At 47.3% G+C, this 57,671-nt stretch carries 53 protein-coding genes, 1 tRNA gene and 1 riboswitch (2 of these 55 running past the window's edge); of the genes, 13 read left to right on the plus strand and 41 right to left on the minus strand.

Annotated features, from left to right (window positions below; genetic code table 11):
- The 4 genes from C1A11_RS02220 to C1A11_RS02235 all read right to left on the minus strand — a co-directional run.
- On the minus strand, window positions 1-5,327 hold the 5' portion of the coding sequence (locus C1A11_RS02220; RefSeq protein ID WP_102048789.1) for a Spy0128 family protein. Its footprint begins 3,907 nt before the window's first position; 5,327 of the gene's 9,234 nt are visible here — the first part of the coding sequence; it begins with the start codon at window positions 5,325-5,327; its stop codon lies off the left edge, out of view.
- Between the two features lie 87 nt (window positions 5,328-5,414).
- Complete coding sequence (locus C1A11_RS13915; protein WP_242965787.1) at window positions 5,415-5,912, minus strand: hypothetical protein; 498 nt, start codon at window positions 5,910-5,912, stop codon at window positions 5,415-5,417.
- Window positions 5,913-6,112: 200 nt separating this feature from the next.
- Window positions 6,113-7,339, minus strand: a complete 1,227-nt coding sequence (locus C1A11_RS02230; RefSeq protein WP_102048790.1) for an AfsR/SARP family transcriptional regulator — start codon at window positions 7,337-7,339, stop codon at window positions 6,113-6,115.
- 442 nt (window positions 7,340-7,781) lie between these two features.
- Window positions 7,782-8,678, minus strand: coding sequence for a MucBP domain-containing protein (locus C1A11_RS02235; RefSeq protein ID WP_102048791.1), 897 nt, complete (start codon window positions 8,676-8,678; stop codon window positions 7,782-7,784).
- A 519-nt stretch (window positions 8,679-9,197) separates the two neighbouring features.
- On the opposite strand from C1A11_RS02235, the gene C1A11_RS02245 reads away from it, so the two are divergent.
- From C1A11_RS02245 to C1A11_RS02275, 7 genes are read left to right on the plus strand one after another with little or no spacing between them, the layout of a single operon-like run.
- Complete coding sequence (locus C1A11_RS02245; protein WP_242965788.1) at window positions 9,198-10,166, plus strand: transglutaminase-like domain-containing protein; 969 nt, start codon at window positions 9,198-9,200, stop codon at window positions 10,164-10,166.
- 29 nt (window positions 10,167-10,195) lie between these two features.
- Window positions 10,196-11,251 (plus strand): type II secretion system F family protein, encoded by a 1,056-nt coding sequence (locus C1A11_RS02250; protein ID WP_102048793.1) that lies wholly within the window; start codon window positions 10,196-10,198, stop codon window positions 11,249-11,251.
- A 13-nt stretch (window positions 11,252-11,264) separates the two neighbouring features.
- Window positions 11,265-11,600, plus strand: a complete 336-nt coding sequence (locus C1A11_RS02255) for a hypothetical protein (RefSeq protein ID WP_102048794.1) — start codon at window positions 11,265-11,267, stop codon at window positions 11,598-11,600.
- Between the two features lie 48 nt (window positions 11,601-11,648).
- Window positions 11,649-12,137, plus strand: a complete 489-nt coding sequence (locus tag C1A11_RS02260; protein WP_102048795.1) for a DUF4860 domain-containing protein — start codon at window positions 11,649-11,651, stop codon at window positions 12,135-12,137.
- Window positions 12,138-12,150: 13 nt separating this feature from the next.
- The gene (locus C1A11_RS02265; RefSeq protein ID WP_102048796.1) at window positions 12,151-12,573 is read left to right on the plus strand and encodes a hypothetical protein; all 423 of its coding nucleotides are present in this window, start codon (window positions 12,151-12,153) and stop codon (window positions 12,571-12,573) included.
- Between the two features lie 14 nt (window positions 12,574-12,587).
- Entirely contained in the window at window positions 12,588-13,133 is a 546-nt protein-coding gene (locus C1A11_RS02270) for a hypothetical protein (protein WP_102048797.1), read from the plus strand.
- 19 nt (window positions 13,134-13,152) lie between these two features.
- The gene (locus C1A11_RS02275) at window positions 13,153-14,214 is read left to right on the plus strand and encodes a type IV pilus twitching motility protein PilT (protein ID WP_102048798.1); all 1,062 of its coding nucleotides are present in this window, start codon (window positions 13,153-13,155) and stop codon (window positions 14,212-14,214) included.
- An 86-nt stretch (window positions 14,215-14,300) separates the two neighbouring features.
- Here the strand turns inward: C1A11_RS02275 and C1A11_RS02280 are convergent, their stop codons facing one another.
- The 18 genes from C1A11_RS02280 to C1A11_RS02365 all read right to left on the minus strand — a co-directional run bounded on the left by C1A11_RS02280 (window position 14,301) and on the right by C1A11_RS02365 (window position 35,296).
- The gene (locus tag C1A11_RS02280; protein WP_102048799.1) at window positions 14,301-15,122 is read right to left on the minus strand and encodes a glycoside hydrolase family 25 protein; all 822 of its coding nucleotides are present in this window, start codon (window positions 15,120-15,122) and stop codon (window positions 14,301-14,303) included.
- Window positions 15,123-15,320: 198 nt separating this feature from the next.
- Window positions 15,321-16,823: an amidase family protein gene (locus C1A11_RS02285; RefSeq protein WP_102048800.1), complete on the minus strand. Its 1,503-nt coding sequence runs from the start codon at window positions 16,821-16,823 to the stop codon at window positions 15,321-15,323.
- Window positions 16,824-17,137: 314 nt separating this feature from the next.
- Window positions 17,138-18,316, minus strand: a complete 1,179-nt coding sequence (cytX, locus tag C1A11_RS02290) for a putative hydroxymethylpyrimidine transporter CytX (RefSeq protein WP_102048801.1) — start codon at window positions 18,314-18,316, stop codon at window positions 17,138-17,140.
- Entirely contained in the window at window positions 18,317-19,123 is an 807-nt protein-coding gene (thiD, locus tag C1A11_RS02295; protein ID WP_102048802.1) for a bifunctional hydroxymethylpyrimidine kinase/phosphomethylpyrimidine kinase, read from the minus strand.
- Between the two features lie 78 nt (window positions 19,124-19,201).
- Complete coding sequence (locus C1A11_RS02300; RefSeq protein WP_102048803.1) at window positions 19,202-19,504, minus strand: thiamine-binding protein; 303 nt, start codon at window positions 19,502-19,504, stop codon at window positions 19,202-19,204.
- A complete protein-coding gene (locus C1A11_RS02305; protein ID WP_102048804.1) occupies window positions 19,501-20,148 on the minus strand; it encodes an HAD family hydrolase in 648 nt (215 codons plus the stop codon). Before C1A11_RS02305 ends, C1A11_RS02300 begins: the two co-directional genes overlap by 4 nt.
- A complete protein-coding gene (thiE, locus tag C1A11_RS02310) occupies window positions 20,141-20,800 on the minus strand; it encodes a thiamine phosphate synthase (RefSeq protein ID WP_102048805.1) in 660 nt (219 codons plus the stop codon). Before thiE ends, C1A11_RS02305 begins: the two co-directional genes overlap by 8 nt.
- Window positions 20,787-21,611, minus strand: a complete 825-nt coding sequence (gene thiM / locus C1A11_RS02315) for a hydroxyethylthiazole kinase (protein WP_102048806.1) — start codon at window positions 21,609-21,611, stop codon at window positions 20,787-20,789. Before thiM ends, thiE begins: the two co-directional genes overlap by 14 nt.
- A 13-nt stretch (window positions 21,612-21,624) precedes the next feature.
- Entirely contained in the window at window positions 21,625-22,143 is a 519-nt protein-coding gene (gene thiW / locus C1A11_RS02320) for an energy coupling factor transporter S component ThiW (RefSeq protein WP_102048807.1), read from the minus strand.
- Window positions 22,144-22,208: 65 nt separating this feature from the next.
- Window positions 22,209-22,315, minus strand: a riboswitch (TPP riboswitch).
- A gap of 498 nt (window positions 22,316-22,813) precedes the next feature.
- Window positions 22,814-23,182, minus strand: a complete 369-nt coding sequence (locus tag C1A11_RS02325; protein ID WP_102049219.1) for a RidA family protein — start codon at window positions 23,180-23,182, stop codon at window positions 22,814-22,816.
- Window positions 23,183-23,226: 44 nt separating this feature from the next.
- The gene (locus C1A11_RS02330; protein WP_102048808.1) at window positions 23,227-24,831 is read right to left on the minus strand and encodes an N-acyl-D-amino-acid deacylase family protein; all 1,605 of its coding nucleotides are present in this window, start codon (window positions 24,829-24,831) and stop codon (window positions 23,227-23,229) included.
- Between the two features lie 45 nt (window positions 24,832-24,876).
- Window positions 24,877-26,343 carry a sodium:solute symporter family protein gene (locus C1A11_RS02335; protein WP_102048809.1) on the minus strand — a complete coding sequence of 489 codons (1,467 nt, stop codon included), beginning with the start codon at window positions 26,341-26,343 and terminating at the stop codon, window positions 24,877-24,879.
- A gap of 20 nt (window positions 26,344-26,363) precedes the next feature.
- Window positions 26,364-27,548 (minus strand): YgeY family selenium metabolism-linked hydrolase, encoded by a 1,185-nt coding sequence (locus C1A11_RS02340; RefSeq protein ID WP_180950215.1) that lies wholly within the window; start codon window positions 27,546-27,548, stop codon window positions 26,364-26,366.
- Between the two features lie 58 nt (window positions 27,549-27,606).
- The gene (dpaL, locus tag C1A11_RS02345; RefSeq protein ID WP_102048810.1) at window positions 27,607-28,815 is read right to left on the minus strand and encodes a diaminopropionate ammonia-lyase; all 1,209 of its coding nucleotides are present in this window, start codon (window positions 28,813-28,815) and stop codon (window positions 27,607-27,609) included.
- A gap of 289 nt (window positions 28,816-29,104) precedes the next feature.
- Complete coding sequence (locus C1A11_RS02350; RefSeq protein ID WP_102048811.1) at window positions 29,105-30,862, minus strand: sigma 54-interacting transcriptional regulator; 1,758 nt, start codon at window positions 30,860-30,862, stop codon at window positions 29,105-29,107.
- Window positions 30,863-31,243: 381 nt separating this feature from the next.
- Complete coding sequence (locus C1A11_RS02355; protein WP_102048812.1) at window positions 31,244-32,641, minus strand: YfcC family protein; 1,398 nt, start codon at window positions 32,639-32,641, stop codon at window positions 31,244-31,246.
- A gap of 33 nt (window positions 32,642-32,674) precedes the next feature.
- On the minus strand, window positions 32,675-33,805 hold the full coding sequence (locus C1A11_RS02360) for an amidohydrolase family protein (RefSeq protein WP_102048813.1): 1,131 nt from the start codon (window positions 33,803-33,805) through the stop codon (window positions 32,675-32,677).
- An 87-nt stretch (window positions 33,806-33,892) separates the two neighbouring features.
- Window positions 33,893-35,296: a YfcC family protein gene (locus tag C1A11_RS02365; protein ID WP_102048814.1), complete on the minus strand. Its 1,404-nt coding sequence runs from the start codon at window positions 35,294-35,296 to the stop codon at window positions 33,893-33,895.
- A gap of 114 nt (window positions 35,297-35,410) precedes the next feature.
- Between C1A11_RS02365 and C1A11_RS02370 the strand changes: the two genes are divergently transcribed.
- Together C1A11_RS02370 and C1A11_RS14040 are read left to right on the plus strand one after the other, a co-directional pair.
- Window positions 35,411-36,157, plus strand: coding sequence for a MerR family transcriptional regulator (locus C1A11_RS02370; RefSeq protein ID WP_102048815.1), 747 nt, complete (start codon window positions 35,411-35,413; stop codon window positions 36,155-36,157).
- 713 nt (window positions 36,158-36,870) lie between these two features.
- On the plus strand, window positions 36,871-37,029 hold the full coding sequence (locus C1A11_RS14040) for a helix-turn-helix domain-containing protein (protein ID WP_423242019.1): 159 nt from the start codon (window positions 36,871-36,873) through the stop codon (window positions 37,027-37,029).
- A gap of 511 nt (window positions 37,030-37,540) precedes the next feature.
- Here C1A11_RS14040 and rpiB read toward each other — a convergent pair.
- From rpiB to C1A11_RS02410, 7 genes are all read right to left on the minus strand, one after another.
- Entirely contained in the window at window positions 37,541-38,014 is a 474-nt protein-coding gene (rpiB, locus tag C1A11_RS02380) for a ribose 5-phosphate isomerase B (RefSeq protein WP_102048817.1), read from the minus strand.
- A gap of 38 nt (window positions 38,015-38,052) precedes the next feature.
- Window positions 38,053-38,985, minus strand: a complete 933-nt coding sequence (gene alsK, locus C1A11_RS02385) for an allose kinase (protein WP_102048818.1) — start codon at window positions 38,983-38,985, stop codon at window positions 38,053-38,055.
- Window positions 38,982-39,686, minus strand: a complete 705-nt coding sequence (alsE, locus tag C1A11_RS02390) for a D-allulose 6-phosphate 3-epimerase (RefSeq protein WP_102048819.1) — start codon at window positions 39,684-39,686, stop codon at window positions 38,982-38,984. Before alsE ends, alsK begins: the two co-directional genes overlap by 4 nt.
- 20 nt (window positions 39,687-39,706) lie before the next feature.
- Window positions 39,707-40,684: a D-allose ABC transporter permease gene (alsC, locus tag C1A11_RS02395; protein ID WP_102048820.1), complete on the minus strand. Its 978-nt coding sequence runs from the start codon at window positions 40,682-40,684 to the stop codon at window positions 39,707-39,709.
- Window positions 40,685-40,702: 18 nt separating this feature from the next.
- Window positions 40,703-42,229: a sugar ABC transporter ATP-binding protein gene (locus tag C1A11_RS02400; protein WP_102048821.1), complete on the minus strand. Its 1,527-nt coding sequence runs from the start codon at window positions 42,227-42,229 to the stop codon at window positions 40,703-40,705.
- Between the two features lie 163 nt (window positions 42,230-42,392).
- A complete protein-coding gene (gene alsB, locus C1A11_RS02405; protein WP_102048822.1) occupies window positions 42,393-43,418 on the minus strand; it encodes a D-allose transporter substrate-binding protein in 1,026 nt (341 codons plus the stop codon).
- Between the two features lie 241 nt (window positions 43,419-43,659).
- Window positions 43,660-44,658: a LacI family DNA-binding transcriptional regulator gene (locus C1A11_RS02410; protein WP_102048823.1), complete on the minus strand. Its 999-nt coding sequence runs from the start codon at window positions 44,656-44,658 to the stop codon at window positions 43,660-43,662.
- Between the two features lie 448 nt (window positions 44,659-45,106).
- Here C1A11_RS02410 and C1A11_RS02415 point away from each other — a divergent pair, with 448 nt between their 5' ends.
- A complete protein-coding gene (locus C1A11_RS02415) occupies window positions 45,107-45,268 on the plus strand; it encodes a phage holin family protein (RefSeq protein WP_341458116.1) in 162 nt (53 codons plus the stop codon).
- Between the two features lie 124 nt (window positions 45,269-45,392).
- Here C1A11_RS02415 and C1A11_RS02420 read toward each other — a convergent pair whose 3' ends face one another.
- Together C1A11_RS02420 and C1A11_RS02425 are read right to left on the minus strand one after the other, a co-directional pair.
- Complete coding sequence (locus C1A11_RS02420; protein WP_102048824.1) at window positions 45,393-45,575, minus strand: hypothetical protein; 183 nt, start codon at window positions 45,573-45,575, stop codon at window positions 45,393-45,395.
- A 133-nt stretch (window positions 45,576-45,708) separates the two neighbouring features.
- Window positions 45,709-46,149: a GNAT family N-acetyltransferase gene (locus C1A11_RS02425; protein ID WP_102048825.1), complete on the minus strand. Its 441-nt coding sequence runs from the start codon at window positions 46,147-46,149 to the stop codon at window positions 45,709-45,711.
- 704 nt (window positions 46,150-46,853) lie between these two features.
- Between C1A11_RS02425 and C1A11_RS02435 the strand changes: the two genes are divergently transcribed.
- On the plus strand, window positions 46,854-47,639 hold the full coding sequence (locus C1A11_RS02435; RefSeq protein ID WP_102048827.1) for a peptidoglycan-binding domain-containing protein: 786 nt from the start codon (window positions 46,854-46,856) through the stop codon (window positions 47,637-47,639).
- 485 nt (window positions 47,640-48,124) lie between these two features.
- On the opposite strand, the gene C1A11_RS02440 is transcribed toward C1A11_RS02435, so the two are convergent.
- The 8 genes from C1A11_RS02440 to C1A11_RS02475 form a co-directional block, all read right to left on the minus strand.
- A tRNA-Ala gene (locus C1A11_RS02440) sits at window positions 48,125-48,200 on the minus strand.
- Window positions 48,201-48,338: 138 nt separating this feature from the next.
- Window positions 48,339-49,436 carry a hypothetical protein gene (locus C1A11_RS02445; RefSeq protein ID WP_102048828.1) on the minus strand — a complete coding sequence of 366 codons (1,098 nt, stop codon included), beginning with the start codon at window positions 49,434-49,436 and terminating at the stop codon, window positions 48,339-48,341.
- Between the two features lie 164 nt (window positions 49,437-49,600).
- Window positions 49,601-51,007: an aminopeptidase gene (locus C1A11_RS02450; RefSeq protein WP_102048829.1), complete on the minus strand. Its 1,407-nt coding sequence runs from the start codon at window positions 51,005-51,007 to the stop codon at window positions 49,601-49,603.
- Between the two features lie 82 nt (window positions 51,008-51,089).
- Window positions 51,090-51,752: a lytic transglycosylase domain-containing protein gene (locus tag C1A11_RS02455; protein WP_242965790.1), complete on the minus strand. Its 663-nt coding sequence runs from the start codon at window positions 51,750-51,752 to the stop codon at window positions 51,090-51,092.
- Window positions 51,695-52,306 carry a dephospho-CoA kinase gene (gene coaE / locus C1A11_RS02460; protein ID WP_102048830.1) on the minus strand — a complete coding sequence of 204 codons (612 nt, stop codon included), beginning with the start codon at window positions 52,304-52,306 and terminating at the stop codon, window positions 51,695-51,697. The genes C1A11_RS02455 and coaE overlap by 58 nt, the downstream gene beginning before the upstream one ends.
- A gap of 75 nt (window positions 52,307-52,381) precedes the next feature.
- Complete coding sequence (locus C1A11_RS02465) at window positions 52,382-53,401, minus strand: L-threonylcarbamoyladenylate synthase (RefSeq protein WP_102048831.1); 1,020 nt, start codon at window positions 53,399-53,401, stop codon at window positions 52,382-52,384.
- Window positions 53,402-53,482: 81 nt separating this feature from the next.
- Entirely contained in the window at window positions 53,483-54,559 is a 1,077-nt protein-coding gene (gene prfA, locus C1A11_RS02470) for a peptide chain release factor 1 (protein ID WP_102048832.1), read from the minus strand.
- A 131-nt stretch (window positions 54,560-54,690) separates the two neighbouring features.
- Window positions 54,691-54,879, minus strand: a complete 189-nt coding sequence (locus C1A11_RS02475) for a DUF951 domain-containing protein (protein ID WP_102048833.1) — start codon at window positions 54,877-54,879, stop codon at window positions 54,691-54,693.
- 171 nt (window positions 54,880-55,050) lie between these two features.
- Here C1A11_RS02475 and C1A11_RS02480 point away from each other — a divergent pair, with 171 nt between their 5' ends.
- Together C1A11_RS02480 and C1A11_RS02485 are read left to right on the plus strand one after the other, a co-directional pair.
- Entirely contained in the window at window positions 55,051-55,953 is a 903-nt protein-coding gene (locus tag C1A11_RS02480) for a hypothetical protein (RefSeq protein ID WP_102048834.1), read from the plus strand.
- A gap of 166 nt (window positions 55,954-56,119) precedes the next feature.
- Entirely contained in the window at window positions 56,120-56,677 is a 558-nt protein-coding gene (locus tag C1A11_RS02485) for a DUF4364 family protein (protein WP_102048835.1), read from the plus strand.
- 51 nt (window positions 56,678-56,728) lie between these two features.
- On the opposite strand, the gene C1A11_RS02490 is transcribed toward C1A11_RS02485, so the two are convergent.
- Window positions 56,729-57,154, minus strand: a complete 426-nt coding sequence (locus C1A11_RS02490; protein WP_145995705.1) for a hypothetical protein — start codon at window positions 57,152-57,154, stop codon at window positions 56,729-56,731.
- Between the two features lie 102 nt (window positions 57,155-57,256).
- On the minus strand, window positions 57,257-57,671 hold the 3' portion of the coding sequence (locus C1A11_RS02495) for a sugar transferase (protein WP_102048837.1). Its footprint extends 182 nt past the window's final position; the window shows 415 of its 597 coding nt (coding positions 183-597); its start codon lies beyond the right edge, outside the window; its stop codon occupies window positions 57,257-57,259.

A 57,671-nucleotide genomic window follows, 5' to 3' on the forward strand; every position in this document is an offset into this window, starting at 1 on the left:
GTACTCAGCACACCATTGCCTTTATCCGTTACTTTGACAACTACTTTATACCAGCCATCATCATAGGTGTAGCCAGCATTTTGAGCACCCACCTGCTCGTGAATGTAATAAGTGTGTTCGCCGGCCTCGGTGTATTTGAGTGCTGCAAGGCCGGTAAAAGTGATATTGCCGGAATTATTGCTCACCTGACCCAGAACGTTGGTTTTGGATGCATCATACAGCGCAAAGGTAAACTGGCCGTCTTTCAGCGTTCTGCCGGAAAGCGTCTTTTGTGCCTGAATGGTAGCACTGCCAGCTGCGGCATAGCTGTTGGCAAACACAATTGCATCTACCGGGTTCTCTGCTTTATCCAAAATCGTCTGGTCTACCACCATTGCCTTGGTGGTAAGGTCGTACCGAATGCTGTGCAACACGGTATAAGCCGCGTCGCTGTAAGTGTAGCCGTTGCTGGTTGTGCCAGCTTTGTCTTCGGTAACGGTGTACACATAGGTGCGCCCGATGTCATCCTGATTATAAGTGATTGCATCAAAAGAGATCGCACCGTCTTTGGTGTTCTTTGCGGTACCCATTGCAACTGCACTGTCCAGTTTATTTGTTTTGTCTGCATCCGCAGTGTTATACCATGCAGTCTTAGTCAACATAAAGGTAAACTGGTTCGCAGCAAGCTCGCGGCCTGCCAGCGTTTTGGTGCCAGTGATAGGCTGGCTTTGCACAGTGCCTGCATAGCTGTTATTAAATGCATCGCCTGTTGCCAGTGTATAGCCTTGCTGGCCTACCGGATTTCCGTTTACTTTAAAAGAAAGGGTGCCATCTTTGTTATCTGCAACCACGACGGTGAGATTATAAGTTTTGGCATCGTAAGTAATCGAGCTGTCACCGAGGTTCACCTCAGAGACCACAAAATAGTGGGTGCCTACGTTGGTTTCATCAAAAGAGATATTCTCCAGCGTAAACTTGCCGTCTGCACCAACATTTGCAGAAATGGTTTTGCCGCCTGTAATGGGGGCAAATGCCTCAGTTGCTTCGGTCATCACTACCTGGAACTCGCCGCCACTGATGGGGCGATTGAGTTTTTTGGTGCCGGTGACCTTAAAGCTGCCAGCTGCTTTGTAAATGTTCGTAAAAGTTGCAGCATCTGCCGCATTCAGTGCATACACACCATTTGCAGCATTCAAAACAGTTTCGCCATTTTTGACGGTTAACGTCAAGGGGCCGTCGGTACTGTCTTGGCTTACCACAACGCTCACTGTATGCGCAGTGGTATCATAAACAATACCGTTGGCGCTATTCTGCGGCACTTTTTCAGTGATGGTGTAAGTATAAGTTTTTCCGATGTCTGCTTCGGTATAGCGCAGGCCGGTAAAGGTAAAGTTACCCTTCGCATCATTTTGAACCGTAATCTCGTTCACCTTATTGCCGTTCTGATAAAGGGGAGCATCATTGTTCGCTTTGATAGTGAAATAGAACTCGTCACCAGCCAAGGTACGTCCCTCGAGCACTTTGTTGCCAAGCAAACTGATGTTCGCCTGGGGCATTACACGGTTATACAGCGTTTGGCTTGCGGTTTTGCTGTAAGTCATATAGAACACTTGCTGCCAAATACTGGTGTCCGAGAAGGTCAGCGTTTTGGTCTGTGTGTTATACTTGACAGTTTTTCCGGTATCGATTGCGATGCCGTTTGCCGGAATCTCTCCAGTGCGCAGCGAAATCGTGTTGTTTTCGTCCATCTTGTTAAAAATGCCACCCGCAGATTTCACTTGGGCTTTGATCGCCGTTAAGGTAGCGTCGTCTGTAGATTGCGGAACAATGAGGACGAACTTATTTTTGTAAGTCGAACTTACACTGCCGGTAGCCGAAAACACAAAAGCGCTATTGTCCGGCAGGGGGAATTCTTTGATATTGCAGTTGGGGATACGAATCGAGCTGGCAGTTTCAATACCAACCTGCACTTTACCAGAAGGCAGCGCAGTCCAGTTTTCGCCCGAACTCGGTGTTTCCTCTGCGTGGTACGAATATGCAGGGTTCAAGCTTTCCCAAGTGTGTGTAGTCTTGCTTGCATTCAGCGTAACTGTACCTGCAGTATGCCGGTTGCCGCTTGCGTCCACACCAACCAAAGTCACCTGAACAGACCAGTTGTCTGGTGCTACATTGTTGCGCCACTCTTTGTTTACCGTAAACGAGAAAGCAGCTGTTGCGCTTTTTTTGTAAGCGTTGGTAAAGCTGACATTCACGTTTTCGCCTGGCTTAACTGTTACTGTGCCGTTATTTTCGCCCAGTGTAGTTTCCAGCGAGTAGCCCTCCAAAATCTCGCCGCTTTCTTCCACGGTATAGGTACCAGCGACAATATTTTTGAGCTGCTTTGTAAACGTGTAAACGTTATTTGCATTTTCCTGCATGGAATTAAAGTTGTCAAACTCGCTTAAAAGAACGTTCGGCAAGCCCTGTCCCAAGGTGAAGTTGAGATTTTTCAGATTGCTGCGAATCTCGGATAAAGGCAGGCCGGTCACGGTTTTACTGATGGTGAGGGTGCCGGGAGCCTCCTTATTTACGACAACAACCTTGCCGCCGGAAGATGTGATTGAACCGACTGCTTCGACAGCTGAGGTGATTGCTGTGCCGTTTACAAGGTACCTGTCTAATGCATAGGCCGTGCCAGTGGCAATTTCTTTTACGGTGTAGTTTGTGCCAACAGTTAGCCCTTCAATGCGGATTGTTTGGCCCGCTTTGAGCTGAATCTGTCCGTTGTTGGTACGGCCATCCGAAATTTTCGCATTGTTAGAATCCAACAACTGATATGCGCCACTGTAATTGCTGCCCCCTAAGGTCACTAAAACAGTGAAATTCTGGTTGCCGGCATCTACGCCATCTGCCATTTGCTTTGTGATGTCGAGGTTTTTGCCTTGGAGATAATGATTTGTTACCTCGATACTCGGGGTTTCACCGGCAATATACGAACCACTGGTAGCGTTACTCTTTTTTGTTCCGTTAAACAAAACTTCGTAACCGTCTGTGCCGATTTCCTGGACATAGTAAGTCTGGTTTTCTTTGATGTTGTTAAAAGTCGCGGTTTGGGTGTTTTTCAAAGTAAAGGTGCCGTCTGCCGCAGTTTTATAACTGCTGCCGGTGTTGGGTCCGCTGGTAATGGTGTAATCAGTATTGCCCATTACTTTGCCGTCCACAAACAGTTTCATTTTATACTCTTGCTGGTTTGCCAGCATAGCATTCAGCCCCGTTACCTGTTTGTTGATGTTTACTGTGGACGGAATAATCGGTGGAATATTGAAGCTCATCTGCAGGTTAGAGGCACCTGCGCCACGCTCCATGTAATACATTTTAATGCTGTGATTGGTGTAAGGCTTAAAGGTGTTACCGTTAAAATCAGCAGTAGAGCGCCCAGCCTTGTTAAACATTGCTTTAATCGTTGTAGACTTCCACTGTACTGCTTCATTGGTTTTGGTATCGGTGTAGCGAACCTCGCCCGTTGCGAAATTGACAGAACCGCTCTGTGCATCATGGATGCCACCGAGGTCAAGAACAAGGGTGTCATCGATATAAACCCACATATCGTCATCACCGGTAAATTCAAAGATCATATCTCTGTCATTCACCTGGCCACCACGCGGCTGGGTAAAGTTTGCCTTCATCGACATACCAAAGTAGAAATCTGTAGCTTGATCCGGCAAATAAAGCTGCTGGTCGTAATGGGCCTGGCCAGCGCTCAACGCATTGCCCATGTAATCGTATTTTACTTTATTGGTCGATTTATTGAGTTCTGCGATGGTATTGAACGGCAAAAAGTTGCCGCGCTGGTAGAAATAGTTGTTTTCATTGGTGGGCGTTGTCAGCTGTTCATAAACACTGAAGTTGCCGCTTGCCTGATTGAAAAATGCGCCATATTCGGAACTATTAAAAGAGAAATAGCCCGGGTTTTCAGCGTTGTCGTATACACTTTTAATGAAAAGGTTATTCGCCTCCGTTCCGCCGGTGAACCATTGAGACAAACTTCCACTCTTTTTCGTCAGGGTGGGAAACTCCTGCCCCGGTGCAATTGTGGAACTTAAAAGACCTTGGGTGATAGAACCGCCATTGCTGCCATAGGACCCGCCACCGATGCTTGCCGGACTGCTGTAGTTAAACATCTTCATCGTGATGCCAGCGGCTTTGCTGTCAATGGTTTGGACAGGGGTCAGCTCCTCGGCTTCTTCAAACACCAGATAGACGTGAGCTCTGTCAGACGAATCGTCCAGAGTTTCTACTTCGTTCCTGCCATTTTTCAGTATTAATTCGTTGTAAAAACTTCTTTTTACACTGGAAACAATTTTTCCATCTTTGCCGTCGAGCCGTGCCTCTTTGTAAGTATATCCCAATACAGTAAGTGGACGATCTGCAGCATACTGGTTGAAAGAAATCTCCTGATTCCAGTCGATTTTTACGTTTGTAGTCTGTGCACCGGTAAGCGAATTCCCTTGCTCATCAATATAGTGCACGATAACCTGTGCGTTATTGCTGCCCCAGGTAATAACAAAAGTAGAAAAGCTCGGGGTTTCAAAAGACGCAACTGCAGAAGCCCCTGCTTCTTCCGTTTTAACGGCCGTAGCAGCAGTCATTACTTCAGTTTTCAGCGCATCATCAATATGTACTACGTTAAGATTTTCTGCATCGGCAGGGACAACGTCCTTATTCAGCACTACGCTGACCGAAACGGTTTTGCCTTCCCGTGGCTCAACCACCTCGCCTTTTTCATTAAAAAACGTAATGTCGAAAGCCGCAAAATCCTCGAACTCCACTGCTTTATCGTTTTCCAACGCTGCAAGCGTTGCGTCGTAAGAGGACTTATCACTCTGCTCTGTGATGCGGGTTGCCACTGCGGAAACCTTTTCAGCAAAGGCATCCTGCAAATAGCTCACCGTAATGGTTGCCCCGTCGGCTGTCAGTTGCTGGGTGATCTGCTCTACTGTGGCAGGCTCTTCGGGGGCACTGCTTGCCGAGTTGCTGTCTGTTGGCACGCTATCTGCCGGCACACTGCTTGACGCACTGCTATCCGGCGGGGTGCTGCTTGCGGGAGGGGTTGCCTCGGAACTGGACGCAGGCGGCACTGCCTCAGAATTCGCACCAGGCGTTGTCGGCTGCGGCTGCTCTGCGGTCGGGGTACTCTCCGGCGAGGTAGGCTCGCTCGTGGCTTGCTCCGGCTGATACTCAACCACCACATTTTCAGGATCACTGATGCTTTCTGCAAGTACGGAAACGGGCATAACACCGCACAAAATACCTGCAGCCAGAACCAAGCTTAATACCCTTTGCCAAAGTCTAAACTTGTTTGTCTCCATTCTCTTGTTCCTCCTAAGCTAACTTCACTTTATCTCTGGTCATACACACCTATCACGGATGGCAAAATTTCTTCGCCTTTGCTTGGGTTAATTAGATTCCATTTCTTTCTCGTGGGGCAGGTCCTCGGTCACTTCTTCTGTCGGTTCTTCGGTTTGGTCTAAAGCACTGTCCATTAGCTTTAACAATTCCAGCGCACTTCTAAAATTACAACTCTGCCCTTTTTCGGCCCATAGAACATTACCTTGCCAAGTTGCATTTTGCCGGTACATTACGTGCACCACAAAGGTGGCACGTTCTCCTGTTTGTTCTGCCAAATCATTTACCTTTTTTCTTGCCATAACCGACTCCCTTCTCGCACTTCTGGGCTCTGGGCCAAAACTTCTCAACTGTACGGTTCGCTGCGGGTAGTTTATCTCATCGTACAGCGCGTCTATTTTATTCATCATCTCTCCCGGTGAGGAAAAGGGCACACCCTCATGGCCGAAGCGGTGATAAAATACTCCCTCAAAATCCAATCCGTTACTGCTGTTTACACAAATACGAACCAGGTTTGGGGCCGCGCGGCTAATCGCCGAAATATTCATACAATCGCCCCCATTTTGCTTCCTATGTTACACTATACCAGTATCCGGTAAAGGTTTGGTTAATTTCCTGTCTTTCAATCGTAATATTTACCTTGTTTTCTAACCGCATTGCGTAAAAAGCTTTCTTGTTTAAACCCTAGTTGGTGCAAAAAAACGTTAAAAACCCGCCGGCTCTCACCGGCGGGTTGCAGATGTTTCGCTTAGGTCCAACAGGGTTTTTCCTGGAACATTTCCTCACTTGCCATATCGCTTACCGGTGCCAGTTTATAGCGCAGTGTAATACCACGCGCGGGGTCTTTCCGGTAATTAGCATCAATACGCCCGCTTACGACACTGCAATTTTCAAGGTTAGTCCCCATCAATAAAATCAAAAAGCGGTCCAGTGCTGGCTGAGTATAAGTATCTCCACGGCGCAGGGTGCTGCAAATCGCCTTACTGACTTTCTCCCCTGCTTTTGAAGCCTTTTCTTTATCGGTTATCGGGTGCCCTTTTCCATCCACCATCCAGCAAAGCATCAGATAAGCAGATTGCCCGTTGCGCTCTAAAATACGGCTGACCACGCGGTAAGCATCAATAAAACTGGGCAGTGCACAGTAATAAGCGCCCGCCATAGCTTCGCTCTCTTTTAATAAGCCCTGCAACTCATTAATCGTCACATTTTTGCTTTCCGTCGAGCGGTCGATACGTCTCAAACACTCCAACAATCTTGGTGAAGGTTTAATGTCATATTCTTTTTGCAGGGTAGCCACTGCATCTTCGTAAACTGATTTTGCCTCTTGGTAGCGCTCCATGGCAATCAGACTTTCGATGTGTAGAATCTTCCACTCTTCCAGGGGATAAAGCGCTGCGGCTTGCGCAGCAATTTCCAGCAGCCGATTATAATCGCCTTTTTCTTGAAAGTAAGCCGCAAGTGTTCGCACGCATTTGAAGTACATTTCGCGAAAATGCACGGCCGCTGCTATCACCCAATCTTCTGCCTGTAAATGAGGCAAAAAATCGCCTGTATAAAGCGCGCAGGCTTTTTCCAGCTCAGCTGCTAAAGCATCCCCTTGCAAACCGCGGCAACGCTTTACCTGGGCTTGAAACGCCTCGACATCTATTTCTGTCGGCTGCTCGCACTGCCAATAGTAGCTGCCGCCTTGAAAGCGAATTGCAACATCCGGTAAACCAGCCCGCTGCAAAAGTCTGCGCAGGTTACTTACGGTTACTTTTAAATTATTTGCAGGGTCTGTAATGTTATCGTCGCGGCTGTACAGCGCATCCATAAAAACATTGCGCGGCAACCCCGTGTCCTTATAATAAATCAGCATTTGCAATGCTTGCATGGCTTTTGTTGTATTGGTTCTTTCCAGCTTAAGAGGAACGCCATTGCACGCGATAATGAAATCGCCTAGCATGATGATACGTATCCCTTTTTCTTGAGCCATTTTTGTCACTCCTTTACCGCACAATCCCAAAACATTTACAAGCTTAGACTTTTTTCAGTATGATTCTATTTCTATTATATCATTATTTTGCTAAACGGCGCTATAATTTTTCTTTTATGCTTTTCTGGTCTGATTTTTTTACAAAAAGCATTGCCTCAGTATTCTACAAAACCTGTGTTAAATCAAATTTTTGTTTCTTACTTTAAAGACAAATGCTCATGCGCACAATCAAAAATATTCAAGTTTTTTGTGATTTTGCTTTTGTTACAGCGTTCCGCTCTCGTTATACCCACTGCTTTTTTAATTTAAAAATGTCTAACAGGAAAAACAGAGCCCGGAGTTAAGCGCAGCGGCGAGAAATGCCGTTGCCCTCATCCGGGCACTGTATATCAAACTCAATCGCGTGTTATCGCTTACAAAGGGAGGTGCAATAATTTAAGATTTACGCTTGTTTATTTGCTTTGTTTTTCTTAATCAGTAGAACCAAAATCACGATTAGAGCTACTGCCCCAAGACCGATACCAACCATACCACCAATGCCGATGCTATTTACAGGGGTCGCGCCCTCTGGCACTGCCTCGTCATCGATGTTAACATTTCCGCTATTCGCATCGCTGGAAGGGGTGCTGTTTGCGGCATTATCGCCGGTGTTATTGTCCGCCTCTGGACCCAGAGGCACTTCCTCATCGGGAACAACTACACCGCCGGGGGCTACCGGTACCGGGTTGTCGGCATAAACGAGGTTTTCTACATATTGTGTATTCGTGTTAATCACCTCGTTGGTGGTGACGTTGGTGGTGTATTTGAAGGTTGCATTCGCACCACCGGCGGTTACGGTTACGGTTTTGCTGGCTGCATCCGCCAAGGTATGACCGCTTACTGTCGGGGCGGTAAAAGTAAGACTCGTACCAGCTGCCGCATAACCCATTACAGAAGGAGCAATCTCGAGGCCGTTCTCGTCCAGATACTGTACGGTGTACAGGTTGGTGTTAACGTTTGCGCTGTACTGCATGACATATGTAATATCGCGGTCAACTTTTACAGAAGCACCAGGGTAAACTGTACCAGCTGCTGCACCGCGCTCGGCGAGGTCTGCACTGGTAAAATAGGTTGCATTGTGAATTTCGCTTGTGCTGTCTACCTGGGGGGCAACGCAGGTTTCATTTGCCTGCACTTTATAAGTAACCGAACGGCCACCTTTTTGTAACGCACCTTCGCCGCCAGCACTAAAAGTAACTTCGTAAGTAGGCACCGCTGCAAATGCCATGGTAGGAAGGTAAGCACAAAGCAAACCCGCGCTTAAAGCAAACGCAGCGAACTTTTTCAGCATCCTTTTCATAAGATTGCACCTCTTTCGGTCGGTATAGATTCTCTTTGTAGTTATGACTATACCAGAGCCTGGTAAATGTTCGGTTAATTTTTTTGCTGGCAATTAATCTTTTTTATTTTGTTTCCTGCCTTTCAGTTCTTTTTTAACCCACAAGTTTTTTCTCCAAGCGCTGAGCATTGTTTTTATCTATTATTGACTCTTGTTTATATAGCAATTGCTTAACACAAGCATTTTGTGCAAGTCTGCAGTTATTGAGCAGAGGCTTTTGTGAAGATAAAATACCAAAAACTTGATTTACCAAGGATTGCATTTTACTTTTTCAAGATGTTTTTGCTTACCCTTTCGTTCGTTTTGCAGATATTTGTTTCTGCTCTAAATTTACAAAAATTGGTGCAGCAGGAAAATTTTCGTGGTACAATAACAAAAAATGACATCTGCGCTTATGCCAGACATTTTATTGAGCAGTTAGCTTTTATATTTAGATAACTTTCCCTTTAAATTCATTCAAGTAAGAAAGGAGCGTCCAGATTGCCACGACCCAACTTAAAGACTGTACAAAGTGCACTGTTGTGGCTGCTGATTTTGGCATGGGCGCTTTTGCTTGCCGGATGCAGCAAGTCTGCCTCTTCTCAAAATAACAGCTCTCATAACGCCGGTGTTTCCGCGTCAACACCCGCCGTCGTACGCCCTAATGACCCTGTTGTGTTGACGCCTTCTGCGGATGGCGTAGAAGTGTACCGTGCTGCTGCCGTATCCATTGACGCTTCCAATAAGTCTCAGGGCTACATTATGGTGAATTACTTTGGCAGCAACCCGAAAGTAAAGTTGCAAATTACGACTCCGGATAACATGAAATATACTTATACCCTGCATGGCGATTGGGAGGTTTTCCCCCTTACCGGCGGCAGCGGCACCTATCAGTGTAATGTGTTTGAAAATATAAGCGGCACTGATTATGCTTATGCTTTAAGCCAAACCATTACCGCAGAAATCACCGATGAGTTTCTCCCCTTTCTTTATCCTAACCAATATGTGAACTTCAGCGCTTCCAGCCGCACCGTAGCAAAAGGCGCAGAGCTCGCAAAAGGCGCAGCAAATGACCTGGAAGTGGTAGATTCCGTATATGAATATGTCGTTCGCCACACCACTTATGATTATGAAAAAGCCGACACTGTGCAAAGCGGCTATCTGCCAAATGTGGATGAAATTCTTGCAAGCGGTACCGGCATTTGCTTTGATTACTCTGCTGTAATGACCACAATGCTGCGCACACAGGGTATTCCCACCCGCCTTGATGTCGGCTGGGCAGGCGACATTTACCACGCCTGGATCAGCGTTTACATCACGGACATCGGCTGGATTGATGGCATCATCGAATTTGACGGCAGCGGCTGGCACCGTATGGATCCTACTTTTGCTTCGAACGAAAAGCAGAGCAAAAGCATTATGAAATTCATTGCAGATGACAGCAATTACAATATAAAGTACGTTTATTGACCATTTGGATAGATTGGAGCGTGGTTCACATGGCAACCAAAACCGAACAAAAAATGCTCACCAACCGGGAACTCTCGGTTTTCTGCGCGCAGATCAGCATGCTCTTGCGTTCTGGCATTGCAGTGCCGGAGGGCATCCGCATTATGCTGGAAGATATTGAGGACGCGGAGGGCGAGCGCATCCTTACATCGCTTTTGAATTGCTGTGAGCTTGGCACACCGCTGAGCGAAGCCCTTGCCCAGAGCAAAGTTTTCCCGAAATATCTCATGGATATGGTTCGCATCGGCGAAGCCACCGGCAAGTTGGAAGAAGTGATGGCAGCACTGGAGCGTTATTATGACCGTGAAGAAACCGTAAGCAAAAATATTCGCAGCGCTGTACGCTACCCAGTTGTTATGATTGTGATGATGGTTTTGGTCGTCGGTGTGCTGGTCATTAAAGTGCTTCCTATTTTTAATCAGGTATTTATACAGCTTGGTACCGAAATGACAGGGCTTGGTGGCAGTATTCTGCAGATTGGTATGACCCTTTCGCAGTATTCCTTATGGTTCGTTGGGCTATTGGCCGCGGCCGCCCTCTTTTTGCTTTATCTCAGTGCTACCCCACAAGGCCGCGCCCTGCGCAGCCGATTGGGAATGCGCTTTTTTGCAACCAAAAAGATTTATGAGCGCCGTGCAAATGCGAGTTTTACCAGCGCACTGGCACTGATGCTTGCGAGCGGCCTCGACACGGATAAAAGCCTTGAAATGGCAGCACAGTTGGTTGACCATCCGGTGGTGAAAGCCCGCATCGAAGACTGTCAAAAGAGCATTGCACAGGGAACTAATTTTGCATCTGCACTGGTAGAGGCAAAGCTTTTTTCTGGTGTGTACGGCAGAATGATTTCGATTGCTTTTAAAACCGGCACCGCTGACAGCGCCATTCAGCAACTGGCAGACCAGTACAGCATGGAGCTGGAGAACGAAATCAATGATCGCATCTTCATGGTAGAACCGACCTTAGTCGCTGTATTTTCGGTCATTGTCGGCATTATTTTACTGTCCGTGATGCTCCCTTTAATGGGCATCATGTCCACGATTGGCTAGCAGGAGGCGTATTATGGCAAAAAACCGTTTCAAAAAAGAAAAACGGAGCGTCACCGGACTGCGCGGCGTGGTATTGCCTATTGTCAGCTTTTCGGCATTGTTTTTGCTGTTTTTGTCTGGCCTTTCTTCTATCAGCAAAACCACACAGGCTCAGCAGCAAGCAAGCCTTGCTGCCGCCATCCGGCGCAGTGCTGTGCACTGCTATGCCACTGAGGGTGCTTACCCTGCCAGCCTCTCCTATTTAAAAGAGCACTATGGTATTCGCTATGATGAAAAGAAGTATCTCGTAGACTATGAGGTATTCGCGAGCAATTTAATGCCTGAGATTACTGTAATTGCTCGCACTTAGCATTAAAAAAATCGCGGCTTAAATGCCGCCCGGCAAGGAGGTGTTCGCTTGCAGCGCAAACACTCAATGATTGATTTGTTTTTTACTTTAACTTTATTTTGCGTTTTCGCCGTTTCTGCCCTTATTGTTGTGGTCATCGGTGCAAACGTTTATCGCTCCACTGTCGCTGGCATGAGCGAAAATTATTCTACCCGCACCGCCGTTGCCTATGTAACCGAAAAAGTGCGTGAAAACGACCGTGCCGGCAGCGTTCAGCTGGGCATCTTACCGTGTGACAGCTCAGTGCCTGCACTTTCTTTGACACGCTACGGCGAACCGCAGTCCATCCGCACTTACATTTACTTTTATGATAGCGCACTGCGCGAGCTTGCCACGACCGAAGCTTATGCAGTCAATCTTGATCCTTCGACCGGGCAGGTGGTGGCCGAGCTGGAGAACGCTTCTTTTGAGCAGCTGGAGAACGAGCTTTTCCGCTTTACCGCAGTGGGCGAAAACGGCCCAGAAGAGTTAATTTTCGCCCTGCACAGCAGCGTTTGAGGAGGCGGTTGCAATGAAAAATGAATCTTCTAAATCCGCATTGTTCTTGATGGAGCTCATTCTTGCCGTGCTGTTTTTTGCCCTTTCCAGCGCAGTCTGTGCACGTCTTTTTGTGTCCTCTCATGTGATTAGCCGTGAAACGCAGGAAGCAAACCGGGCGGCGGCCCTGGCCCAAAGCGCAGCCGCCTGTGTGCAATCTGCCGAGGGCGACTTTGAAGCTGCAGCAAAACTGCTTTCAGGCACAGTCACGGCAGACGGTAAACTCACAGTCTGGTATACTGCCGACTGGCAGCCGTTAGACAATGCCGCCAACGCTGTTTATTGCATGAGCGTTTTGCCCGCGGCCTCTGCCGAGCAAGCCCAGGTAACCGTAACGCAGGGTGATCGCATTCTGCTGGCACTCCCCTTCGGTTGGCATCAGCCGCTGCATCTTTGAAAGGAGGCCCATCTATGCCCCAATTTTCCAAACGGCGTTCTCGCACCGGGCTTTTTATTGGTGCCTCTTCGATTTTAGTGATTTTTGTATTGCTTTGTCTGGTCACATTTGCAGTGCTTAGCCTTGTAAGCGCACGGGCAGACAAAGCGTTGAGCGATAAAAACACAGCGCATATCCAAGCTTACTACACTGCTGAAACCACCGCTTATGAAAAGCTGGCGAAAATTGATACCTTGCTTGCTGAAAACTTGCAGGCTGGTACAGAGGACAAAGCATATTTTGACCAATGTGAATCCGCTCTGCAAGACGCCGGGTACGCTACCCACCGCGACGCGGATGCGCTTTATATTGACTACGCGGTTCCTATCAGCGATACCCAGCAGTTAACCGTAAAAATACGCGTTCACAGCGCAGCCGAGCGCACCGCAGCTGCAATGGCCCCGCGCTCTTCTAAACAGTCTTTCTTTTACGCTATTGAAAGCTGGGCTATCGAGGGCGATAACGCCTGGCAACCCTCTGACGGGCTGCCTGTCTATGGCACCACGGCAATTCCCGATTAGGATAAAGGAGCTTTACACCATGAATTTTGTCACCGAGCTGCAAACTGCAGTTACCAAAGGCGCCTCCGACATTTTTATTGTGGCCGGGCGTCCGCTTGTTTGTAAAATTAACGGGCAGATGACCAATGTGGACAATACGCCTTTAAAGCCGAACGATACCGCCGATTTTGTACGCCAAATCTATGAGCTTGCCGGACAGCGAGACATGGAGCACCTTGAAAAATCCGGCGACGATGACTTTTCTTTTGCATTGCCGGGGGTTTCTCGATTTCGCGTTTCTGCCTATCGCCAGCGCAACTCGCTCGCCGCAGTGGTACGCGTCATCGCATTCGAACTTCCGGACCCCACTGCGCTGCATTTGCCAGCCACGGTACTGTCACTTGCAGAGCGCACCAAAGGGCTGATACTCGTCACCGGTGCCGCCGGCTCCGGCAAATCCACGACGCTTTCTTGCATCATAGACCGCATCAACTCCAGCAAAGCCGATCATATTATTACACTTGAAGACCCGCTGGAATATCTGCACCGCCATAAAACGAGCATTGTAAGCCAGCGCGAAATAAATACCGATACCGAAAGCTATGTCACGGCACTTCGGGCAGCTCTACGCCAAAGCCCGGACGTAATTTTGCTCGGCGAAATGCGAGATTATGAAACCATTACCACTGCGATGACGGCTGCCGAAACAGGACATCTGATTTTTTCCAGCCTGCATACCATCGGTGCGGCAAATACCATCGACCGTATTCTTGACGTATTTGAGCCAAGCCAGCAACACCAAATTGCCGTGCAGCTGGCCATGGTATTGCAAGCGGTGGTGTCACAACAGCTTTTGCCGTCGGTAGACGGCGAGCTTGTACCCGCCTTCGAGATTATGATTGTCAACCCTGCCATTCGAAACATGATTCGCGAAAATAAAATTCATCAGATTGACACCGTGATTTATTCTTCTGCCGAAGAGGAGATGATCTCAATGGATACCAGCATCCTGAACCTGTATAAATCCGGCCTTATTTCTGAGCGAACCGCGCTTACCTTTGCCTCAAATCCTGAGCTACTGGCAAAAAAATTGAAACTTTAAATTTATCGCAACAATAAAAGACCCGATTTTCGGTCCTGACAGGCAGAAAATCGGGTCTTTTTATATTATCAAACATTTTTAAGGCTTTAAAAAATCAGGTTCAAATCTACATCCGGGCCAATGCCTGCAACGCGGCCTCTATCGGTATACTGCCAGGCCACAAACTCATACGGAAACTGCGTGGTTTCGTTATATTCTGCAACCCAAAGCGGATAATCCAAAAGGCGGGTAAGGTCAAAGTGATTGAGCAGCATGCTGCGCGTAGAATACAGCATTACCGGATGCCCCGCGGCCCGGATACGCTCGCAGAAAGCGATTGCGTTGTCGGTGCGCGCCTGTGTGGTTAGGTTAGCGGTGCGCGCAGTTGGCTTCAGCACCTCTTCGTAATCCATCACAATCGGCAGCTCCAGCGAATATTCGCGCACAGCCTCCAGCACAAAGTCTGCTTCTTGCTGGGCTTCTTCTGCGGTAACGGCCTGCGAGTAAAAGTAAACTCCGCAAGGCAGCCCCGCCGCCTGTGCCCCCTGCACGTTTTGATGGAAACGGTCATCTTGATAAATTTCGCCGCTTTCATAGCCTCTGCTTCCAACGCGCACAAAAACACTGCTAATGCCGTCTGCGGCAACCGCTGGCCAGTCTATATCTCCCTGATGAGAAGAAACATCAATGCCGACCTTTGCGACACTGCCGTCCGCTGCGGTATATTGGCGCCTGCCTTTTTCGTCTAATGTCAGCTTGTCCCATTCGTAAGTATGCTCTGCCGGTCCCACCGTTTCAAACGGGGGCGCGGCAGGTTCTTTTTTTGCAAAGCTTTGCCGGGTGTTAATCCAAACGACACCGACAAAAACCAAAAGCAACGGATAAATCAGCCACTTGCTTTTGCGTTTGCGCACTTTTCGTTTTGCCATAAAAACTCCCTTGTTTTTTCTTTCACTGATAGTACGATTTTCGCGGCGTTTTTTCTACAAGATTTTATATCAATAAACCGGATTCTATTTTTCTTAGCTCTGCTGCACCTGCCAAAAGCGTACGTTAATCAAAAAGGAGGCTCTCGCCTCCTTTTTTGCAGCCTTTGGCAACAGCACAAAAGGCCCTAGATATTCGCACTATCTTGTTTGCAAAAATTCCGCTGGTTCCAAGTCCGGCGCGCAATGCGGCGGCTTGCGAAAACGAGAGTGCTGCTCAAAAGAAAAAGCGATTTCAATCAGTCGGCCTTCGCTCCAGGGGCGCCCCATAATTTCCATGCCCACCGGCACCCCAAGCGGTGCATTTTCGTCAGGCGCAAACCCGGCAGGCACAACGATGGAAGGAAACCCGGTTGCCGAACAGAGAGCGCCATTGCGCTGCTGCTGGCTGCCACCCAGTTTGCATACCAGTTGCTGTTGGTGAGGGTAAATAATCGCATCCAAATTGTAATCCGCCATCAGCTTTAATACACGAGTGCGAACGCCAATTTTATTGTACATCTTTTTGTAATAACGTAATGTATTAACATCCAGCGTCATTGCCTCACGCAGATTGCTTTCTGAAAATGGATGGAATTTTCCGCTTTCCAGAATATCAGCCATCGAGTGCACCGGCCAATCTGCTGGTAGTTCACGAAGATACTGGTCGAGGTCATGCGCAAAATCATCCAGATGCACAGATGCTTCTTTGGTCAGCCAGGCCTGGTCGATATTTTCATCGATTGGTACCAGTGTCGCTTCGTTTTCCTCAAATACCTTCATCGCATTTTGCAAAACTATATTTGTGGATTGATTGATTTTTTCTCGGCCAAATAGGCTTTTCAGCACGCCGATGCGAGCGTTTTTCATTCCGTCCAGCTTTAAATGGCCTAAGTAACTTTCTTCTTTTTGGCCCACACAAAACGCTGTTTCGCTGTCTTTCGGGTCATAACCTGCAATGACATCCAGGCAGCGCACTGCATCCTCTACCGTACGGCAGATAGGGCCCGCAATGTCCTGCGTCAGCGAATACGGCACAATGCCTGTGCGGGAGACCATGCCCATCGTAGGACGAATGCCAACCAGACTGTTTGCCGAAGCCGGAGAACGAATTGAATTGATGGTGTCAGTGCCTAAGCCAATGATACCAAAATTGCATGCGATAGAAGCGCCTGTGCCGCCGGATGAGCCGCCCGGCGTGCGTGTGAAATCGTACGGATTCACCGAAGCACCAAGAACCGAGCTTACTGTTTCGCCCCAGATGGCGAATTCGTGCAGGTTTGTTTTTGCAAGAATCAACGCGCCCGCCTTACGCAAACGCTCAACGACAAAGGCATCCGTCGGCGGTACCCAGTCCAGCAAAGCAATAGAACCGGCTGTGGTAGGCAAATCAGACGTATTGAAATTATCTTTGAGCATGATAGGAATGCCATGCAGTGGGCCACAAAGGGCGCCATGCTCTTTTATGTAGGCGTCCATCCTGTCTGCCTCTTCCAGCGCTTTTGGGTTGATGCAAATAATCGAATTTACGGCTGGCCCGCTTTTGTCGTAAGCGTGAATTCGCGCAAGGTAAGCTTCGCACAGCGCATGGCAGCTCAGCTCGCCAGAAAGATAAGCTTTATGAACTTGAGTGACCGTCGTTTCCATTAGAGCGAACCCATTCATGGCAAATCCTTTCTTTGCTCAGACACTATTGTTATTTCCAGGCTGATGTTCATTCGTTTCTTCTATTATAAACAGCAAAAAACGACAAGTCAACGAAACACAAACCCTCGAAAAAAAACGATACTTTGTTTTTCTCACCATACTGTTTCATAAAAACCAGGCAATCTAAAGTTTTTAGATTTTTTGAGGAAATTTCATTGCTAAAACAAAACACGGGCCAAGCATTTGCCAGCCCGTGTTTTGCACCTGTTTATCTTATTTTGGCGCTACGTGGCCAATGTTTTTTGTAAGGTCACATGTAACCCCGTCAATGCCTAAGCTGATTTCACAACCTTGCCTTTCACCTTGTTTACAGTGATGCAAATTAAAATGGTAATTATCATATCCGGCAACGTATTGCCGAAAGCCATGTCGACCCGCATCAATAAGCGGTAAAGCAAAAAGCCGATTACCCAAATAACCAAGTTTTGCAAGCCGAAAGGCTGGTTGCTGCAATCTTTTTTCAGGATATAAAAGTCTGCTATTTGAATGGCAATCATCGGTGCAAATACCGAGCCTATCAGATACAAAAAGCCTGTAATATCTTCCATCGGAAAGCAGATTGCGCCCACAGTGCCAAGAACTGCCGCGCCCACGGCAAACCATTTGCCGCTGCATTTTACGGATATCGACTCACTGGAAATACCGGCAGACCATGCATCCAGGAAGGTTGTAGTAACCGTAGAAAACACGATGATGAGCAGGCCTGCAAATCCCAGCCCTGCTTTGACCATAATCTGTGCAATGTCGGATTCTTCTGTAAAAATAGCTGCACCCATTCCGATTACATACATCCAGCAGCTGACGATGCCATATGTAATCGCACTGACGGCTGTGGCTTTCACCGGATGCTTTGCTTCTCTGGTGTAGTCACTGATGAGCGGAAGCCAGGAAAGCGGCATTGCCACAGACAGCTCAACTGCCGCACCAAATGTCATGCCTTCACCGGAGATGCCGTGGAGCGTTCCTTCGCCAAAAATAACATAACTGAGGACGATCGTCAGCACAAACAAAGCTGCCATCGCCACAGTATTGATTTTGCCCAGATTCTCAATCCCTACGAAAATCCACAGCACAATAAGCCCACCAATCACGAGGCACCAAATCCATTTACCAAGTGCCCACGCGCCATTGGCAGCGAGCGCGCCATCGTATATCATAATTGCAGTCCAGCCAACAAGCTGCATAATGTTTAGAAATGCAAACAGCAGGCATCCTTTTTGACCAAAGCTCATTTTAGCCGTCTCCATTGCACTTTTGCGGGTTTTGCCGCCAATCACTCCGGCAAAAAACAACATCGTACAGCCGATAACATGTCCGATTAAGATAGCCAAAAGGCCTTTGCCAAAGCCGAGCGGGGCAAAATAGGTACCAGTCAGAATTTCAGCAATCGAAACACCGGCACCAAACCAAATCAAGCCGTTTTCAAATAAGGAAGTACGCTTTTGGGTCATTTACTCCACCTCCCTTGCAAATCGGCTTTGCAGGTCAAACGCATGGTCCATCGGGCCGCTGCCTTGACCGAGATTCAACATAGCCGCCAGCGCCCCAGAGATATACTCTTTCGCCCGCTGCACCGACGTTCCCAAATCATAACCTTTTGCAAGGTTTGCGGCAATTGCACTGGATAACGTACAGCCTGTGCCGTGTGTGTTGGAATTATCGATTCGCTTACCCATAAACCACTGCGCCTTTCCGTTGGCGTAGAGCAAATCGTTGGCATCGTTAACACTGTGGCCGCCTTTGCACAGCACCACACAGCCATAATTGTCGCTGATTGTTTTTGCCGCCGCAACCATATCCTCTTGGTTGCGGATAGTAAGCCCGGACAGCACCTCTGCTTCCGGAAGATTCGGTGTCACAACGGTTGCAAGCGGCAGCAGCTCTTTTTTCAAAACTGCCACGGCATCAGACTCAATGAGCTTAGAGCCAGCCGTTGCTACCATGACAGGGTCTACTACAATATTTGTCGCGCCATAGTAGGTAAGCCTTTCCGCAATCGTCCTAATTAAATTTGCAGACGATACCATCCCAATTTTCACGGCATCGGGACGTATGTCTTCAAAAATTGCATCGATTTGTTGTTTTAGGAATTCTGGAGAAGCCTCCATTATTCCGGTGACACCGGTTGTGTTTTGTGCAGTGAGCGCTGTAATCGCGCTCATGGCATAAACACCATTCATAGTCATCGTTTTCAGATCGGCCTGAATACCGGCGCCTCCGCTGCAGTCACTGCCAGCGATTGATAATGCTGTTTTCATTGTTTTGTCTCCTTTTGTTTATTCGCATTATTTTTATAAAGCGACAGAGAGTGGTGCCCCCGGTCTGCCGCTGAAAAATCAGCACTGCTGATATTTCCCGATTTTCTGGTCGATGGATAAAACTTTACCCTCCGGCTGGTAAACCAGCTTAACATAAGCGGATACCTTAGGCGCTCCGGCGCGAATCGCAACCCTTGGACATTCCTGAACAATTTCCATAAGCTGTTCGTAGCTTTCTCCCTCGATGGTGGTTTCAAAGGGCCCTACCTGATAGCGCAGCCCCGTACTGTCGATGTAAGCAATCACTTCGTCTACAATGCGGCAAACCTCTGCATCGCCGTCTACTTGGGGCAGCACCTGAATTGCAATACTTGCACTCATATAAATCCTCCTTCTTCCCAGCTGCAAATTACTTCATCTGCGAGCTGTCTCATTTCGTTCCAGCAGTCACCCGCGCAGCCATCATACACTGCAACCAGATGGTAACCTGCATTTTTTGCAGTTTTCCCTGCATAATACGCATCCTCATAAACCGCAATTTCTTCCGGTACTGCTCCCAGCTTTTTTGCTGCGGCATGGTAAACGTCCGGTTGGGTTTTGCCTGCACCGACCTCTTCACACGAGAGCAGAAAATCAAAACATTCCAAAACATCAAGCCGTGCCAAACACGCCTGCATTAGCGGCTCAGCAGTTGCAGAAGCAACGCACATTCGCACACCATTTTTGCGCAGCTTTTGCAGGTATTGCTGTGCGCCGGGTTTTAGCGGAACATCTTGCTTGTAATGCTCCTCCATATTGCGATTCATCTCCGCAGCAATTGTTTCCGGTGTGCCGGAAAGCTCGTATTCTCGCACAAACAGCGCCGCCGATTGGGTCATGGTCATCGGCTTAATCTGCTCTAAGATAGCCGGTGCAACCTTTGCGATACCTTTGCTGTGCAGGTATTCCTCCGCTAGATTTTGCCAAAAAGGCATCGAATCCACCAGGGTGCCGTCCATGTCAAATATGGCAAAGCGCTTATCCATGCTGCACCATACTCTTAGCCAGCATCAAAAGCTGTGCCGTTGCCTTTTCCGGGTCTTTGGCAGCAAAAACAGCCGAGATTACGGCAACGCCGTCCACACCACTTCCTGAAAGCTGTACCACATTCTCTGCATTGATTCCACCGATCGCAACTACGGGAATGGTAACCGCCGAGCAGATTTCACGAAGTTTTTCCACCGTCAGGTTTCTGGCGTCTTTTTTTGTGCTTGTTCCAAAAACGGCTCCCACCCCAATATAATCTGCGCCTGCTTTTTCGGCGGCAATTGCCTCCTCAACAGTACCTGCGGAAATACCCAGAATCTTATCCGACCCAATCATAGAGCGAATATTCCGGCCTTTGATATCAGATTGCCCCACATGGACGCCGTCCGCATTGCATTGCAGCGCAATTTCTACGCTGTCGTTGATGACAAAAGGAACGCGGTGCTTTGCGCATAAGCTGCCAAGCTGTTCAGCCTCTTTTTCAAAATCCGCCTGGTTAAAATCTTTTTCTCGCAGCTGCAAAAAGGTCGCCCCGCTGGCAAGTACTTTTTCGCATACATCCAAAAGCGACTCACCAGTCTTTAGCCAAGTTCTGTCTGTAACCGCATAAAGCAGCATTGCCTCGCGGATTTCCTGTTTAGAGAATTTCATATTCTACTCCTTTTACCAATTCTTCTTCAGTTAAGTTAAAAACAGCATCAATCAAATCTGTGCGAAAAGTGGCATTGCCGGTTTTATTTTGCAAACGGCGCTGGTCTGCCAGTTCTCCACAAACGCCCATTGCAGCCATGGCAGCGCAAGCAGCCGTGAAAGGGTCTTGCGGCATAGCACCGCAAAAAGCTCCGATGAGTGCTGTCAGCATACAGCCGCTGCCCGTAATACGGGCCATAGTTGAGCAGCCATTTTTCAGCACCATCGTCCACGCTCCATTTGATATAACATCAAGTTTGCCAGATACGGCAATCACACTTTTGGTGCGCTGTGCGAGTGCTCTCACAATTTGTATGGCTTCCTGTAAGTTTTCTTCTGTAACCACGTCAAACGCGCTTGCGTCTACACCGCTCCCCGTGGTATTGGCCCCCGCAAGGGCGCGAATCTCTGATGCATTTCCACGAATCACAGCAAATTGCACCTCTTCTACAAGGCGCTTCGCCGCCTCTTTGCGAAGGGTAGTGCCACCCGCCGCCACAGGGTCGAGCACCACGGGTTTGCCAAGTTGGTTGGCTTGCTTTCCTGCTAGCAACATCGCTTCAACATCTTCAATGGCACCTAAATTGCACACCAGGGCATTGGCTGCGCAAACAGCTTCCGCTGCTTCGCGAATGTCGTGTGCCATCGAGGGAGAACCGCCCGCTGCGAGTATCATATTGGCGCAGTCATTGACTGTCACAAAATTTGTGATGCACTGAACCAGCGGAGCCTTTGTGCGTACAAGGCAGAGTGCTTTTGCAAAATCGAACATCGCCATTCCTCCTTTATCGATTTAATTCGTTCTGCATGCGGTCAACAAGGCCAGTGCGCTGGAAAACCAGCAGTGTCGCAACACCCATTGCTGCACCCACCACCGCGGAGGGCAGATAAAACGGGATATAGTAAAAGGGTGACTGTGCATCCAGTCCATAAAACCATTTCATCAGCGGGTAAGAGGCCATTGCGCCGAAAAAGCCGGTACCTACAATTTCTCCCGCAAAAACAAGCCATATATTTTTCGTTTTACGGTAAAGCAAACCACCCAGAATCGGCCCAAAAACAGCACCCGTAACAGCTTGAATGGTGCGCCCGGACATCATGCGCAAAATACCGCACAACAATGCCGAAGCACAGCCGTACCATGGGCCAAGAAAAACCGCTGCCAGTACATCTACAAAGTGCTGAAACGGTGCCATAGAGGGAAAATACACACAGATGTTCAACACAAACGCAAGGCAGGCGAACATGGCAGCGGCTACCATTTTCCGTGTAGCTACTTTGGTTTTTAGTTTTACTTGTTTCATCGCAAATCCTCCTGAAAATAAAAAAAGCGGGAAGTTACCGGTTTGGTAACTTCCCGCAAATAAATACGAGTACACTTAGGCTTCCCTACGTTGGCATTATCCAAATCAGGTTAATGGGTCGAAGGTCATACCTTCCTCTCAGCCTGTCATACAAGCTCCCCGATATTCAGTTTGTTTCCAGGTTATATTATACATCCGCACTTAGAAGAATACAAGCTGTTTCGCTTTTTCTTCTCTTTTGTTCGCGAGCCGTAGGAGCGCCGCGCCCATCCATGCAAAACGACGGCACTCTTTATTGGCAAAAACAAAACCACGCTTTTGTCCTATTGGCTTAGCCCACAGCCGCGTTACCTGCGTCCTTTATCGTGAAAAGACCCAGGCATAAAAGACTATCTTTTCCCCCGCAGGAACTTCACCATACAAACCACACCTAACACGTAAAAACATGTTTGAGCCAAACTGGCAAGGACGCTGTAAATCTGCAATGTTACAATCATTCCACACACCTCTTTCTATTACACTTGCGGGGCCTTGGTTTGATTATACTACGCATCGATAGGCTGTAACATCTTTTGGATAAAAAACGAGGCCGCCTTTTTACGGGCAGCCTCGTTTACAGCAAATAAGGACGGCAGATTGCAACCGTATTTATCGACAGTTTGCTGTGTGCTTACACTTTAGCAATGGCTTCAATTTCGCAAAGAACGCCTTTGGGGAGTTCTTTTACGGCAACACAGCTGCGCGCGGGATTTGAGATAAAGTATTGCGCGTACACTTCATTAAAGGTGGCAAAGTCTTTCATATCCGCCAAAAAGCAGGTTGTTTTGAATACATTCTCAAACCCGGTCTGGGCGGCAAGCAAAATGGCACCTACGTTTTTGCAGCTTTGCTCTGCCTGTGCACGGATTCCTTCCGGCACTTCCCCTGTTGCAGGGTCAACCGGAATCTGTCCGCTGGTATATACCACTCCGTTGACTTCATAGCCCTGCGAGTAAGGCCCAATTGCCCCCGGCGCATTAGTAGTAGAAATCTTCTGCATCATTTGTTTCTCCTTTTGTTTGGGATGTTTGGCCAAGTATGTTTTTATTTTACCACATCCAGCCCTTTTTTGCGAAGCACTACGCCGTTGCGGTTGCCAGTGTGTTTGCCCTGTTTTACCGTAAGCCCACCGTTGATAAGTACATATTCTATGCCTTCTGGGAACTGCGCCGGATCTGTAAAGGTGCCCTTATCGATAACCGTATCCGGATTGAAAATCGTCAGGTCTGCATAATTTCCAACCTTCACTTCTCCACGCCCTACCATGCGGAAGGTGTCGGCCGGTTTTTTCGTCATCTTATATACGGCTTCTTCAAGCGTCAAGGCTTTATCCTCACGTACATATTTGCCCAAAATCCGCGGAAAAGCGCCATACACACGCGGGTGCGGTTTGCCGCCAAGCAGGCCGTCAGTGCAGGCATTCATTTCCGGGCGTTTCATAAACCGCTGCACATGCTCTTCTGTGCCGTAAAAATCGACCATGCCCACTGCGTTTTCTTCTTCCAGCAATAGGTCAAAAGTTGCTTGGTAGGGGTCTTTGCCGCGCAGTTTGCCAAGCTCGGTTAAGCTTAAGCCAACAGCGTCTTCGTTTTTCTTATGTTTTACGCTCGTTACAAAAATCTGGTCCAGGCCTGCAAACTCTACAAAGTTATCCCAACCCGGAATACCGTGCTCAATATCATATACCATTTTTTTGCGCAGCTCGTGGTCTGCCAGGCGTTCCAATACTTTATCGGTGCCGCCGTCATGCACCCATGGGGGCAAAATAACACCAAGCATTGTGCTGCCTGCTACATACGGATACTGATCAAAACTGACGCGTATGCCCTCTTTTTCCGCCTGTTCGAGCAACTCGATTACCTGTTCGATTTTATCCCAGTTCTTCTTGCCGCACACTTTAAAATGCGAATAGTGGATTTTAACGCCAGATTCCCGACCAATTTTGATTACCTCGCGCATCGAATCAAGAATCGTATCTGCTTCACTGCGCTGATGAATCACGAAGCTGCCATCATACTCTGCAACCACTTTGCACATTTCGATGATTTCTTTTGATTCCGAATAAGCACAAGGCATATAGATGAGTCCTGTTGAAAGACCAATGGCACCAGCCTCCATCTCGCGGCGGGTGATGGCACACATTTTTTCCAGTTCTTCTTCGTTCGGCTGGCGGTTTTCAAGGCCCATTGCTTCCATGCGGATGTTCCCGTGCGGAACTAGATAGCATTCATTCAGCCCCGGGCGCACGTCGCTGATCATTTTTAGATAGCCTTCTGTGTTTTTATAGTTCCAGTCGATATCATCCGAATCGCCGTCGAGCCCGGCCAGATTTTTGCGCCATGGGCTGATATATTCCTGCGGCAACGGCGCAAGAGAGATACCGTCCTGTCCGAGGATTTCGGTGGTAATACCCTGCATCAACTTCGGTGCGACCGATGGCTCCAGTAGTACCTGCAGGTCGCTGTGGCTGTGGGTGTCAATAAAGCCGGGGGCCACCACTAAGCCGGCCGCATCGATGATTTCCATATCTGGTTGGGGTGCAATTTCCCCGATCTCGGCAATGCGGTCATCTTCCACCAGAACGTTAGCTTTGTATCCAGGCCTGCCGGTTCCATCCACCACAGTCCCGCCAACAATTAGTTTTTTCATACTTTTCACCTCAGCAATAATTCAATCTAAATTCGTGCAAACAGCTTAAACATTTTCGAACTGAATTTCCGGAGCTGGTTCGACGCCCAAACGACGGTCGATAGCAGAGCAGAGGAAAATGGTCACAAACGCTACAATGCCACCGGGCACCATTGCACTCAACCCCCACGGGCTGTGCATTACATAAATCCAAATTGCTGCGACGACGGTGCCGAGAACGATAGAGATAAACCCAGCCCGCTTCGTGACATTTTTATAGAACAGACCACAGATAAAGGCGGCGAAGGGTCCTGCACTGCGCAGTGCAAATGCGCCCATCATAACACTGATGATGTTGGAAGCGGTCAGCGCAATACCAAGGCCAACCACACCTACTACCACCATGGTCAAACGCGAAATCCAAACTTCTTTCTGGTCATTTTTGACGCCGTGGTTGAGATAGGGACGGAACACGTCGTTGGTGAACATGGTAGCAGTACCAATCATATTGCCGGAAGCGCTGCTCATCGTTGCCGCAACAATGGCTGCCAGCACAAGACCAGCCACCACAGCAGGCGCAAATCGGATGGTAGCATCTGCCAAGGCATTCTTTTGTGCGCCGCTTGCTGCGTATCCATCAATGCAGACGTAAGCAACCAGACCGATGATGGCCGGAACAATCGCATAAGCTGCGCTGAGCAAACCAGCGATTACGGAGCCTACTTTTGCAGACTTGCCATCTTTCGCAGAACAGTAAGTCTGTACAATTTCCTGCCCGGTCGGGAAGGTCATGCAGTACATCGCTATGTAACCGATAATGGTGGGCAGACCGATTTTTGTCATGCTCAGCAGGTTCAGTTCGCCGCTCATTGCCTGTGCTTTGGTAAACAGTGCAGTAAAGCCGCCAACATCTTTGCTGTTAACCATAATCAGCATTGCAATCGTCATGCCAACGGTAATAAAAACAACGTGCATCATATTTGCTGCAGTTACAGAGGAGAACCCGCCAATCATGGTATAAAGAATGACCACGATGGTAGTAACGATGGCCGCTGTGCGGAAGCTAACGCCTGTAACTACGTTGATAATGGAAGCCGTCGCAATAATCTGCGCACCGGTTGCCATGAACAGCGCTAAAATAGAGGTAAAAGCAGTAAAAATGTGGGATGGTTTGCCGTATCTTTTGCTGATAATTTCCGGCACAGTGCTTGCCGAAGAACGCCGAAAATAGGGCGCAATAAAAGAAACCACAACAAAACCAATACCTGCCGCAATTACATACCAGCAAGCAGATAAACCAAACGATAATACGTTGGTTGCAATGCCGGTGGTACTGGCACCGCCTGTGTTGGCTGCAAACAAGGTGCCTGCCAACACCACCGGACCCAAAGATTTGCCCGCCATCAGAAAATCATCATTGCTTTGCGAAGCCGCCTTCGCTTTTTTGCGATTAGAGATAACCAAGCCAAGTGCCACAGTTGCCGCCATATAAAGCAAAATAATAACGAGTGCCGTGATTTGTGTGCTGTTCATAACAAATTCCTCCTGTTTTTTTATTTTAACAACGCCTGCATGACGCCGTAATAACAATCGGTAACCTTTGCCAGCTGATCGATTTCAATGTACTCATTGAGCGTGTGTGCCAAATTTTCCTGCGAGGGTCCAAGGCCAAACGTGCGAATTCCCGCCTCGCCTGCATAGTGGCTGCCGTTGGTGCAGAAATTGTATTGTGTGATGGAAGGCATGTAACCCATCTCTTTTAAGCGGCTCGCTACGTCTTGTACAAAGGTTTCTTTTTCGTCATACAGCCAGCCGGGGAAGAAGCGTTCTCCAGTAATCTCATGGCCGGTATGACATTTTTCTTGCCCTACCGCATAGCTCACCTTCACTTTCAGCTCCGGGTCTTCTTCCATCATGCGCGCAAGCAGCGCCTTTAGTGGGGCAAGCACCGTCTCTTTGGTTTCACCTACCAGCAGGCGGCGGTCATAAGTAGCGCGGCAATATTCCGGCACAACGGATGCGCCGGGGTAAGGCGCACTTTTAATATCAGTAAGCTCCAAAATGCCGTTGCCCAGCACAGGATGATGGGTCGGGGCAAGCGTACGGATTGCTTCAATCACCTTTGCCATTTTGTAAACGGCATTAATGCCTTTTTCCGGGTTAGCACTGTGGCAGGGCTTACCGAAAGTTTCTACCACAATTTCAGCACGGCCGCGTTGGCCAATCTTCAAGTTCAGCTGGCTCGCTTCACCAATTACTACATAGTCCGGGTTTACGGCTTTACTGATTGCCCTTGCAGCAACCCCTTCAAAGCACTCCTCATGTACTACACCCGCTACATAAACTTCACCTGCAAACTGCTTTTCGGTGTCCCGTGCAAAATTAGCCGCAGCACAGACCATGGCAGACAACGCACCTTTCATATCGCTGGTGCCGCGCCCGTAGATGCGCCCCTCGTGAATCTCTGCAGCGAAGGGCGGATATTTCCACTCTGCCGGATCGCTGACAGGCACGGTATCCATATGGCCATCAAACAACAGCTTTTTGCCGGGGCGATTGCCTTTGATGCAACCGACAAGGTTTCCATAGTCGTCCACAGCAACCTCGTCAAATCCATTTTCCCGCATATAGTCTTTCAGCACCGATACCACACCCTGCTCTTCGCCGGAATAGCTTTTCTGCTGTATCAATGCCTGACAGAGTTCTATGACTGCGTTCTCACGTTCTTTGCTCAGCATACTAAATTCCTCCTATTGGTCAAAAAATCATTATTTTCTTTTCAGTACATCAGTAAAGCTATTTTTCGGGGACGCTTTGATATTTGCCGTCCCACACAATAGAGCGATAATTCTCTTTGTCTGTGTCCCCTTCGGTGCTGAAAAATAAAACTTTCGAGGTTTCGCTTAGTCCCAGCTTTTCTTTCAGCTCATGCAGCGCTGGGTCCGTGAGAATTTGCGCTACACAGCCAAATGCCGCGGCGCCACTTTCACCGGATACAATCGGCTGGTCTCCCTTTGTGGGGTTGCCCAGCACGCGCATTCCCTTTGCGGCAGCGTAGTCCGGGCAGGAGATAAAGTGGTCTGCACAGCTTTTCAGCACTTCCCAGCCAATGCTGCACGGCTCACCGCAGGCAAGGCCTGCCATAATGGTGCTTATGTCGCCGCCCACAAAATGCAGTGCCCCATCATTCGCCTGCGCAGTGCGGAACAGGCAATCTGCTTTATTGGGTTCTACAATGGTGATTATAGGCCGCTGCTCACCGTACACCGAAGCAAAAAAGCCAGCCACGGCACCGGCCATAGACCCTACCCCAGCCTGCAAAAAGATGTGAGTTGGTTTTTCTTCCAGCTGCTGGTAAGCCTCCAGCCCCATAGTGCCATATCCTTGCATAATCCAGCGGGGGATATCCTCGTAGCCCTCCCAGGCGGTATCCTGTACCATAACCCAGCCTTTTTCATTTGCCTGCTGGTTGGCAAGCCGTACGGCATCATCATAGTTCAGCTCGGTAATAGAGGCCTCTGCCCCCTCTGCCTGAATATTTGCAAGCCGCTCTGCTGCACTGCCCTTTGGCATATACACTACCGAATGCTGCTGCAGCTGGTTTGCTGTCCATGCAACACCGCGCCCGTGGTTGCCGTCTGTTGCGGTCACAAAAGTAATATCCCCTAGCTTTTTGTGCGTCTCCGGCGCAATCAGCTTTTCGTAAGGCAGCTCACTAAGGTCTGTTTGCAACCGGTGTGCGAGGTGCTGACCAATGGCATAACTGCCGCCCAGCACTTTAAATGCATTCAGCCCAAATCGATAGGATTCATCTTTTACGTAGATTGCTGCCAGCCCTAATTTGTGTGCCGTGTGCGGCAGCGATACCAGCGGTGTTTTTTGGTACATTGGAAAGCTGGCATGGAACTGCTGCACTTTTTCGGCCTGGTTTAAACTTAAAAAGCTGAGGTCGGTCTGCTTCTGGTCACTGCGTGCAAAAGACACCAGCTTAAATTCTTCTCTCATCGTATCTCGTCCTTTCTTCCCTCTAAGCGTGCGCATTAGGCACAAACTTTTGGCGGTCACACATAAAACAGCAAAGGATGTGCCAAGTTTTGTTTTTTTGCTTTTTGGAATTGAAAAAAGCGGCATGCACAAAAACTGCATGCCGCTTTGGTGTAAGATAACGAATCAACTACCGAAAAGCGTTGTTCTTATTTTTCTTCGGGTCTATTTTCTTTTTGCAAGGTGCAAATAGAAAAGCACAGTAATTCTCAAAATAAGAATTTTTCTCAAAATGAGAACCATTGTTTTCTCAAATTGAGAATTCTTCTATTTTGCGATAAAGGGTAGCAAGCCCAATACCCAAACTTTTTGCTGCCTGCTTTTTCCCTTGTGTATTATCTCCAAACGCGTCGATTGCCTTTTTGATCTCTCGTCGCTCTAAATCACGCAATGGCATCACAGCTTCTTTTGCGGGCGGTGTCGGCGTAGGCAAATGTATGGGGGCAAAGTCCGCAGCTTTAAAAAAGTCTCTCGGCAGAGTGTCGAGTCCTAATACACCCTGCTCATCACTCATATTCACCATAAATTCCAGTGTGTTTTCCAGCTCCCGCACGTTGCCATACCATGGGTACCGCACCAGCGCATCCATCGTTTCAGCAGGGATGCGACACTGGCCTTTTCCGAAGCGGGAAGCATATCGCATTGCAAACAGTTCTGCCAAATCCGGAATATCCTCTCGCCTTTCCCGCAGCGGAAGAATGCTCAGCGGTATTACGTTGAGCCGATAGTATAAATCCTCACGGAACTTGCCATCGGCAATCATTTCTTTTAAGTTTTTGTTGGTGGCAGCAATCACTCGCACATCGATTGGAATCAATTGGTTGGAGCCAATGCGGACAATTTTTCTTTCCTGCAACACACGCAGCAGTTTCGCCTGCAAATAAAGCGGCATGTCCCCTATCTCATCCAAAAAAATCACACCGTGGTTAGCCAGTTCAAATTTGCCTACTCTGCCACTGGGGTCAGCGCCGGTAAACGCGCCTTGCACATAGCCAAACAGCTCGCTTTCCAAGAGGCTTTCAGGGATGGCCGCGCAGTTCAGCGCTACAAATTGCTGATCTTTGCGGTTGCCAGCCCGCCAGATTTCGGTGGCAGCAATCTCTTTACCAGTGCCGCTTTCTCCTGTAATCAGCACCGTAGAGGTGCTGGCAGCAATCTTCTCAATTTCAGCGCGCAGCTGCCTGGTTGCCTCACTACCGCCTACAATGCTGCCGGTGGTCACCGCTGCTGTTAGGGCATACATTTTTTTGCGCAAATCACAGCTTCGGGTAAACACCAGTACCTGTGCATAATTTTCATCTGCCTGTGCGGGCTGATAAGTCTCCCCTAAAATATGTACTGTTTTTTCCCCCACGGTAAGCAGGTATTCTGTTTGGCCGCTTAGATTATCGCCTGTTGGAATCAGGACGGTCTGCAAGCCTTTACATTGCTCCAGCTTTAACTGTTCCACTGCTATGCGGTTTGCCATCGTCACGGTCCCGCTTTGGCCCAGGATTAAAATGCCTTGCTCCATATGGTTCACGGTGCATTCCAGTGCCGAGCGCATCGACTCCTTTTGCTTTTGGTCGATTCGCTCTATGGCTTTGGACCCAATAAAGCTGGCAATTTGTTCGATGAGTCCAAGGTAGGTTGCTTCGTCTGCAAGAATCGTACTGCGCTGTGCGTCGCTTGAGCCTACAAGCCCAATTACGCCTATGGTTTTTTTACCGGCACGTATCGGCATGGCAATTTCAATTTTTTCTGTACAATGGCTGCACCTGGGGCACTTTGCGCAAATCGGCGCATTGCCGGGGTTATAGATGACCTGTAATTTTCCTGTTTTTAATACTTCGCGATAGGCATACCCTTCGGTAGACATGTCCTGATTGACCAGCTTTTCAAAAATTCCTGTTCCCGCAACGCGAAAGAGCTGTTCATTTACAATTTCTACATCTACACCGGATATCTTAGACATAATTGCCGCGTATTTATCGACCGTTTCACGAATTTCGAGCAGAATTCCTGACATCATATCCCTCCAATGGCAGCCTACTATTTGGTTTCATTGTACCACATTGTACCTCTAAAACAACCCCGCAAGTATAGCTAAAAAAACAAGGAGAAACCATACTTAGATGGTCTCTCCTTATTTTAAAACTGGGGGAATTATTTTGGCAAAGTGCATTCCGACAACATTTACCGCTATTGCGGGAGCCTGTGAGAAACGCAAACAGGCCAATGGAGCAAACCGGTTTGTCGCCGAGATTTTTGCTTTGAAGTCAAGTTGCTTTCGCCTTGCTATACGGTAAAGCTATATTTGATAAATCATGCAACAGCTTCATGCTCTCGTAGTGCAAAGAGAGCTAAAGTACAGCGTCACAATTCAGCAAAGCAGCTTATAAAAATTTCATCATGGATAAACATAGACGGATAAAGCGATTAAAACAGTTTGAAGCACGCACATAATGCCAAACAACGGTGCCATAAATTTGTACCATTTGTTAATCGGGATATTCATAAGTCCGCACTGCAGTGCACAGGCAGTGGGCCAGAACATGTCCGAAAAACCATCCCCAAACTGATAGGCAAGAACTGCTGTTTGACGGCTCACCCCTACAATGTCAGCGACTGGTGCCATAATCGGCATCGTAATGGTCGCCTGGCTGGAAGAGCCCGTGATAAAGAAGTTAATCACATTCTGCAAAATCAGCATGCCGATTGCCGAAAAGACCTTATTGGCATTGACCAGCAGATGCGATAGATAGTAAACAATTGTGTCAGAAATTAATGCTTCCTGCATTACAATCAAAATACCCCGGGTGAACCCGATGATGAGAATAGAGGATACAATACCTTTGGTAGAAGCAATAAAAGTCTCGCAAATTTGCGTGGCAGAATAGCCGCTTACAATTCCTGTAATCACCATCATCATTAAAAACATTGCTGCAATTTCGTCAATATACCAGCCAAGCCGGGTTGTACCGTAAAGTAGCAGGCCCACCGTTACAAAAAAGAGCAGCAAGCACAATTTTTGACGCAGGGTAAACGGCATATCAGCGTCAGATTCTTTTCGCTCCATAAAAGAATCCAGCTGCTCGCCATATAAAATAGATTTTTCCGGATGAGCTTTGACACGTCGGGCATACCTCATCACGTACCAAATCGCCGCGGTTTGAAACACAATGAAAATAACAACGCGGTAGCCGAGGCCCGAGTTAATGGGCACTTCTGCAATGGTCTGCGCAATACCAATCGAAAATGGATTGGTAGTCGCTGCGGCAAATCCGGTAGCAACGCCTACAAAAACAATGGCGCCGCCTACTACAGAGTCGTAGCCCAGAGAGATGGCAATTCCCATAAAAACCGGAATTAATCCATATACTTCTTCAAAAATGCCCAGCGTAGACCCAAGTAAGCCAAACAGCATCATACACACCGGAATGAGCAGATAAGTTTTCTCGCCCATTTTACGAATCAGCGCATTGATGGCGTTGTTCAGGGTACCGTTTTCAGTCAGCACATAGACATAACCGTAAGCAAAAACAATCAAAAAGAGGATGTTAGCTGCACCTACATACCCTCGTTGCAAGGATAGGAACACATCGAAGATGCCGGGCCTTTTCCCCTGCGCATAATGAAACGAGTCTGCCACAACAATCATTTTGCCGCTTGCCTCATCCAGCACTCGGTCATACTGCCCACCTGGAACAATATAGGTAAGCAGTACGACAACCAGCAAAATAAGGGTAAGAATTACGTATGTATGCGGCATTTTAATCTGCGGCAGTTTGCGCTTCAGTTTAACCACGATGCAGCTCCTTCCCCACGGTTTTATTTTTTATTACTCTTTGGAGACTGCTTTTCCTTCCTGAAAAACCTGCTCCACCTGTGTATCATAAGCAAACGGATGTTTATTCCAAATGACGATATCGGCATCCAAGCCAGTCTTGAGTTCGCCTTTGCAATCCGCAATACCGAGAACCTCCGCCGGGTTTTTGGTAATCGCCTTCAGGCCTTCCAGTTCTTCCATACCATGGCGCACCGCCAGCCCCGCATAGACCGAGAGGAAATACAGCGGAGTTACATCGTGGTCTGCCGTGATACACACCTTAAGCCCAGCTTTGCTGAGGACACCCGCGGTTGCGTAGGTTTTGCTCCATGTTTCATGCTTGGAGCGGGGGGTCATTCCGGGTCCTACAATCACAGGGTAATCAAAACGTGCGAGGTAATCCACAACGGAAATTCCATCCGTGCAGTGCACCAATACGAGATCCAGATTATACTCCTGCGCCAATCGCACAGCGGTACAAATATCATCAGAGCGATGCACATGCATATGAACCGGCATTTTGCGATCCAGCACCAACAGCAAATGCTCCATACCGATATCTTTTTTGAAATATTCTTGTTTTTTCTCGGCTTCTTGCTTTTGGTGTTTATAGTTAAGTGCATCTTCCAGGCATTTACGGAACTGGTACGCGGTACCCATGCGGGACTGAAACCCGTGTTTTGCCGTCTTAGGATTCTCGCCCAGGCTGCATTTAAGCGCAGCATACCGGCGCACAAGCATATCGTCCGCCACAGTACCAGCAAGGCGAATGGCTGACGAAACACCGCCAATGACTGCATCGCTGCCGGGGCATACACAAGCCGCCGTTACACCGGCGCGTACCGATTCCGCTACTGCTTTGTCAAACGGATACAGCCCGTCCAGTACCTCTAATTCAGGGGTAAGCGCGCCCGAATAATCATTGCAGTCATCACCGATGGCACCCATGCCCTCTTCGCTAATGCAAATATGGCTGTGAGCATCTATCAGCCCTGGGGTAATATATTTTCCAGCAGCATCGTAGCATTCTGCTCCCTCAATTTCAGGTGCAATCCGCTTAATTTTACCATTTTCAATTTCGATATCGCGGACAACAAATCCGCCCTCTTCAAATAACAATACATTTCCGTTTTTAATAATCATTTTTTCACCTATCAAATAATGCGGCAAACAGGATATAGGCGAAAACACTTTCCGCCCATATCCTGATTCGCCTGTGTAACTATTTTATCAATAACCTATAAATACCGCAACCGTCATAAAGGCGATTTCCAGGAGGACAAAAATACCAAAGAGCGGAGCAACAAACTTGTACCACTTATTGATAGGCACACCCATCAAACCGCAGCAAAGTGCGCAAGAGGTGGGCCAGAAAATATCAGCAAAGCCGTTGCCGAACTGGTAAGCAAGCACCGCAATCTGTTTGCTGAGGCCGACCAGCTCTGCGGTAGGTGCCATAATGGGCATTGTAATTGTTGCCTGGCTGGTAGAACCGTTGATGAAGAACTTGATAATATTCTGCAAGAACAACATACCGTAAGCAGCAATATAAGTGCTGCACCCATTGAGCAGGTTAACCAGATAGTAAACGATGGTATCGGTAATGCAGCCCTGCTTCATCAAAATTAAAATGCCGCGGGTAAAGCCGATTACCAACATCGAAGAGACCATGGTTTTGGTGGATTCGATGAAAGTCTTGCAAATTTCGGTAGCTGAATAACCACTGATAATGCCAGCCGCCACCATGCCCATCAGGAACAGTGCTGCAATCTCGTCGATATACCAGCCGAGCTTCAATGTTGCATACATCAAGAACCCAATAACGCCGAAGAAAAGCAGCAGGCAAAGTTTCTGGCGGCCCGTCATTTTTACTTCGCTCATTTCATCCAGGCTCTTGCGCTGCACGCCCTCTACATCTACACCATACATTACGGACTTCAGCGGATTTGCTTTTACTTTACGTGCATAGTTCATTAAGTAAAGAATGGCCACTGTTTCAAACACCACAAAAATGATGATGCGCAGGCCCATGCCGGAAAACGGCGTAACGCCCGCAACGTCCTGTGCGATAACAACGTTGTAGGGGTTCAGCGTACCGGCTGCATAGCCAATTGAAACACCCAGAAAAATGGTAGCGCCGCCCACCAAGGTATCGTACCCCAACGCGAGGAAGATACCTACAAATACAGGAAAGAGCCCGTATACCTCTTCGTAGATACCCATGGTGGAGCTAAGCACACCAAGAATGATCATTGTGAGCGGAATTAAAAGCTGTACCTTATTGCCCACCTTGCGCACCATAGTACCTAAGGCTGCATCCATTGTTCCATTTTTGGTAAGCATATACACAAAGCCGTAAGCAAAAATAATCAGGAACATAATGTCCGCTGCTTCTACATAGCCATGCTGCAACGCCAAAAACAAATCAAAAATTCCCGGCGCTTTTACGTCATCCAGGCGCTGGTAAGAGTCTGCAACAACTACCATCTTACCAGAGACAGGGTCTTCAATGCGCTGATACTCACCAGCCGGGATAAGATGCGTCAAAATCAGCATTAGCATCATAATGGCAATTAAGATGACATAAGTGTGGGGCATCTTAAATTGCCGTTTTTTCTTTACCGCAGTTTCCATACAATTCGCTCCGTTTCAAGATTTCTTTATCTCGAATTATACACATTAAAGTTACTTGAATGTCAATGAATTATATGATAAAATGACTATAAATGTTAATTTTAGGTGAATTTTATGAATAATTTGTTGACGATTGGTGAAATTGCACAATTGCTGGAAATATCTGCTCCTACCTTGCGTTTTTGGGAAGAAAAAGGCTTATTTACAGTCTCTAAATCCCAAAATAAATATCGAAAATACACACTGCAAGATGTAATTCAAATCGCAGACATCATTTCTTGCCGTAATTTAGGCATCCCTATTCGCGATGTTGCTCTAATACAAAATTGTTCTATTGCAGAGTACGATGCACAGCTTTCTGACAGAAAGCAGGAGCTGCAAAGAAAAATTGCATCTTATCAAGAAATGCTTAGCCGTGTTTTTGAGCAAGAAAAACAGCTCGCTGAGGTAAAGCGGCTAAGCGAGCACGAATTTGAGTACGAACCGCTTCCCTTTGCTGCGGTTGCGGCCTTCGACTACAGCGAAAAAGACAAATTGCTGCAATATATCAAAAACTCCTCTATGTATGTGCGCTATTTTGATACGCGCGATCTTTCTACCGAAACGCGGGCCATCATCGTAAACCCGCAAGAAAGCACCCAACCGCTTTTATGGAAAAAGCAAGATGACCGTCCATATCTTACTTTTTTGATTAAGGAAAAAGTAGATCAAGACTATTTGAGCAATTTGTCTGAGAAATTGGAGTTTGTGCGTGAAAGGTACCAAACTGGAATTTTGTTGGCACAATACCTGCTTACAGCGAATGAAGACGGTGAACGAATCGATTTTTTAAAGGCCTACCTCGAGGTCAATCCTATTTGATTGTTTCTCCGTTCCCTTTATAAAACCCGCCAGTATGAATTTGCAATACCGCTTTGCTAGCAATTGTGCGCCTATATTTGTCAGGTTGCTTTGGAGCCCCTTCTTGAGAGGACGGTCTTCAACCCGCCTCTTTTCGCTTCTAAAAAGTGCTTGAATTGTCCTTCATTCGCTTTTGCTTACGCATTGAAAAACAAAAGAAAAACCTTGTAAAGTAGCTAAACAAGCCATTCTACAAGATTTTTTGTTTGGTGGAGATAAGCGGGATTGAACCGCTGACCTCTTAAATGCCATATAGCTTAAGAAGATAAAACAAATAGCTAACTCCTTCCAAATACGGCTTAAAGATGCCATTTATTCTATTCAACAGGATGCTTACTTCACTAGGCAAAAGTATCTTTCCGAATTATGGCGTAGTCAAATTCGTGGTCAACCATTCATAAATTTCTATTGACCAAATAGAGATAATCGGAGCAAAATTCACTTATTATATTAATTCCTCGCAAATAAAATGCGGGGAATTTTTTTGTTTATTTCGCATCGCCTATCTCTCAGTGTCGTGATTTACTGAGCTTGGGGAAAATAATGAGTATTTGATAGCTTCTTTTCCGCCTAATGCTAGATACTATTTGGTATTTAAGGACAACAATCTTTATAATACCAACCAATACCAAGGAGCGATAAAAATCTATGACGATTTTGAAGATTACCCTGCTGTGCTATGCTTTGCAGAGGTATGCGATATTCTATGCGTCAGTCGAAACACCCTTTATTCCATTTGTCGGTCTCACGCAATTCCTTGTCAACGAGTCAGCCATCAGTGGAGGTTTCGCAAAACTCAAATTCTACAATTTTTAAATAATGAAAGCGAATAATTAGGCATATCAAAAGTACACAGAACAGAACGGAACGGAACGGAACGGAACGCGGGTACTCCTTCCCGTTTTAACGATATATCATAAGAATAACGCATACCAGCCAAGAGCAAATGCTTCTTTGCGACTTGCATGATATAGGATTGATAGTACGATTCTCGCAGTGCTTTTTCTACAAGATTTTTTTATCAATAAACCGGATTCTTTCTTCTTCTCTCTGATGTACCTGCCCAAAGCGTATATTAATAAAAAGAAGGCACGCGCCTTCTTTTGAGCAGCTTTTTACAACAGCACAAAAGACCATCTTTCTACGTTTGTTATACATGAAAGTTCCAGCAAATATTTTAAAGGTCTCTTCACCTTTATCAAAAGCGACTTAGCCTATAAAAAGGCTAAGCCGCTTAACTCTTTTAATATTTTTGTTTCGTATAACCAATGTGCCTATTCCGATATTGCTCTTGCTAGCTTAGGCCATTGCATCTTGGTTCTGAAGAAAAGGGCTTCTCTGTGTTTATCCGGTTATTTCTTCAGCTGCCAAAAGTTTACCGGTGGTCTCTATTTCAGAAATCATATCAATTCGGATTTGGTGACGACCACCTTCATATTTCGCATTCAGCCATTCGTCTAAAATCATTTTGGCCGTTTCCGGGCCGATGACACGTGCACCAAAAGCAATAATATTTGTGTTATTGTGCTGTTTGGAAAGCCGTGCCGAATAGGGTTCGCTGCAAACACATGCACGAATCCCGTTAACTTTGTTTGCTGCAAGAGAAATCCCCACGCCGGTTCCGCAAATCAGCACACCGCCATCTACTTCGCCAGCTGCGACCATCTGTGCCACCTTATAACCACTTACAGGGTAATGAAATCTTTCTGTGCTGTTCGTTCCTACATCAATCACTTCTATCCCTTTTGACTCGAGGTGCGCCTGCATCTCTTTTTTCATTTCTACCGCAACGTGGTCGTTGCCAATTGCAAGTTTCATTTTTATCTCCCTTTTGCTGCACTGTGCAGGCCTTTTATTTATAGGTAAGATGCGTCTGCAAGCCGCTTGTGTGCATAAATTCCCGCTCCGATTACTCCGTTTTTTTGGTTTGGGCGAGAATAGCTTATTTTAAGATTTTTCTCTGGGTAGGGCTTGCGGGTATGCTCGTGAATAGCTAGTTCCAGCGCATCATATGGAAAACCTTCCATCTGGAGTAAACCGCCGCCCAGCACTACACAGTCCGGATCAAACAAATTAATTTCGGTGGCCACAGCCTCGGCCATTCCTTCTACAAACTGGCGCATTGGTAAGGAATTGCGGTGAAGGGCGAACAATTGGCTGATATGCGTATCCGCAAAATTTTGCTCCTGCAATTTTTCCATGGCAATGCCGGAAACCAGCGTTTCTATGCAACCTTTGTTGCCGCAACCACATAGTCGGTCGTTGCCGTATATGGGCACATGCCCTAACTCGGCAGCTACCCCGTTTCGGCCCAACAATAGCTTGCCATTAAGCAAAACCGCATTGCCAATGCCAGTACCAAAATAGACTGCCACAACACAATCTCTGTCTTGCAATGCCAAGTCCTGCTGGTCAAATAACAAAAGGTAATTTACATCTCGGTTAATAAATACAGGGATATGTAAACGTGCTTGTAACTCTTCTACAATCGGAAAATCGTCCGGAATGCATGGAATATTTGGAGTTTGCATGACCACCATTCGGTCTTTACTAATCGTCGAAGGAAAACCAATTGATACCGCGGCCGGCAAAGCTCCCTGCATGTTTTTATCACAGTAGTTTTGTATGCACTCGGTTAAGCGTACAATTGGGGCATACCCAGGCTGAAACACTTCGCGCGTGCTAATGCTCTCAAAGCATCGCAGGTTACATCCATTGTTCACCAGCCCAAAGCGCATATGGGTGCCGCCAATGTCAATCCCGAGTACCTCCTCGTTTTTTTGCTTCATGTGGTTACTGCCTCCTGGTCAACTGCAACACCCGTTGCTCTATAAAATTCGTCTTTCATTTTCCCGCAGGCAGTGAGTAAGTCCTCATCAAGGTTAAACAGACCAGAAGAGCCCAAAATAAATATATCTGCCCCGGCCTCGTAAAGCATTTGATAGGTTTTTGCATTGCAAGAGCCGTCAATCATTATTTTATAATGATATCCACACTCTGCGCGCAAGCGTCTGGCCTCCTCTATCTTATTTAGCACCTCGGTAATAAACGCTTGGCCTGCAAACCCCACATCTACCGTCATTAATGTTAAAACATCAATACGGTTAAGGTAGTGCTTGCAATAAGAAAGCGGTGTTGCCGGATTCAGCGTCACACCTACTTTGCAGCCTACACTATGGATGTGGTTTAAGGTGCGAAAGCAATCTGTATTAATTGTTTCTGCATGGGGGCTTATCAGTGACGCTCCTGCATCGGCGCAAAGGTCGATCCAGTCATTCGGACAGGTTGTCATTAAGTGAACATCCATTGGCTTTTTTGCAACGGATGCACAGGCACGGATAAAATCCGGGCTAAGCGTGATATTTTTACAATAATGTCCATCCATGATATCCACATGGTAACCATCTACTTGATTGTTTAAAATTTCAATCTGGTTTTTCATGTCTAAAAAATCCATGCACATCAGACTGACTGAAAATTCAGGTTTCATAATTTCTCCCCACAATGTCTTTAGGAATTTTTTCTGCTTGCACCAAAGAAACGGTCCAGCGTAACCGCCAGAATTAGCAAGCAGCCCATTGCCAGCTGCTGGTAGTAGCTAGAAACGCCCACCATGTTCAAACCATTATTGATTACGCCAATGATAAGACCACCGATGATAACTTTGGGCACTTTGCCCACACCGCCGAAGAAAGAGGCGCCGCCAATAATAACTGCTTCAATTGCATAAGTTTCGTAGCCAGTACCCGCGTTCGGCTCTGCTGCTGCAAGTCGTGCCACGTTTACCATGCCGGCAAGGGCAGCGCAAACACCGGAAATTGCAAAAGCGAGAATAATATGCTTTTTCACAGGAATGCCCGCATACCAAGCAGACTGAGAGTTGCCGCCCAGTGCATACAAGTTGCGACCACTTTGGCATTTTACTGTAAGAAATGTCAGCAAAGCCGCCGTGACAAGTGCTACAATAATTGGCACCGGAATCACGCCGAACAGCTTCCCGCCGATTGTTTTGGAAAAAGAAGCTGGCAGGCCGGATACTGCGCGTGCATCGGTGACAATATAGACCAGACTACGCAAGATGGCCTGTGTGCCAAGGGTGATAATAAAAGGAGGCAAGCCGGTAGCGGTGACCAGCACGCCATTGATTACGCCAATAAAGGCGCCAAATACAATAACGCCAAGCAGCACAGCCAAGAATGGGTGCATTCCCTGATTTACCATCAGTTGGGCCGTCATTGCGCCGGAAAGTGCCATAATCGAGCTTACACTTAAGTCAATACCGCCAAGCAAAATTGCAAAGAATTCCCCCAAGCCAAGTAAAATCGTAATTGAGCTTTGCTCCATAATCTTTACAAGGTTGGCCGGGGTAAGAAAACTGGTAGGGCGCAGCACACCAAATACGATAATCATCAATGCCAAAATCGTAATCGTACTGTATCTATCCCAATAATCACTAAAAGTAAATTTCTTTTTTTCTATGGTCTTCATCGTGTTCGTCCTCTCATCTCAGGCTATTGCCCCGGTGGCTGCTTTGGCAAGTTTTTCTTCGGTTGCCTCCGCCACCTCGTAGGTTTCTATAATTCGCCCATCTGCCATAACGGCAATGCGGTCGCACAGCCCCAGTAATTCGGGCATCTCACTCGATACCACTATCACTCCAATACCTGCGTCCGCGAGGCTCCTCATCAGCTTGTAAATCTCACTTTTGGTGCCTACATCGATCCCTTTGGTGGGCTCGTCAAAAATCAACAGTTTTACACCCGCCGCCATCCATTTGCCTAAGATGACTTTTTGCTGGTTTCCACCAGATAGCTGGGCTGTCATTTGGTTGAGAGAGGTACATTTGATTTGAATTTTTTGTCGTTGCTCCTCGGCGATTTTCACCTCTTCTCTCCGGTTGGTAAGTCCCCACATGCCGTTGAAAGAGGATGCCTTGAGCTGGCGAGCCAAGGCAATATTGCGGCCATTGCTAAAATTTTTAAAAAATCCAGTTTCGCGCCGATTTTCTGTTACAAGACCGATGCCCTGACGCAATGCCTGGTAGGGATTTTGGATAGAAAGTTTTTCACCTTCAAGCCAAATCTCTCCACTGCTTTTTGGTGCGGCACCATAAATAGCACACATCGTTTCGCTGCGTCCTGCCCCCACCAAGCCCGAAAAGCCTAAAATTTCGCCTTTGCGCAAATCAAAAGAAACATCTTTTACTTTTCCGTCTTTTCGCGTCAAGTTTCTGCAATAAAACATGACCTCACCAAATTGGTAATTTTCTTCGGGCAAGTGCTGGTAATTGCTTTTAATCTCGCGGCCAACCATCATCCGCACCATATCGTCCGTCGTCAGGTCTTTTACTGGAAATGTACCTACATAGCCACCATCTTTCATAATGGTAATGCGGTCGCCGATTTCCTGAATTTCTGAAAGCTTATGTGAAATAAAGACAATACCTTTCCCTTCAGCTTTCAGTTGCCGAATGATTGCAAAAAGCTTTTGGACTTCTTCTTCAGTTAAAGAAGAAGTTGGCTCATCCATTACGATTACTTTCGCGTTAAATGCAACCGCTTTCGCAATCTCGACCATCTGTTTTTCACTGATGCTCAAATCTCCTACACTGGTAGTAGGCTTGCGTGTGATAAGGTTCACTTGTGCCAATAATTTCTCGGTTGATTCCGACATGGATTTATAATCTACCACAGCAATTGGCCCTATTTTTTTACTTGGCAACCGCCCCATGAAAATGTTTTCTTGAATTGTAAGCCAGTTTACTACGCTGAGCTCTTGATAAATAATACTAATACCACCCTCTGCCGAAAGGTGCGGGGTAAGTTGCTTGTGTTCTTTGCCATTCAACAAAATTGTGCCGTCATCCGGTGTATATGCGCCGCTAAGTACCTTCATCAATGTTGATTTCCCAGCGCCGTTCTCGCCCAGCAAAACGTGGACCTCTCCTGGCTGCACGTCAAAATTGATGCGATCAAGCGCCACGACTCCGGGAAAGCGTTTGGTGATATTTTTCATTTGCACAAGTGGTTCCATCGTGCGCCTCTTTTCTTTGTTGCTCAGTTTTCAGACCCTGTCAGCTATGCAGGCACCCCACCCAAAAGGGTGCAGTGCCTGCCGCTCGCAGTGCCTGATGGCTTTTAGTATAGAGAAACAGTATAGCTAAAACTCCAATCAGTTGCGATACCGCGTATGCCTTTTAAGAAATGTAATCGGCTGCGTTTTCTGCTGTAATCAGCACTGCTTCAATGCCGTAAACGGGGACTTCTGCCCCTACTTTAATTTCTGCATTTTTGGTGACGGCTTCAACCATAAGGTTCAGGCCTTTTGCGCCTACAGCGGCCGGGTCCTGTGCCACGGTTGCACAAAGCTTGCCATCTGCAACGGATTTAATTGCATCGTCGTTGCCGTCAGTGCCACAAACTTTGATGTCTTTACCAGATGCTTCGACAGCTTCTTGAACGCCCATTGCCATGGTGTCATTGCAGCAATAGATGGCTTTCAAATCGGGATGAGCGGTAATGTAATTGGTGGCAAGGTCGTAAGCTTTTGTGCGATCCCAATCGGCCGGCTGGCTTTCTACAATTTTCAGGCCTGCTGCTTCAAAAGCAGCTTTTGCACCATCGCGACGGCTTTCGCCAGAAACAGCACCTGCTTTGCCTTCGACAATTGCAACTTCGCCTTTGCCGCCAATCTGCTCGATAAGATATTCGGCGCCCAGCTTGCCGACTGCTACGTTATCGGTAGCAACATAGCCATAACAAGCACCGCCCAGCTGTGCCAACGCGTCCATATCAATTTTTTCATCGATATCTACGATTTTGATGCCTTTTGAAGTGGCATCAGCAATGGCATTGTTGAGGTTAACGTTGGAAATAGGGGCTACGCCGATAGCTTTATACCCTTTCGAGATTGCATTTTCCAGCAGGGTAACCTGACCTTCCACGTCATCTTCTGTGTTGGCTGCGTAGATATCCACCTTAACACCAAGCTTGTCGGCTTCCGCTGTGATGCCTTCGCTCATGGTCTGCCAGAACTGGCTGGACAGTACTTTCAGCACTACTGCATACTCAGCTTCGCCGCTTGCACTGCCCACGCTTGCCACGGGTGCAGACGAGGCTGCCGACGCTACCGGAGCAGAAGAGGCGGAAGAACCGCAGGCCACCAAAGAAAGGCCCAAAACTAATGTCAATGCAAGGGACACAAAACGCTTGAGATTTTTCATTGTTTTCCTCCTAAAATTTTATATTTTTCTCTGTGTGAAATCGAATTACTGAATTTGAGTAATCGTTTTCTCTTCTTGATCACTATAATATCTCACCATAAATATGTCAATAAGCAAAAGATTTTTTCATCATAATGGTGAGTAATCGTTTGCGCAACTTGTGCATTCCTCCATGTAAAAGTAACAAAATTATAAAAGCAGCCCCTTGCTTTATATAAAAGCAAGGGGCTGTTCAATATAATCAACGAGTTGTGGATGCTCTTTTGGTTAATGTCACAGGCAAACGATAATGGTAATTGTCAATGGATTCCCCCTTTACCAAGCGTAAAAAAACAGTAGTTGCAATGTAGGCCATCTCATCTACATTTTGCCGCACACTGGTTAGTCCCGGGCCACAAACTTCCGCCAGTTGGCAGTCGTCGTAGCCTGTAACAAGAATATCTTTCGGCACCTGTAACCCATGTGCCCGTAAGGCAAGTATTGTGCCCGCAGCAAGTGTATCGGTAGTGCACATTACTCCGTCAAACAAAACTTTTTTGTCCAGCATATCGGTAATCATTTGGCAAGCTGCTGTAATTGAGACTTCATTCAGATTGATGCGCAGCTCTTCTTCCTCTGCAATGCCGGCTTCCGCCAGCGCACGTTTGTACCCATTATAGCGATTCAACTGGTTACAGTCGTTACCTAAGCACTTAAGCATTAAGATGCGTCGGCATCCTGCGCTTAGTAACTCCTTCGTAGCAAGGTATCCCCCTGCTTCGTTATCCGATTCAATCATCACGCCTGTTTCACGCATATTCATAGAGGGGCGGTCTACGTAGATTACCGGCAAATCGTCCAACTCGCCGTAATCCCGCGTACCAGAGATTAAAATAATTCCGCTGACATTTTGCGCAGTAAGCGATTGTACATGCTTTTTTTCCAGCTCTGCCGATTCGTTGGTATTACAGATGAGACAAGAATACCCGTGTCGAAACAGGCGCATTTCAAGTTTGAGCACAAGGTTTGCAAAATGCGCGTTGGTGATGTCCGGCACTACAATGCCTACTACTCTTGTGCGGCTTGTTCGCAAACCTTTGGCATTCATATTCGGCATATAATTATTTTGCGCGATAATCTCCCGAACACGTCGTTCCGTTTCTTTTGAGAATCGTCCATTGTGGTTGATTACTCGAGAGACCGTTGCCGTCGAAACACCTGCCAGCTCTGCAATTTCTTTGATGCTTTTTGCTTTTTCCATATTATCTTCTCTACCTTTTGTTGAAATGCTGCATGTTTTTAGTATCTTGTCATTTTAGTATACGTGCCATTTCCTTATTTTTCAAGGTTTCTGAAAAGCAAACAGATCTAAAGTGCACAGAACAGAACGGAACAGCGGGTATTCCTTCCCGTTTTTAACGATATATCATAAGAATAACGCATACCAGCTAGAGCAGATGCTTGTTTGCAGCTCGCATGGTATAGGAAGGATCGTGATTTTTATGAATAATCGAAAATGACCTTTCGACTTTCTAAGCAAGTAACCGATGCACTACTGACTTTAATCGTCAGCCTCTCAGCACTGTTGCTACAAAAAATAACGGAAGACGAAAAATAAGAAGAATACGAAATATGGAAACCTTTGTTTGCACCCATTGCTGAGCCGTGGGCCGCCAGGAAGAAGCCTATTGGGCGGAAGAGGAACCACCTTGCCAAGGCTGTGCGGCGCACTTTTGGGTGTAGTAGGCATGCGAGTCATTCCGGACTATCCCGCAACCGACATTATCACCGCAATTGCGGTGGGCATCGTCAGCGGGTTGGCTGCAACCGGTATTAATCAAATCATAAAACAGGCAAGCAAAACCGAATAAAGTTTAAAAAAGCCCCCGGCCTTAATTGGCCGGGGGCTTTTCTTGTTATAAACATAATATGTAGTTCGTACAGCCACAGATAATGCTCATAACCTACGCGACAAATTGGGATTATTCTTTTAGATTACTGATTTCTTTTTCCTAATGTAAATACACAAGATACCAGAGTTATGGCTAATCCAACCCCAAATACCCAGGCTATAATATCTGGTATTGCCATATTTGCTATCACCATAATTGCCATGATAACGCCCGCAATCATTTCTATCATCAACCCGGCTATTATTCCTTTACTAATGTTTTTCATTTTGCCGCCCTTTCAAATTCTAGTTTATTGAATCGTCTACTCTACAAGCAATCTTCTGTTGCTGTCCTCGTATAAACAAATATGGTTGTCCATTATAAACATAATGAACAGCTCTTATAGCCACAGATAATGCTCATAGTCTCATATACAAAATTGGGTAAGGCATACCTTGTTCATCTGTTTCCGTCCTTTTGTAAACCTTAAAGCCCATATGCTCGTAAAAGTCTTGTGCTTGTGGATTTTGCTCGTTTACTCCTAATTCATTAACTTGGTATTCTCTAATTCCATATTCAAGTAAACGTCTTCCTAAACCAAGACCACGCTCGTTAGGAGCGACAAATAACATTTCAAGCTTTTTTTCATCTATACCCATAAACGCAACAGGTGTGTCTTTTTCATTTTGGGCGATAATCAAATGCGGAATCTCCGCTAATGCCTGCGGAATATACTTTTGAATATCTTCTATTTCCTCGTCTGACAAAAACAAATGAGTCTCTTTTACAGAACCTTTCCACACTTTTTCAAGCTGCGCTATGAGCACTTGACTTCTATTTTCAACCTTTACTATTTTCATAAATATTTACCCCTCATTATATGAATAACATTCTGCTGGTAATTCGTTTCACAAACAAACTTTAGCGATTTTTGAATTGCGTAGTATTGATACAATCCATATTATAGCATGCATCTGCACTCCTGAAAAACCATTTAGACAGAATATGCTAGAAACAATTAATAGAGGAAATACCACCATAAAACAGGGCTTGTTCTATGTGAAAACCCGTTGTATAGCCTGCTTCCCCTGTTCCTAATAACGTCGATAAATATTTGTCCAAAAGTGAAGTAACTCATGAAAAATGGGCGCAGGTGCTATCACGACTCCATGCTTCTGTAAAAGCTATGCAAAGAAATAATTCCTATTTTAATTTAATTTTGTGATTCCACCATTACCCTCTAAGATCCCTCGAACTTAATCGGCCGGGGCTTTTTTGCACTCCACAAAGCGTTATCAAATTTTTCCGTACAGTCGCATATTCTTAATCAGGTGCCTAGCCCACTAACCTCTGGATTTAATTAACGTTAGTCACTTCACTTTTCTCCACTCAATTATCACGGAAAAGTAATGCTCTTTGTTTCGCTAGGCACAAAAGGCCCCGCTCAATCGTAGCGAGGCCTTTTCTATTGTCACCCTCAAAACTCATTAAAAGCAGCTTCAATGACAAAATTCGAACTTTTTCGCGTTTAGCGCCATATCGTAAAGTAAAGGAGGAATGTCTTATGGCATCCATAACTATAATGCCTCCGTATTACGGGGCAATCTTGCAAAACGGAAGTAGTGGGCCTGATGTCGCTCTCGTTCAAACTTGGCTGAACGGTGTACGCAGCAGATATCCCCAAATTCCGTCTTTAGGAATTGACGGTCAATATGGCAGCAATACTGTATCCGCCGTTAGAACCTATCAGATTCTAAATTTCCTCGCCGTCGATGGAAGAACTGGAGCAGATACTTGGAATGCTCTTTACACTGATTTCGCCGCTCTTCAAGGTGAAGGCGAAGTTTATTGTGGCATCGTAGCAGGTTCCGGCGATCGAGGGGCAGTCGTCAAAAGTATGCAACAGCAACTCGGGGCAATGCAAAGCCTTTATACCGCTATTCAAAGTATTGCGTTCGATGGCATATTTGGTCCCGATTCCGCTGCTGCACTTCGACAGTTTCAAGCACAGTTTAATCTAACTGCTGATGGATCCTATGGAAGTTTAAGTTTTAGTTTGCTAAAATCGGCATTGGAAGATATGGAAGTTGGTAATCCGCTTCGGGTAACCACTCGTTATCCGGGCTACTCGATAATGCTTGGCTCTAGTGGAGATACTGTCCGGTTCATACAAAGTTATCTTTCGCGGCTGGGAGGCAGTATCCCTCAACTAACTATTGACGGTCAATACGGTAGCCTAACCCAAAATGCAGTTATGCAATTTCAAGCCTCTAAAGGATTACAAATTGATGGGGTTGTAGGATCTGCGACCTGGCGAGCATTGATTGTCGCTTTTAACGCAACATTGTAGATCTCTCAATTGATTTTCGCGCTGCAAAGTTCACACCATTAGGTTTCTCTCCAAATTCAAAAGTAAGGATTAAACCCTCTCGGAATTAACTCCGAGAGGGTTTTTCAATATTCCTTTCATCATAGTTTCACGTTCTTTATTTATACCTAATTTGAATTTTAACATTAAATCTCAATATTAGAAAATTATATCTTCCTAAGACGTTTCTCGAGTGTCTTTTTAAGGATTATTGCGGGGCTTTTTTACATTCCAATGCTCAACTCACTTTTTTGTGCAAAACATAGAAAATACAACTTTTTATGGTTTAGACTCGATAATTCTGCTTGTAAAATAAAGCTGACCCTTTTCTGACCCTTTTCTGACCCTTTTTTGACCCTCAAAATCATGTTTAATTGTGTTTTATTATGCTTATTTTTGCACAGTCAAAAGCAAAACAAAAAACCTTGTAAAGTGGCTAAATAAGCCATCCTACAAGGTTTTTTGTTTGGTGGAGATAAGCGGGATCGAACCGCTGACCTCTTGAATGCCATTCAAGCGCTCTCCCAGCTGAGCTATACCCCCATTTATATACATCAGCGTATTGCTGACTGCTTTAAAAGTATAACAAATGATTATTATGTTGTCAATACTTTTTCCGATAAAATATGTCCTAAAAAACGCGTTTTGCAAAAAGCAAAACGCGTTTTTATAAGCACATAATTAAACCAGTTCGGTATCAATGCCACGGAAGAATTTAGAGATAGACTCTCTGCGGATATGGAGTCCATCGTAAAAGTCCTCGCGGTCGCAATTCGCGCGTTCGGGGTTGTAAGAACCATAGATAGGAATGTTTTTTTCTTGCGCGAGTGCGTAAAAGAAAGACTCGCTATACACCACTCCGCCCTCGGTGTCCATATGGCTCTCTACTCGGGCGTAGAGGTCTGGATGAAAGGGCGTCAGCAAAAAGGTGATCTCCACGCCGTTTTCCTGCAAAAAGTCCACCATAGCAGTAAACTGCTTGCACAGTTTAGTGTCTGGCTGCGGGTAGAATCCACACATCATAAACGGCATGGTTGCACGCAGCTGCGCGTCATGGTCCACCTCTTGCTGTACCTGGTTGCGGTACTCTTCCGTGTAAAGCAAGGTGCCGTCTGTCATTTTTATCTCAGTTTCCTGAGCATAAATATCCCCTGTCACTTCCGAGGGGCGCTCTTCTTCAGAGTGATCTGAGAAAAAGTACGCCATATTGGTTTGGAAGTAATCAGGCGCAACCAGTGCCTCGGTATTCCACTGAAAGCTTTCCTCTGTATACGGCTCGTCAAATCCCAACGTTTCTGTTAAAAAACGGTTTGCAAGATTTTTGTCGCTTCGCTTATTTTTTGCATCCGGCTGCGCAGAAAGAATCCACGGATCAAGCACCATTACCATGTTTTTAGGAAGCCGTCCGTAGCTATGCAGCAAACCAACTGTGCCGACTACGTCGTAATAATCTTCGCCTGTCATGCCGGCATTATAAAATGTACCATCAGCGCCTGCAATGGCTGCTGTAATCTGCAGCCCACGGCTAGAACCGATTACCAGAGTATCATAAGGTGTTTTCATCTCTTTGATGTAAAGCCGAAGAATTTGGCGCTCGTCCAGCTTTTGAAAGTTGGAAATTGCTTTACCCTCGTGCAGTTTGGCGGCGAGTTCCCGTTCGAATTGTCCGCCCTGAAAGAGCCCTCGGGTATCGACATAAAAGTTAACACAAACCAGCAGCAAAAGGATAGGTGTTACCAGTAAAAGTTTGAATAGATTTTTGACCATTCCCTTTACCAATTCCCCTTGCCTCCTCTCTTTGCGCTGTTATATGCTATTATATGAATTTCGACTTTTCGTTCATTATACTATATTCCTTATTCAAAAGCCAACAATCCGCTTAAAATTTCTCATATTTTCCATGAAAAAACAAAAGCCGGAAAACTCCGGCTTTTGCGAAAAACTTAATATTCGTCAGTGAGGAAAGCGAAGAACGCTTGATAACACATGTAGACGTCCAGTTTGGACGCTACTTCAAATGGAGAGTGCATCGAAAGCAAGGGCACACCGATATCTACAACATCGATGTTCTGATTTGCGACATACTTTGCAACAGTTCCGCCGCCACCTGCATCTACCTTGCCCAGCTCACCGGTCTGCCAGCACACGTTATGGCGGTCCAGCATGCCGGTAAAGTAAGCCATGGTTTCTGCGGAAGCATCCGATGTGCCGTACTTTCCGCCGCTGCCGGTGTATTTTGTTACAACAACGCCGCGCCCAAGGTGTGCCACGTTGTTCTTTTCATTTACGCTCGGGAAGGTCGGGTCAAGTGCCGCATTTACATCTGCCGAAAGGCATCTTGCGAGGGCAATCAACTTTTTGTAGTCGGCGCCTGCCCCCTCTGCCAAGAACTGCAGATAGTGGAACAGGAAAGCCGAATTCAGCCCGGTGTTGCCATCAGAGCCAATCTCTTCTTTATCGGCAAAGCAGGTCACTGTGGTATATTTCGGCTGTTTGGTATCAAGCTCTGCGCGCATTGCTGTATAGGCACACACTTTGTCGTCGTGGCCGTAAGCGCCAATCATGCTGCGGTCAAAGCCCAAATCGCGTGCACGGTTTGCCGGAACAACCTCGATTTCTGCGCAGACAAAATCTTTTTCGGTGATGCCGTATTTTTCATTGAGCAGCTTTAAGGTGAAGAGCTTTACGCGATCTTTGAGCTCTTTGTCCTCATACGGCAAAGAGCCTACGAGCACATTGAGCTCTTCGCCCTTAATTCCGCCGCCGAGGGTGCGTTTATCCTGCTCATGTCCAAGATGGGGCAGCAGGTCTGTGACGCAGAATACGGGGTCCGTTTCGTCCTCACCAATTACAAAAGGCTGCACCGTGCCGTCAGCCTTTGCAAATACGCCGTGAATCGCCAAAGGAATTGCCGTCCACTGGTATTTGCGAATGCCGCCGTAATAATGTGTTTTAAAGAGTGCCAGCTCGCTGTCTTCATAAAGCGGACGAGCTTTTAAATCGAGCCGCGGAGAGTCAATATGTGCGATGTTGATATGTACGCCTTCTTCGAGCGGAGCGGTGCCAAACGTGGTCATCATAAGAGCTTTGCCGCGATTGTTAAAATAGACCTTATCGCCGGGCTTGTAAGCCTTTGCGGGTTCGTATTCAGTGTAGCCTGCCGCTTTCAGCAGGGTAACCGCCTCGCAAACAAATTCGCGCTCGGTTTTCGCTGCGTTCATAAAAGCCTTGTAGTCCTCGCAAAATGCGGTACATTCCTGCACAGCGTCGGGTTTGGTATCGGCAACGTGCTGATAGTCAAAAAGAAGGGTTTCTGCCAGCTGCTGGCCGGCGGTTTTCTGTTTTTCCATAGGTTCGCCTTTCCGGGGCCGCGCTTTGGCAGCTGAATAGCTGCGCTAAAAACACCGGCCTTCTGATTTTTTATTTCGCTTTTCATTTTGCCACAGGGGGCGTAGATGAAAAAGTGATAAGACTGTTGGCTTCTGCGCCGTAAAGCTCGGTGTATTTTTCATAAGCACGACCGACCTTATAGACGTAGAGATTCATTTGCGTGTAAGGGAATTCTTTCAGCGTGTGCTCATCCTGGGCGTAGCGTTCATCCGCAAGCAGTTTATCCACGGTTCCCCAGCCACTATGATAAGCGGCCGCAGCGGTGGATATATCCCCATATCGTGCAATACATCGGGAAAGGAAGTAGGCACCAAATCGCACATTGATTTCCGGATCGTACAGCTGGTCGAAGGTAATATCTTCTCCGCTTGCGATTTTCAGCTTAATCCATGCAAATGTTTCTTCGGTAATCTGCATCAGCCCGCGCGCGTCTACGTTAGACTGCGCATTGGGATCAAATCCGCTTTCGGTGCGAATAATGGAGTAGATAATCAACGGATCAATTTCATATTCTGCCGCGTATTTTTCAACGAGCTCACTGTACTTGCGCGGGTGGGTTTGAGAATCTATCTTTCGCAAGCCTTGCGGCAGAGCAAACAGCACCGCCGAAGCAAGCAGCAACAGTAAAAAAAAGATGGTGCTGCCTCTCAGTCGATGCTGGTTAGATTGTTTATTGGTCTTTCCAGTAGTTTTTCTGCTTTGCAAATCAGGTCCTCTTTGTTCGTCAGGTTCCACAGGCAGTGGGTTGCCCCCTGCTGTAACACCTGGTTGTTGGGTTGCCGGGCGAGGCGGTTTGCAGCAGCCTCTTTGCTTACTTTATCGCGAGCCATAATCCGAGCTATCTGTGTTTCCGGCTCGGCTAATACCGCGATAATTTCATCGCAAAAGGCAGCAAACGGGGTGCCGATAATAAGCGCACCGTCGAGAAATACAAGTGTTTCCCCATCGGCACGATACCGTTCAATCCGGCGCTGAATTTCAGCGTAGATGAGCGGCGTTGTCACTTTTGTAAGCCGCCGCTGGCCTTCTTGTGTTGCAAAGGCGCGCTCGCCCATTACGCGCCGCTCCAGTGCCCCGCAAGCGTCACAGATGTCCTCACCGAACTCTTGCTGTAATGCCTTCACATAAGGGCTGCCAGGCACCGCCAGCTCCCGGCTGATGCCGTCGCCGTCGATAACCGGATACCCAAGAGCAGCGTAGTGCGCAGCAACTGTGCTTTTACCACTGCCTGAAGAGCCGGTGATTCCTATGACTTTCATGATCCTCAATCCTTTGGCGCGACCGTTTTAGTATAGCCCGGCACGCAGTTTCTATGATATAAGATAGTCAGTTGTTTACAATTTAATGACTTGGAATGCGGCAGCACGGATTAAACGATTGTACACCGCCATCGAAACGCCGGTCGTAGACGGGCAGTGCGCGTACACTATTTTGGCGCCTTTTTCATCGCATTCGCGCAGGGCAGAAAACAGCCGTTGTGCCTGCCCTGCTGCATCTTCTCGCGCACCGCAGACAACACACGGTACGGCAAGGCTGCTGACCTCTTCTTCGTAGCACATTGCAAACACACCCGCTCCGGCATGCTGCGCTATAAAAGCCTGATAGGCTTCTGCGCTGCCGTCAAGCAAAACCACATTTGCTTTGGGGGAATAGTGCTTATACTTCATGCCCGGAGAAGCCGCAACCGCACCCTCTTGCAGCTTGTTCAAAATCGCGTCGGAAAGCAAAACTTCTTTGCCCAGCACAGTTTCAAGCTGCTCTTTGGTAATGTAACCGGGGCGCAGCAGCATCGGCTGCTCGCCCGCGATGGTAATCACGGTAGATTCTACCCCTACGGAACATTCGCCGCCGTCAATCACGAGGGGGATGCGGCCCTGCAAATCGCGAAAAGTATGCCGCGCGTTGGTGGGGCTGGGCAGACCTGAAAGGTTTGCCGAAGGGGCCGCAAGCGGCAAGCCGGAAAGCCGGATTAGTTCTGCTGCGACGAGGTGCGAAGGCATACGCACCGCAACGGTGGGCAGCCCTGCGCAGACACTGTCTGCTATTTTGTCGCCGCGCTGCATGATAATCGTAAGCGGGCCGGGCCAAAATGCTGCTGCCAGCTTTTTGCAGTCCTCCGGCACTTCTTTTACGACACCTTCCAGACCCGTCATATCTGCAATGTGCACAATCAGTGGGTTGTCTTGCGGACGACCTTTGGCGGCAAAAATTTTCGCCACTGCATTATTGTTGGTTGCGTCAGCAGCAAGCCCATACACCGTTTCGGTGGGGATGCCAACTGTTTCGCCCTCGCGAAGTAATTTTGCTGCATATGCCAGAGATTCCGGAGCCGCAGCTTTCAGCTCGGTATACATTGGAACATCAGTCCTTTCAGGGAATTGCCGGGGTTTGCAGCAGAACAAATTGCCGCAGTTCCCTTTGCGGCAAAGGCGTGTTTACGCCTCCTCTGAATTTTTCAGTTTTTCTGCCTGGTCAGCGGTGACCAGCGCATCAATCATTTCGTCCAGGTTACCGTCCAGGAACGAATCCAACTTGTACAATGTCAGGCCGATGCGGTGATCGGTCACGCGGCCCTGCGGGTAGTTGTAGGTACGGATGCGCCCGCTTCGGTCGCCGGTACCGACCTGGCTTTTTCGCTCTGCTGAAATTTCAGCATGCTGTTCTTCCTGCTTTTGCTGCAACAAGCGGCTGCGCAAAACACGCAATGCTTTGTCTTTGTTCTTATACTGGCTACGTTCGTCCTGGCATTCTACTACCATGCCGGTCGGCAAATGGGTCACGCGGATTGCTGACGAGGTTTTATTGATATGCTGACCGCCTGCACCGGAGGAACGAAAGGTATCAATTTTCAAATCATTCATGTTCAAATCGAACTCTACTTCCTCAGCTTCCGGCATAACCGCAACGGTGGCTGCTGAAGTGTGCACACGACCCTGTGTTTCTGTTTCGGGCACGCGCTGTACGCGGTGGGTACCGCCTTCAAATTTAAGCCGGCTGTAAGCGCCTTCACCGTCAATGGTAAAGCTGACCTCTTTTACGCCGCCGAGCTCGGTTTCGTTGATGTTATTGATTTCAATCTGCCAGCCTCTTGCTTCGGCATACATCGAATACATACGGAACAGGCTATGTGCAAACAGCGCAGCCTCCTCGCCGCCGGTGCCACCTCGAATTTCCATGATGATATTTTTATCATCGTTCTCATCCTTGGGCAACATCAAAATTTTCAGCTCTTCGCTGTACTTAGCGCAAAGCTCTTTGTTGTCGTCATATTCCTGCTGCACCATTTCTTTAAAGTCAGCGTCAAGGCCGCCTTCTTCCAGCAGGCTCTTTGCTTCTTCAAAAGCATCTTTTGCAACGGTGTACTCGTCCAGCTTTTCAATGATGGGGGTCAGGTTTTTATGCTCTTTCATCAGGTTGCGGTAAAGCTCGTTATTTGAGATAACCGTCGGGTCGGTAAGCTGGTTATTAATCTCTTCGTAGTGGCGTTTAACTTCAAATAATTTATCAATCATCGTGAAACTTATCCTTTCTATTGGGCAGCTTTGCGCATTTTAGCAAAGCTGTTTTGCTGTGAGCAGCTGCATCGAAAAAAGCGCAGCAAATTCACGGCGCCGTTGCGTCGTCTGCCTCATTTTCACAGTCGCTATCGCTCTGCCTCACGAATGACCTTTTTGATGTTTTTTTCAATTTTGGCTCGGGGCACCATGATTTCATGTCCGCATTTGGTACAGCGAATCCTAAAATCCATGCCCACACGTAACACGTCAAACTCATTATTCTGGCAAGGGTGTGGTTTTTTTACAAGAATTTTATCTCCTACCTGTACATCCATCTGCGGCACCTTCCTTTCGTTATCCTTATCGGACAGATAGGTTATATTATAATACATTGCAGTGATTTGTGCAATTCCCCCGGCATATATTCTAAGTGTATCCGCTCTTGTTTGAGAGCGGTGTGAATTGATGCGCGGCATGGCCAGCTGCCGCCGGAGGAGGAAACACAGATGAAGTTTTATGCCGAGGAGCCCGCTGCCGTCCCTGACCTGTTTACGCTGCCCGCCCTAAGGGAAGCCCAGAGGACCGGCGCGATTTTACAAAGCACCGCGCTCTTTTTTGATACCGACAAAAGCCTGCACTTTCGGCTGGCGGGGCTAAACGCCATTATGCCCTATGAAGAGTGCGCAGACGGCATCACCGAGGGCAGTGTGCGTGATATCGCGATTATCACCCGGGTTGGCCGGGGCGCTTGTTTTGTTGTCAAAGAAATTGACGAAAGTGGCAGCGAGCCGAAATTAATTCTCTCGCGCGCTGAGGCGCAGCGCCGCTGCAAGGCAGAGTACATAGACACGCTCGAGCCGGGCACTATTATCTCGTGCGTTGCCACTCATATTGAATCGTTTGGCGTCTTTTGCGATGTCGGTTGCGGCATCAGCGCATTGCTGCCGATTGATTGCCTTTCAGTTTCGCGTATTTCGTCCCCTGCTGACCGGGTGCGCACCGGCGAAAAACTGCTTTGCATTGTGCGCTCGCGCGATGCACAAGGGCGCTTGGTGCTGACCATGAAAGAGCTGCTTGGCACCTGGCAGCAAAACGCCGACCTGTTTCATGTAGGCATGAGCGTGACGGGAATTGTACGCAGTATTGAAGAGTATGGCGTATTTGTAGAGCTTGCCCCTAACCTCGCAGGCCTTGCAGAATATGATAACCGACTGGTCCCCGGTGATGCGGTGAGCGTTTACATTAAAAGCATTCTGCCCGACAAGATGAAAGTAAAGCTGGTACTGCTCTCGCGCTTGGCGCGCCCGGATGTGCCGCCACCGCTGCACCACTTTATTACGGAAGGAAAAGTGGAGCACTGGGTCTATTCCACCCCCAATGCCAAAAAGCAGATTGAAACGACATTCTAACCGTTCCTTCCTTTACATTTTATCCGGTTTGCGGTATAGTTATTTCATAGGCAGCAGATAAAAAGCGTCGGTTTTTTGCCGCCGCTTGCCAGATAACCCGGCAAAGGTGCCAAAAAGGAAGCCGTGCAGCCCCAGGGCCGTACGGAAAGGAAGGAAGTTCCTCATCGTGACAAAAAAAGCGTTTACCGCGGGAGTGCGGCCCGGTGGGTTAACCACCTCCACCGAAATACGAATTCTTTTATGCTACCTGCTGCAAAGCGTTGGTATGCCCCTTAGTCGGGCTGAAATTGAAAATGCACTGCTCAGCGAAGAGCTGGTGAATTATTTTGAGATGGCGGAAGCGCTTGGTGACCTTTGTGAAAAAGGGCACCTCGCCCTCAACGCTGACAATAAATACACCATTACTGAGAGCGGCAGTGCCCTTGCGGCCGCGCTTAAAAGTGATGTGCCGCGCAGTGTGCGCGAAGCTGCCGTCAACGCAGTTATCAGCGCACAGGTGTATAAGCGCAAAAAAGCACAGCACCACGCAACCCACGAAAAAAACAAAAACGGGTATATGGTGCACTGCTACATTGAGGATTTGGGAGAGCGGGTTTTTTCGCTGGACCTTTACATGCCCGATGAGCTTTCTGCAAAAGCGGTAGAAGAAAAATTCGTGAGCCGTGGAGATGACTTATTCAGCAACATTCTCTCTATGATGATTGAACCCGGCAGCGACAAATAAAAAGAACATCGGCAGCAGAATTTTTCTGCTGCCGATGCTTTTTGTCTTGGCTTATTGTGGCTGTGGGGTTGCCTGCTGCTCAAAAAACACTGTTTCTACAATTTGAACAAAGCTGTCTGATCTGTTTTTTAACTTATACGTTTTTTCTTTATAGCTTACGGTGTTCTGGCTTACCGCAACCGTTTGGGTCGTGCCGTCTCTTAAAAAGTACCGAATGGTGATAATCGGTGTTTCTTCGGGCGCTTTACCGAAATTATAAACCAGCAGCCCCGCAGCATTCACGGACTGGCGGATTTTGTCCTGCTCAGTCAGCTTCACCACTTCGTCCGCTTTGTTAGCCGAAGTAATTTCAACCTGTAACACTTCTGCATATTCCGGCAGTCCGCTCAGATTCATTCCCTTTACGCTAAAATAAACCGCCAGCAACACCAGTAATACCGCTGCCGGTGCCAGCCATTTTTTCATCTTTTCAGTCATATGTTTTCTCCCTGCTTTGTTCTGTTTTTCATCGCGTATTTTCACGCCTGTAAAAAACAAAAGCCACTCGAACTGCTTTTTTGCCGCCCGGGTGGCTTTTTTCTATTTCTTTTGTTCCTGCGCGCCTTCTACAACACCTTTGGCAAACAACACGTTGGTGATTGTTTTAAAGAAAATCTTTATATCCAGCCCAAGGCTGATGTTTTTGGCATAATAGCCATCCAGTTCTGCTTTTACAGGGATTGGCAGCTCATCGCGGCCGTTAATTTGTGCCCAGCCGGTAAGCCCTGGCACCAAATCGTTCGCGCCGTATTTGTCGCGCTCTTCAATCAGGTCATATTGGTTCCACAGTGCTGGCCGCGGCCCCACAATGCTCATTTCGCCTTTTAGGATATTGAGTATCTGCGGAAGCTCATCCAAGCTGGTTTTGCGCAAAAAATGGCCAACCGGAGTAATCATAGCATCTGCATTGCCTAAAAGGTGGGTCGGCACATCTTTGGGTGTATCGCTGTACATA

Origin of the sequence: Pygmaiobacter massiliensis (assembly GCF_900199435.1) — a bacterium.
Classification (GTDB): Bacteria; Bacillota; Clostridia; order Oscillospirales; family Ruminococcaceae; genus Pygmaiobacter; species Pygmaiobacter massiliensis.

Bases quoted from the DNA above. Each gene is read 5' to 3' on its own strand.
- C1A11_RS02255 (WP_102048794.1), top strand. From the start codon at position 11,265: ATGGCAAAAAACCGTTTCAAAAAAGAAAAACGGAGCGTCACCGGACTG.
- alsC (WP_102048820.1), bottom strand. From the start codon at position 40,684: ATGAAGACCATAGAAAAAAAGAAATTTACTTTTAGTGATTATTGGGAT.
- dpaL (WP_102048810.1), bottom strand. From the start codon at position 28,815: ATGAGAGAAGAATTTAAGCTGGTGTCTTTTGCACGCAGTGACCAGAAG.
- coaE (WP_102048830.1), bottom strand. From the start codon at position 52,306: ATGAAAGTCATAGGAATCACCGGCTCTTCAGGCAGTGGTAAAAGCACA.
- C1A11_RS02265 (WP_102048796.1), top strand. From the start codon at position 12,151: ATGAAAAATGAATCTTCTAAATCCGCATTGTTCTTGATGGAGCTCATT.
- C1A11_RS02340 (WP_180950215.1), bottom strand. From the start codon at position 27,548: ATGCTGAGCAAAGAACGTGAGAACGCAGTCATAGAACTCTGTCAGGCA.
- prfA (WP_102048832.1), bottom strand. From the start codon at position 54,559: ATGATTGATAAATTATTTGAAGTTAAACGCCACTACGAAGAGATTAAT.
- thiD (WP_102048802.1), bottom strand. From the start codon at position 19,123: ATGAAAACAGCATTATCAATCGCTGGCAGTGACTGCAGCGGAGGCGCC.
- C1A11_RS02300 (WP_102048803.1), bottom strand. From the start codon at position 19,504: ATGAGTGCAAGTATTGCAATTCAGGTGCTGCCCCAAGTAGACGGCGAT.
- C1A11_RS02400 (WP_102048821.1), bottom strand. From the start codon at position 42,229: ATGGAACCACTTGTGCAAATGAAAAATATCACCAAACGCTTTCCCGGA.
- C1A11_RS02425 (WP_102048825.1), bottom strand. From the start codon at position 46,149: ATGAAAATAGTAAAGGTTGAAAATAGAAGTCAAGTGCTCATAGCGCAG.
- C1A11_RS02285 (WP_102048800.1), bottom strand. From the start codon at position 16,823: ATGAATGGGTTCGCTCTAATGGAAACGACGGTCACTCAAGTTCATAAA.
- C1A11_RS02450 (WP_102048829.1), bottom strand. From the start codon at position 51,007: ATGGAAAAACAGAAAACCGCCGGCCAGCAGCTGGCAGAAACCCTTCTT.
- C1A11_RS02230 (WP_102048790.1), bottom strand. From the start codon at position 7,339: ATGGCTCAAGAAAAAGGGATACGTATCATCATGCTAGGCGATTTCATT.
- thiW (WP_102048807.1), bottom strand. From the start codon at position 22,143: ATGAAACAAGTAAAACTAAAAACCAAAGTAGCTACACGGAAAATGGTA.
- C1A11_RS02435 (WP_102048827.1), top strand. From the start codon at position 46,854: ATGGCATCCATAACTATAATGCCTCCGTATTACGGGGCAATCTTGCAA.
- C1A11_RS02370 (WP_102048815.1), top strand. From the start codon at position 35,411: ATGAATAATTTGTTGACGATTGGTGAAATTGCACAATTGCTGGAAATA.
- alsB (WP_102048822.1), bottom strand. From the start codon at position 43,418: ATGAAAAATCTCAAGCGTTTTGTGTCCCTTGCATTGACATTAGTTTTG.
- C1A11_RS02325 (WP_102049219.1), bottom strand. From the start codon at position 23,182: ATGCAGAAGATTTCTACTACTAATGCGCCGGGGGCAATTGGGCCTTAC.
- C1A11_RS02350 (WP_102048811.1), bottom strand. From the start codon at position 30,862: ATGTCAGGAATTCTGCTCGAAATTCGTGAAACGGTCGATAAATACGCG.
- alsE (WP_102048819.1), bottom strand. From the start codon at position 39,686: ATGAAACCTGAATTTTCAGTCAGTCTGATGTGCATGGATTTTTTAGAC.
- C1A11_RS02410 (WP_102048823.1), bottom strand. From the start codon at position 44,658: ATGGAAAAAGCAAAAAGCATCAAAGAAATTGCAGAGCTGGCAGGTGTT.
- rpiB (WP_102048817.1), bottom strand. From the start codon at position 38,014: ATGAAACTTGCAATTGGCAACGACCACGTTGCGGTAGAAATGAAAAAA.
- C1A11_RS02330 (WP_102048808.1), bottom strand. From the start codon at position 24,831: ATGAAAAAACTAATTGTTGGCGGGACTGTGGTGGATGGAACCGGCAGG.
- C1A11_RS02420 (WP_102048824.1), bottom strand. From the start codon at position 45,575: ATGAAAAACATTAGTAAAGGAATAATAGCCGGGTTGATGATAGAAATG.
- thiM (WP_102048806.1), bottom strand. From the start codon at position 21,611: ATGTTCGATTTTGCAAAAGCACTCTGCCTTGTACGCACAAAGGCTCCG.
- C1A11_RS02480 (WP_102048834.1), top strand. From the start codon at position 55,051: ATGAAGTTTTATGCCGAGGAGCCCGCTGCCGTCCCTGACCTGTTTACG.
- alsK (WP_102048818.1), bottom strand. From the start codon at position 38,985: ATGAAGCAAAAAAACGAGGAGGTACTCGGGATTGACATTGGCGGCACC.
- C1A11_RS02490 (WP_145995705.1), bottom strand. From the start codon at position 57,154: ATGACTGAAAAGATGAAAAAATGGCTGGCACCGGCAGCGGTATTACTG.
- C1A11_RS02305 (WP_102048804.1), bottom strand. From the start codon at position 20,148: ATGGATAAGCGCTTTGCCATATTTGACATGGACGGCACCCTGGTGGAT.
- C1A11_RS02235 (WP_102048791.1), bottom strand. From the start codon at position 8,678: ATGAAAAGGATGCTGAAAAAGTTCGCTGCGTTTGCTTTAAGCGCGGGT.
- C1A11_RS02475 (WP_102048833.1), bottom strand. From the start codon at position 54,879: ATGGATGTACAGGTAGGAGATAAAATTCTTGTAAAAAAACCACACCCT.
- C1A11_RS02335 (WP_102048809.1), bottom strand. From the start codon at position 26,343: ATGAACAGCACACAAATCACGGCACTCGTTATTATTTTGCTTTATATG.
- C1A11_RS02465 (WP_102048831.1), bottom strand. From the start codon at position 53,401: ATGTATACCGAGCTGAAAGCTGCGGCTCCGGAATCTCTGGCATATGCA.
- C1A11_RS02275 (WP_102048798.1), top strand. From the start codon at position 13,153: ATGAATTTTGTCACCGAGCTGCAAACTGCAGTTACCAAAGGCGCCTCC.
- thiE (WP_102048805.1), bottom strand. From the start codon at position 20,800: ATGAAATTCTCTAAACAGGAAATCCGCGAGGCAATGCTGCTTTATGCG.
- C1A11_RS02280 (WP_102048799.1), bottom strand. From the start codon at position 15,122: ATGGCAAAACGAAAAGTGCGCAAACGCAAAAGCAAGTGGCTGATTTAT.
- C1A11_RS02250 (WP_102048793.1), top strand. From the start codon at position 10,196: ATGGCAACCAAAACCGAACAAAAAATGCTCACCAACCGGGAACTCTCG.
- C1A11_RS02360 (WP_102048813.1), bottom strand. From the start codon at position 33,805: ATGATTATTAAAAACGGAAATGTATTGTTATTTGAAGAGGGCGGATTT.
- cytX (WP_102048801.1), bottom strand. From the start codon at position 18,316: ATGACCCAAAAGCGTACTTCCTTATTTGAAAACGGCTTGATTTGGTTT.
- C1A11_RS13915 (WP_242965787.1), bottom strand. From the start codon at position 5,912: ATGAATATTTCGGCGATTAGCCGCGCGGCCCCAAACCTGGTTCGTATT.
- C1A11_RS02365 (WP_102048814.1), bottom strand. From the start codon at position 35,296: ATGGAAACTGCGGTAAAGAAAAAACGGCAATTTAAGATGCCCCACACT.
- C1A11_RS02270 (WP_102048797.1), top strand. From the start codon at position 12,588: ATGCCCCAATTTTCCAAACGGCGTTCTCGCACCGGGCTTTTTATTGGT.